Source organism: Rhodovulum sp. DZ06, from assembly GCF_050586345.1.
Taxonomy (GTDB): Bacteria; Pseudomonadota; Alphaproteobacteria; order Rhodobacterales; family Rhodobacteraceae; genus JBOCEF01.
The window spans coordinates 1-57,671 of the sequence record NZ_JBOCEF010000006.1; the positions used below are offsets into that span (position 1 = coordinate 1).

Consider the following 57,671-nt stretch of genomic DNA (forward strand, 5'->3'; position numbering starts at 1 on the left):
CCCCCCCCCCCCCCCCCCCCCCCCCCCCCCCCCCCCCCCCCCCCCCCCCCCCCCCCCCCCCCCCCCCCCCCCGCCGCGTTTTCATGGCCATGTTAACCCTGATTCCGCCGTGGCGGCCGCCCCCGGCCGCCCGCGCCGGGCGCCATGGTAACCGCGTCTTAGATTCCCGCCCCGATGATGCCCCCGGGATTATCGAGGTTGGGACCGAGCGATGAACGCCACACCGAATACGGCCGCGAAGACCGGGGCCGCCGCAGACGCCGCCGCAGACGCCGCCGACGACGACGCCTACGGGGCCGACGCGACGACCGGGGCCGTGATGGACGCGCTGAACCGCGTCCAGGCGGTGATCGAGTTCGACCTTCAGGGCAACATCCTGTCGGCCAACGACAATTTCCTCCGGGCCATGGGCTATGCGCCGGAGGAGGTCGCCGGCCGCCGTCACCGGATGTTCTGCGACCCCGCGCTGGTCGCGTCGGACGACTACAAGGACATGTGGACCCGGCTCGCCATGGGCCAGCCCGTGGCCGGGGAATCCCGCCGCATCGGCAAGAACGGGCGCGAGGTGTGGATCAACGCCTCCTACACCCCGGTGATGGATGCCGCGGGCAAGCCGGTGAAGGTGGTGAAATTCGCCACCGACGTCACCGCGCAGAAGCAGGCGCACCAGGTCGCCCTGCGCAAGATGACGGGGTTCGAGAATTCGACGGTCGCGATGATGACCATCGACCGCGACTTCGTGGTGCAGGAGGTGAACGCGGCCACGCGGCGGTTGCTGGCGGACTACGCCACTGAATTCGCCAAGATCTGGCCGTCCTTCGACCCCGGCAAGATCGTCGGGACCAATATCGACCAGTTCCACAAGAACCCCGCCCACCAGCGCAAGATGCTGGCCGACCCGTCGCGCCTGCCGGTGCGCACCGACATCTCGGTGGGCGAGCTGAAATTCGCGCTCAATGTCGGCGGGATCTTCGACGAGGACGGGGCCTATGTCGGCAACATCCTCGAATGGGCCGACGTGACCCAGGAGCGGGTGAACGCCGGCGTGCTCGCCGCGCTCGACCGGGCGCAGGCGGTGATCGAGTTCGACCTCAAGGGCACGATCCTGGGGGCCAACCAGAATTTCCTCGACACCATGGGCTACACGCTGGACGAGATCCGCGGCCGCCAGCACCGCATCTTCTGCGACCCCGAATACGCCGCCAGCGGCGCCTATCGCGCGTTCTGGGAAGACCTGTCCGAGGGGCGCTTCGCCACCGGCGAATACCAGCGCTTCGGCAAGAACGGCAAGGAGGTGTGGATCAACGCCTCCTACAACCCGATCCTCGACGCGTCGGGCAAGGCGTTCAAGGTGGTGAAATTCGCCACCGACATCACCGAGGAGAAGCAGCGCATCGCCGAGCAGGACGGCAAGATGGCCGCGATCAGCCGCGCGCAGGCGGTGATCGAGTTCGAGCTCGACGGCGCCATCATCACGGCGAACGACAACTTCCTCGCCGTCACCGGCTACGCGCTGGAGGAGATCCGCGGCAAGCATCACCGGATGTTCTGCGAGCCGGACTTCGTCCACAGCGCCGAGTACAAGCGGTTCTGGGCCGATCTCGCCGCGGGCGAATTCGCCGCCGCGCAGTACAAGCGCATCGGCAAGGGCGGCAAGGAGGTGTGGATCAGCGCCTCCTACAACCCCATCTTCGACGCCAAGGGCAAGCCGTTCAAGGTGGTGAAATACGCAACCGACATCACCGGGCAGAAGGCGGTGGAGGCGAATGTCGCCCGCATCGCCGACGATTTCCGCCGCCAGTCCGCCGACATCTCGGCCCAGGCCCAGAACGTGGCCTCGGGCGCGCAGTCGCTCGGCTGCACGACCGAGGAGATCAACGCCGCGGTCGAGGAGCTGAGCGCCTCCATCGACTCCATCGCGCAGAACACCGGCATGGCGGACGAGGTCGCCAAGCGCACCCGCCACGAGGCCGATCTCGGGGCCAAGGCCATCGACCGGTCGATCGAGGCGATGGACCTGATCAACGCCTCGTCCGAGGAGATCAGCGAGATCGTGAAGGTGATCAACAAGATCGCCGACCAGACCAACCTGCTGGCCTTCAACGCGGCGATCGAGGCCGCGCGGGCGGGCGAGCACGGGCTCGGCTTCTCGGTGGTCGCGGACGAGGTGCGCAAGCTGGCCGAACGGTCCAGCCAGGCGACCGAGGAGATCTCCAAGCTGATCACCCAGACCGTCAAACGGGTCGCGCAGGGCAGCGAGGTGTCGCGCGGCGCGGGCGAGGCGTTCTCGCGCATCCTGGCGGGGATCGAGGACACCACCGAATCGATCACCCAGATCTCGGTCGCGGCGAATGAGCAGCAGACCGCGGCCCGCGACGTGGCCGAGGCGATCCAGGCCATCGTCGACGCGACCGAGCAGGCCGTGGTGGCGTCCGACACCATCGCCGCGGCCACCGACGGGCTGAGCGGCGGCGCGCAGGAGCTGACCGTCGAAATCGCGAAGCTCGACGCGTGACCGACGCGGCCCGCCCCACCCCCCGGCCCGAATTCGTGCCCGTGGACCTGTCCAAGTCCATGACGGACGCCGAGTTCGCGAAGCTCCGGTCCATCGTCTACGCGCAGACCGGGATCAGCATCGGCGACTCGCGCCGCTCGATGCTGGTCACGCGCCTGCGGCCGCGGCTGCGGGCGCTGGGCCTCGACGACTACAAGTCCTACGCGGCCCGGGTCGCGCAGGACCCGGTCGAGATGCAGGAGCTGACCGACCGCGTCACCACGAACGAGACCTATTTCTACCGCACCCCGCGGGTCTGGGCGCATTTCCGGGACGTGTTCCTGCCCGCAGGCGCGGCGCGCGCGAAGGGCCGCCCGTTGCGGGTCTGGTCCGCCGCCGCCTCGACGGGAGAGGAGGCGCATACCGCGGCCGTCTTCCTCGAGGAGGTGCGCGCCAAGACCGCCGGGTTCGACTACGCCGTGCTCGGCACCGACATTTCCACCCGGGTGCTGGAGGCGGCGAAGGCCGGGCGCTACCAGGGGCGCGCCACCGCGCGGTTCCTGGCCGAGCAGCCGGAGCTGTTCGGGCGGCACATGCGCGGCTCGGAGGAGGCGGGCTGGACCGTCGCGCCCGAGATCGCGAAGCGCATCCGGTTCCGCCAGCACAACCTGCTGCAGCCGCTGTCCAACGCGCCGCAGTTCGACGCGGTCTTCCTGCGCAACGTGCTGATCTATTTCAGCGCCGCCGACCAGGAGGCGATCCTGCGCCACGTGCGCCGGGTGATCCACCCCGAGGGAGTGCTGTTCATCGGCGAATCCGAGACGCTCAAGCATATCGACACCGGGTTCGAACAGGTCGAGCCGATCATCTATCGGCCGGTTCTTCGCGTCCCGGGGGGGGGAGCATGAGCGTGGCGACCAAGCTGCACGTGCAGATCGGCGAGGTGAAGGTGGGCCGGGAAGGGCAGGTGCTGACCGCGATCCTGGGGTCCTGCATCGGGCTCGGCTTCCTCGATCCCGCCCGCGGGATCTACGGGCTCGCGCATTGCCTGCTGTCCAATTCCGGCAAGGAATCCACCGAGATCACCGGGCGTCACGTCGACGAGGCGGTCCGCTCGCTCGTCGCGCTGATGAAGATCGGTCCCGAGGAACTGCGCAAGGTGAAGGCGATCGTGGTCGGCGGCGCCAACATGACCATGCCGGTCGACACCGATCCCAGCCGCCTGGTCGGCTCCATCAACTCGGGCAGCGCCTACCGGGCCGTGCGCAAGCTCGGGGTCCGCAACATCCACGAGGACACGGGCGGCGTGCTCGGGCGCAAGGTGACCATCGACTGCACCACCGGCGCCTTCGACGTCGCCGTGATCCCCCGCATCGGAGCGAAGCCATGACCCTGACGCCGGGAGAGGCGGGAGGGCCCGCCGCCCCCGGGGGCGCCGCGCCGCCCCCGGATGACCCGGGGGCCGGGGCCGCCCCCGCCGACGCGCCGGTTCCCGCCCCGGTCCCCGAGGCGTCGGCGTCGATCTTCGGGTCCTTCTGGCTCGACGGGTCGGAATTCGCGCTGCGCGTCGGCGTGGTCCGCGAGGTGGTGAACGAGCCGGAGACGATCTCGGCCATGCCTCTCTCGCCGCCCTTCATGCTGGGCCTGTTCAACCTGCGCGGCGCGATCATCCCCGTTGTCGACCTGCGCCGCCTGCTGGAACGCCCCCCGCGCGAGGCGGGCGAGGGCAAGGTCGCGATCATCGAGGATGGCGACCTCTGCGTCGGGCTGATGTTCGACCATACCGGCGAGGTGCTGAACGCCCAGCACGCCGCGCGGGTCGATTTCCGGCCGCGGGCGGGCAAGCCCAAGGACGTGGTGGTCGAGGGGCTGCTGAAGCTCGAGAACGGCGAGCGGATCGTCCAGATCCTCGACCCGTACGAGATCCTGAACCTCGAGCGCGTCCCGGTCGGCGACACCCTCTCCAGGCGCCGCGCGGAGACCGCGTCGACCCGCGGGCCGCGTTACAGCGGCATCTCGTTCCAGTTCGGGCACACCACCTGCGCCATGGACCTGCGCTTCGTGCGCGAGGTGCTCGAAGCGCCGCAGATCATGAGCTCGGTCCTCGTCCACGACTGCTTCGTGGGGGTGGTGAACCTGCGCGGCACCATCATCCCGGTCGCGGATTTCCGCAACTTCATGGGCGACGACGCCGCGCTGGGCAAGAGCCAGGAGATGCCGGTCCGGCGCAAGATGCTGGTGGTGGAGACCGACGGCGGCGTCATCGGCCTGCTGATCTACTCGGTCAACAGCATCATCTCGTTCTTCCGCGACGAAATCCTGAAGTTCAGCAAGCTCGCCCTGCCGCGCGAAGACGTGGTCAGCGGCTGCCTGCTGAGCAAGGAGAACGAGATCGTCATACTGCTCGACCACGACGCGCTGCGCCACGACCCGATCCTGGCCGACACCGCCCGGCGCTGCCGCGAATTCCACGCCTCCGAACATGCCGCCAACGCGCTGGCGAAGAAGAAGGAGAAGGAGGTGCAGGCCCACACGCGGCGCACCTTCATCGTCTTCACCTTCGAGCGGCGCTTCGCGCTGGAGACCGCGGATGTCTGCGAGGTGATCCCCTATCCCGACACGCTGCTGCACCCGCCCTATACCATCGAGTTCGTGGACGGGATCATCAGCCTGCGCGAGGAGCTGATCACCCTGATCAACCTGCGCAAGCTCTACGGCCTGCCGGCGTCGAGGAGCGAGAGGCGCGGGCGGGTGCTGATCTTCCGGCACGAGGACCGCAAGTACGGCATCACCGTGGATTCGGTGGACGAGATCGTCACCACCCTCGACGGCAAGGTGGCCGAGCTGAAATCCTTCGGGCAGCAGAAGGAATCGAAGGTCATGGCCGAGGACGTGAGCGGCTGCATCCAGAGCCCGACGGCGGGCAGCGTGATGGTCCTCGACATCGCCTCGGTGCTGGGCCGCTGCTTCAAGGCGCTCGAGGGCCAGAAGGCGGCGGCCGCCGCCGCGCTCTGACCCCCCGCCCCGGGGGCGGGCCGGGGGCAGGGCCGGGGGCCGTGGCGGGGGGCAGTGGCAGGGGGTAGTGGCAGGGGGGCGCGACCGGCGCACGGGCCCCGCGCGGCGCGGCCCCCGGCGTTCGAAGCGCGCGGCGCTCAGCGGCCGCGGCGGACCTTCTGCAGCGCGGTGTCGAGGGCCTGCAGGAACTGCGCGCGGTCGCGGTTCGAGAACGGCGCCTGGCCCTTCATCCCCTCGGCCGCGACCCCGGCCCCGGCGCGCAGGTCCTCCATGATCGCGCGGGTGGCGACGGCGCCGCCGATGGAGCCCTCGGTGAAGGGAACCCCCTTGGGCGAGAGCACCGCGGCCGCCCCTTCTTTCAGACACCGGTCCGCCAGCAGAATGTCCTGGGTGATCGCCACCGCGCCCGGCCCCGTCGCGCAGCGTTCGACCACCCGGTCGTCGGCGGCGTCGAAGCCCGACCCCACGACCTCTAGCGCCACCAGCGGGTGCTGCGGCAGCCGCAGATAGCCGTTGGCGATGAAGATCATCGGGATCTTCAGGCGGAAGCACACCTTCTGCACCTCCTCCTTCACCGGGCAGGCGTCGGCGTCGACCAGGACGCGCGGGCCGGTCGTGGGGAAGTCGGCGGCGGAGAGGGACATGGGACGGCTCCGGCAGGCAGGGAGGGGACGGCTGAACGGCGGCGGGGACCGCCGGCGCGGCCCCCACGCAGCATGGCGATGCGCGGGCCGGGCGCAAGGGGCGGCGGGGCGCGCGGCGGCGCGGGCCCGCGGGGCGGAGAAAAAACCAGTGAATTCAATCGTAAGCGCGCGCTTACGGGGCCGATTTACGCCCCGCGGCAATGGTTCGGGCGGTCCGGAAGGGGCAAGTCATGGCCAGCGGCGGGCCGATCCCCGGCCGCGTCGCACCGGGCCGCCGCCTGTTCCCCCAAGCACACCCTGGGCGGCGGCCCGCCCCCTCTCGCAAAGGAGACGCACCATGCGCAAATTCATCCCCGCCGCCTTCGCCCTCGTCCTCGCCGTTCCCGCGGCGGCCTCCGAGACCGCCGCCCCGGGCGATTTCGGCGCCATCCAGGTCGGCGCCCAGGCCGGCGCGACCATGCAGGACGTGACCGGCTGGCTCGCCGCGCAGGGCGCGGAGGTCCGCAAGAGCGAGATGGAGGACGGCAAGATCGAGGTCTATTTCGTCAAGGACGGCAAGATGGGCGAGATCTACGTCTCGACCGCCACCGGCGCCGTGACCAAGGTCAAGCGCAAGTGACCGCCGCCGAGAATATGGAGACCGGGCGCGAAGGCGCCCGGTCCGTCCGCGCCTGGGATCCGCTGGTGCGCCTGCTCCACTGGACCCTCGTCACCGCCATCCTGCTCAACGCCGTCGTGCTGGAGGAGGAGAGCAGGATCCACGAATATGTCGGCTGGATCGCCCTTGGCGTCGTGGTCACCCGCATGGCCTGGGGGCTGATCGGCTCGAAACCGGCGCGGCTCCGGTCTTTCCTGCCCAACCCGCGGGCGGCCCTGCGTCACGGGGCGGAATTGCTCCGCGGCGAGAAAACCGTGCACCTGTCGCACAATCCGATCGGCGCGCTGATGGTCTGGAACCTGTGGGCCTGCATCGGCGGACTGGCGGCGACGGGGTACATGATGGGCACGATCCAGTTCTTCGGAATGGAATGGGTGGAGGAGCTGCACGAGGCGATCTTCGGCTGGCTCATCGCCTCGATCGTGCTGCATCTCGGCGGCGTGCTGCTCGACGCGCTGCTCAGCGGCGACACCCCCGGCGCGCCGATGACCAGGGGCCGCCGCCGCATCCCGGACGGGGCGCGGGTGGAATGATCGAGGCCCGCGTCATCCGGGCCTGGGCGGCCTTCTTCACGGCCGAGCGGCGGGCGGCGACGCTCGCCGCCATCATCATGGTGCAGGGCCTGTGCGCGCTGTTCTTCATCGCCGACGTGATCATCGACCTCGGCGAAGGCGACCACCTCGACCACCTGCACATGACGCTGGAGGCCGCGGCCTCGCTGGCGCTGATCGGCGGCATGGTGTTCCTGATGCTGGAGCTGCGCCGGATGCTGGCCCGGATGCAGGAGATGGACGCCGGCCTGCGCGCCGCCCGCGGCCGGATGGGCGAGGTGATCGAGGGGTTCTTCGACGACTGGGGCCTGACCCCGTCGGAGCGCGACGTGGCGCTGATGATCCTCAAGGGCTTCGAGAACAAGGAGATCGCCGAGATCCGCGGCGCCGCCCCCGGCACGGTCCGGGCGCAGAGCGCCAAGGTCTATGCCAAGGCGGGCGTCGGCGGGCGCGCGCAGCTGCTGTCGCTGTTCATGGACGAGCTTCTGTCCGGCGAAGCCCCGGCCCACGGGGCGGGCTGACCCCTCGCAATTCCCGTAAGGCGGCCTTACATTCGTCTGGGCGCAACGACCGGAGGCCGCGATGATCCCCTATTCCATTCTCGACCTCGCCCCGATCCCCGAGGGACGCGAGGCGGGCGAGGCGCTGCACGCCTCGGCCGACCTGGCGCGCCATGCCGAGGGCTGCGGCTATCGCCGGTTCTGGCTGGCCGAGCACCACTCGATGCCGGGAATCGCCTCGGCCGCCACGGCGGTCTGCATCGCCAACGTGGCGGCGGCGACGAAGACGATCCGCGTGGGCGCGGGGGGCGTGATGCTGCCGAACCACGCGCCGCTGGTGGTGGCGGAGCAGTTCGGGACCCTCGAATCGCTGCACCCGGGGCGGATCGACCTCGGGCTGGGGCGGGCGCCGGGCTCGGACGGGATGACCATGCGCGCGCTGCGCCGCCGCCAGGACCGGGCCGATGATTTCCCCGGCGACGTGGCCGAGCTGATGCGCTTCCTCGGCCCCGCCGATCCGCGCGCGCATGTGCAGGCGGTGCCGGGGCAGGGGACCAACGTGCCGATCTGGATCCTCGGCTCGTCCCTGTACGGCGCGCAGTTCGCCGCCGCGATGGGGCTGCCCTACGCCTTCGCGTCGCATTTCGCGCCCGACGCGCTGGGCCACGCGGCGCAGATCTACCGCGACACGTTCCAGCCGTCCGAGCAGCTGCAGGAGCCCCATTTCATGATGGCGATCAACGTCTTCGCCGGGGCGGACGATGCCGAGGGGATGTATCTGCGCACCTCCTCGCAGCAGGCTTTCGCCAACCTGCGGCTGGGGCGCCCGGGCAAGCTGCCCCGCCCGGTCGAGGACATCGAGGCGGTGCTGCCCGGGCAGGTGCTGGGGGCGGTGAACCACGCGCTCGGCGTCGCCGCGGTGGGCGGGCCCGAGACGGTGCGCCGGGACCTCGCCGCGATCATCGACGCTTACCGGCCGGACGAGGTGATCTTCGCCTCGGCCATCCATGACGCGGAGGCGCGCAAGCGGTCCGTGACCATCGCGGCCGAGGCGATGCAGGCGCTGGGGGCGGAGGCGGCGGCCTGACCTCCCGCCCCGGCCCGCGCCGGCCCGCCCCGATCCGGCGCGGCCCGGCGCGGTCCTGCCCGACAGGCGGGATCGCGGCCTGACCCGCGGCGCCATCCCGCATGTTGCAAGGCGGGTATCGTAAAATTTGCCTGTCATCCGCGCGCCGTTTCCGTCAGGGGAGGGCGGGAACCGCCGCGCGGGGCCTCGCCGCCCCTTGCGCGGCCCACGCTTCAACGGACAGGAGAGACCCATGCGCATCCGCCTCGGCGTCGAAATGGCCTATGACTTCGCCGTCCCCACCCCGATGGTCGCCATGCTGCATGTCCGCCCCGAACGCGCCGGCGCGCTGGAGACCCCGGACCTGCTGCAGGCCGATCCGCCGGTCCCGGTGCAGGCCTATTTCGACAGCTTCGGCAACCGCTGCACCCGCCTGACCGCCCCCGCCGGGCGCTTCACCATGCGGGTCGACGCGATGATGCAGGATGACGGCCGCCTCGATCCCGTGCTGCCCGACGCGCAGGAGCACCCGATCGAGGGTCTGCCCGAGCACGTGCTGCCCTTCCTGATCGGCAGCCGCTACTGCGAGACGGAACTGCTGATGCAGGACGCCTGGCGGCTGTTCGCCGAGGTCGAGCCGGGCTGGGGCCGGGTGCAGGCGATCTGCGATTTCGTCCACAACCACGTCGCTTTCGACTACATGCAGGCCCGCGCCACCCGCACCGCGGCCGAGGCCTTCGCCGAGCGCAAGGGCGTGTGCCGCGACTACGCCCATCTCGCCGTCGCGCTGTGCCGCTGCATGAACATCCCGGCGCGCTACTGCACCGGCTACATCTCGGATATCGGCCTCGAGCCGCCCTATGCCGAGATGGACCTCGCGGCGTGGATGGAGGTCTGGCTCGACGGCGCCTGGCGCACCTTCGATCCGCGCACCAATGACCGCCGCCGCGGGCGGGTGCTGATGGGCGTCGGCCGCGACGCCGCCGACGTGCCGCTGGCGCATATCTTCGGCCCCGGCCCGCTGGCCGCGTTCAAGGTCTGGATCCACCGGGTGGACGAGGACGGGAACGACCTGCCCAACCAGCTCAGCGACGCCGAGAAGGCGATGATCGACGTGGCCGACGGCCCGCGCCACCACCCGCCGGTGGACGCCGCCACGGGCGGGCCCGCGACGCTGATCAGCGCGCGCAGCTGAACGAAGAAGGGGGGCCGCAGCCTCCCTTTTCCGTCCCGGCCCGCGGCCTCAGAACTCGACTTCGAGCTCGATGATCTCGTCCGGTTCGGCCTTCGCGCCCGCGGTCCATTCCTTCATCAGGTCCCATTCGAAGATCGCGTCGCAATAGGCCTGGAGCTTGGGCGGCAGCTCCACCGCATAGGTGCGGAACCGGGTGCAGACCGGCGCGTACATCGCGTCGGCGATGGTCAGCCGGCCATAAAGGAACGGGCCGCCATAGGCCGCGCCGTGACCGTCCAGGCACTCGGTCCAGATCTCCTTGATCCGCTCCACGTCCGGGCGGGCGCCCGAGAAGATCTTGAAGCTCTCGTGCCGGGCCTTGAGGTTCATCGGCAGCGCCGAGCGCAGGTTCTGGAAGCCCGAATGCATCTCTCCGCAGACCGCGCGGCAATGGGCGCGGCGCACCGGGTCCTTGGGCAGAAGCCCCGCGTCGGGGAACTTTTCCTCGAGATATTCGGCGATGGCCAGCGTGTCCCAGACCGAGACCTCGCCATCCTCGAGCCGCGGCACGCGGACCGAGGGGTTGAGGAGCAGCAGCTCCTGCCGGTGGTCCGGGTCGTCCATGTCCACCGGGACCTCGTCGAACTCGAGCCCGGCCATCTTGCAGATCAGCCAGCCGCGCAGCGACCAGGAGGAATAGTTCTTCGACGACAGCGTCAGCGTGGCCTTGGACATCTCGTGGGCTCCCTGCCTTGGGTCTTTCCGGGGGCGCCTGCGCGGACGGGCGCGGCCTGGGCCGCGCGGGGGGTCCGCGTCGCGCCGGGCCTGCCCGGGCGAATGCGGCGCTGCAGCGATTGCGCCGCGGCGCGTCAAATACACTCTCGCGCCGTCCGCCGCGCTGCGCTAGCTTTTTCGCATCCGCACACCTGCGGCATCCGGAGGCGGCCCCAATGCTCTACCAGACTTACCAGTTCCAGGACGACATGATCGCCCCGATGCGCCGTTGGGCGAAAATGGCGATGGCCATGGGCGGGGTCGGGGCATGGGGGTTCGGGCGCGAGGCGGGCTCGCGCTCCATGGCCGCGCTCGAAATGCTGTCCCGGTTCGAGCTGAGCCATTCGCGGCCCGACTTCGCCATTCCCAGCGTTCCGGTGGGCAATCACCGCACCCGGGTGACCGAGGAGGTCGCGCTGGACCTGCCCTTCGGAAACCTGCTGCGCTTCGTGAAGGAAGGCGAGCCCTCCCAGCCCAAGGTGCTGGTCGTCGCGCCCCTGTCCGGCCATTTCGCCACCCTGCTGCGCGGCACGGTCGAGAAGCTGCTGGAAGATCACGACGTCTACATCACCGACTGGAAGAACGCCCGGGACGTGCCGCTGTCGGACGGGCGCTTCGGGGTCGATGAATATATCGAGTACCTGATTCGCTTCCTCGAGGAGATCGGCCCCGGCGGCCATGTCGTCGCCGTGTGCCAGCCCTGCGTGCAGGCGCTGGCGGCCGTGTCGATCATGTCCGAGGACCGCCACCCCTGCACCCCGCGCACCATGACGCTGATGGCCGGGCCGATCGACGTGCGCGAAAGCCCGACCGCGGTGAACGACCTCGCCAACGAAAAGCCGCTGCGCTGGTTCGAAACCCAGGTGATCGGCACCGTGCCCTGGCGCTGGAAGGGCCGCGGGCGGCGGGTCTATCCCGGCTTCGTGCAGCTGATCAGCTTCATGGCGATGAACATGGAGCGCCACAAGGCCGCGCACCAGAAGATGTACGACCTGATGGCCGCCGGGAAGGACGAGGAAGCGAAGAAGCTCAAGGACTTCTACGACGAGTATTTCGCCGTCCTCGACCTGCCCGAGGAGTTCTATGTCGAGACCATCGACCGGGTGTTCCAGCGCGCCCAGCTCGCCACCGGGGACTTCATGTACAAGGGCCGCAAGGTGGATCCGGCCGCGATCACCCGCACCGCGCTTCTGACGGTCGAGGGCGGGCGCGACGACATCTGCGCGCTCGGCCAGACCGCCGCGGCGCACGAGCTGTGCCGGTCGCTGCGCCCGCACCTGAAGCGTCACCACCTGCAGGCGAATGTCGGCCATTACGGCGTGTTCTCGGGCAAGCGCTGGCAGAACGAGATCTATCCCGTGGTGCGAAATCTCATCCTGTCGATGGAGTGAGGCGGCCCCGGGCGGCCCCGGGCGCGGGCGCCCTCGCGGGCGGGCGGTTCCCAAATGCACCAGAAAACAGACGGGCGCGGAGGGTCTATTCCGCGCCCGTTCTCGTGTTCGACCCTCCAGGCTCCCGGCGGCGGCGCGTCTTTCCTTGCGCGGCGGCAGTCGCGGCGGAAGCGCCATCCCGGGTGCGGGCGGACAATTGGCGCCGCTCCCGCAGATCTATTGCGCGCGGCGTCACGCGGCGCCCACAAGATGAATTCAGCCTTCAATGTTCTTGGGGTCCGTGGCGCCGGGGGCGAGGATATGACTGCAGTCTTAATGGCGATTTACGGAGCTTTAACGCGCGGCGCGGGCGCATATTGAAAGATTCCGCAAGTAAATACTCGCTAACAATCCGTGTCCGCCGCATTTTTGACTTAATTCCGAGGGGCGGGCGTCACGTTCGCGCATGTATCCAGGCGACTCGCGGCGCTCCTTTCTTCAAAAAATCCTGTGAGCTGCGCGGCATCGGCGGTACCCTGCGCCGATACACAGGATCCGGCCGGGATGCGCCCGGTTATTTTAAGATACGCATTCGGCCGGATGGTTTCTAAACCGCAAGGCGCACGGGGCTGCGCCGGCGGCGACATGAATTCTAGGGGGCCTTCGCCATGAACATCCCGGTCTCGTCCGAGCAACTGGTCAACGTCATCACCGCCGGGGGGCAGAACTATCCCCAGGTCACGGCGCTGGCCGGGGGCGGCTATGTCGTCGTCTGGCAGACCCCGAACAAGGATGGCGACGGCGAGGGCATCGCCGCGCGCCTCTACACCGATCTCGGCGAACCGGTCGGGCCGGAATTCCTGGTCAACGACGCCGCCGTGGGCGGTCAGACCGCCCCCGCGGTCGCCGCCACCGATGACGGCGGCTTCGTCGTCGTGTGGCAGACCGATGCGGGCGCCCGCGACGACGTCTACGCGCGCAAGTTCGCCGCCGACGGAACCGCGCTGGGCGCCTCGGTCGAGGTGTCGGACGGCGCCACCTATGACGACCGCGCCCCGACCGTGACCGACCTGCCCGGCGGCGGCTTCGTGGTGGGCTGGATGGCGAACGGCGCCACCACCGTCGGCTATTTCCAGGACTTCTACCTGCGCCATTTCAACCCCGACGGCTCCGTCGCGGGCGCGGGCTTCCCCGCCAACGTGACCGGCGAGAACCTCGCCTACCAGACCGAGGGCGACGTGACCCTCGCGTCCCTCGCGCCCTCCGCCACCCTGCCGGGCGGCGGCTATGTCGCGATCTGGACCGATAACGAAAGCCGCGACGGGTCGGGCGATTCCGTGCGCGGGCGCATCTTCGACGCCTCGGGGACGCCGCTTGCGACGGACTTCCAGGTCAACGTCTCCACCGGCGCGGACCAGGACGACGCGCAGGTCGCGGGCCTGGCGGGCGGACGCTTCGTCGTCGCCTGGCGCGATACCGGGAGCGCGGACGGAGAGGGTCACGGCGCGATGTACCGCGTCTACGAGGCCGACGGGACCCCGGTGACGGGCGAGTTGACCGCCCCGCAGACCATCTTCAACACCCAGAACAACGTCGCCGTCGAGGCCACCGCCGATGGCGGCTTCTACATGACCTGGACCTCGATCCACTACAACAACAGCGCCGCCGACCTGACCGACGGCTATTATTCGCGCGGCGTCTTCGGCCGCGCCTTCGACGCCGACGGCGTGCCCACGGGCCCCGAGACGCTGATCAACGAATCGACCAACGGCGACCAGTATTCCTATGACGTCGCGGGCCTCGCCACCGGCGACGTGGTGGCGGTCTACGTCTCCGGCTCGGGGAACGAGGCCGGGGATGCCGACAGCTGGTCCGTCCTCTCGCGCCTGGTCGGCGATCCGGGCGCGACCCGCGACTTCCCCGCCTCGCCCGAGATCGAGGCCCTCTCCACCGCCGTCACCCTGGCGGAAGCGGACCTGAAGGCGGGCCTCGTGCGCCTCGACGCCGACGGCGCCGCGGCGGTGTCGGACCTCGATTCCGCCGATTTCGACGGCGGCCGCCTGATGCTGTCGCGCCTGACCTACGAGCTGTCGAATGACGGCTTCCTGCCGGTGGACGCGACCGGGCAGGACATCTTCGGCTTCGTGACCGGCGGCGCGGTGACCGTGGTCGGCGCCTCGGTGCGGGTGATGGGGGTCGAGGTCGGCACGCTCTCCTCGGACGGGACCGGCGGCGCGCCGCTGGTGGTGGACCTCAACGCCGCCGCCGACGCCGCGGCGGTGGAGATCCTGGTCGAGCACCTGGGCTTCGGCACCGCCTCGGACGATCCCGACGTGGCCATCCCGCTGCAGCTGACCTTCGAGGACGGCGACGGCGGCGGCATGGACCCGCTGCGCATCGACGTGACCGTCACCCGCTCGGACGAGGCGGCGGCGTTCACCACCGAGGAGAAGCGCCTCAACGCCGTCACCTCGGACCACCAGAACGACGTGGCGATGAGCGACCTGGCCGATGGCGGCTTCGTGGCGGTCTGGACCGCGGCGGATCCCGACAGCGGCGGCACCGGCGTCGCCATGCGCCGCTTCGACGCCGACGGCGTGCCCACGGGCCCCGAGGTGATGGTCCGCGACGTCGACCTGAGCTCGGCCGACGCCGAGGTCGCGGGGCTGACCGATGGCGGCTGGGTCGTGGCCTGGACCGAGGGCAACACCAGCATCCGCCTGACCCGCTACGATTCCACCGGCGCCGTCGTGGCCGAGAACCAGGTGGTGGAGACCAACGGGTCCAGCACCCAGTACCAGCCCGAGGTGACGGCGCTGAGCAATGGCGGCTACGTGGTCGCCTGGTCGGCCTGGACCTCCGGCGGCTCGGGCGACGGCGACCGCTACGGCGTCGCCATGCAGGTCTACAACGCCGCCGGCTCGCCCGTCGGGGGCGAGACCATCGTCAACACCCAGACCACCGGCGACCAGAACGTCTCCGACGTGGTCGGCCTCGATTCCGGCCGCTTCGCCGTGGCCTGGACCGATTACGACGCCTCGGGCGACGGGTCGGGCTATGCCGCCAAGATGCGGATCTATGACGCGACCGGCGCGGCCGAAACCGCCGAGATCCAGCTGGCGCAGACCACCTTCGGCCAGCAGGCCTCGCCGCAGCTCGCCGTCCTGGCCAATGGCGACATCGTCGCGGCCTGGGGCGACGACGGCGCCGACGGGTCGGCGGGCGGCGTCTACATGCGCGTGTTCGATTCCACTGGCGCGCCGAAGACGGACGAGATCCGGGTCCCGGAATCCGTCGCCAACAACCAGTTCGTGCAGTCGGTGACCGCGCTCGCCGATGGCGGCTTCGCGGTGGCCTTCCGCGGCTGGGGCGTCGAGCCCGAGACCGGGATCACCGACGTCCAGGGCGCCTGGGTGCAGGAATTCAACGCCGACGGGTCGCGCCGCGACACCCAGCGGCTGCTCAACGAGAATGACGGGACCGAGACCGGCGTCGAGCTGGTCGGCCTGGCGGGCGGCGGCTACGTGGCCGCCTGGGGCACCACCTCGACGGAAGAGGGCGACGCCTGGGGCGACGGGTTGAGCTTCCGCCTCGTGGGCGTCGCCACCGGCTCGGCCGCGCCGGTGTTCAGCAGCCTGTCCGAGACGCTGGACCTGACCGAGGACGAGGCCCAGGCGGGCGCGGCGCTGCTGCCGCTCGGATTCTCGGTGTCGGACTCGGATTCCGCCGATTTCGACGGCGGGACCCTGCGCGTCAGCCGCCACCTGGTCGAGGCCGGGATCGACGCCTATGAGCCGGGCGACGACGAAACCCAGGACAGCCTGCTGATCCGCGCCGTGGGCGGCGTGACCGTCGCCGGGTCCACCGTGCGCGTGGACGGGACCGACGTCGCGACCATCGTGTCGGACGGCGCCGCGGGCGCGGACCTGGTGCTGACCTTCCTGCCGGGCGCGACGATCGAGAACGTGCGCGCGCTGCTCTCCGCGCTCGGCTATGCCAACGCCTCGGACGCGCCCTCGGCGGCGCGGACCTACAGCATCGATCTGTCGGATGGCGACGGCGGCTGGTCCGGGTCGGTCGACGTGGCGGTCAACGTGACCGACGCGGCGGAGCCCGACGCGCTGCAGCCGCTGGCCCCGGCGGCGGACATCGCGCCCGATGCGGGCGCGGCGCAGGGGGCCTCCACCGCCGCGGCGCTGACCGATGGCGGCTGGGTCGCCGTCTATCTCGAGGACAGCGAAGTGAAGCTGCGCCGCTTCGACTCCGAGGGCTATCCCTCGGGGCCGGAGACGCTGGTCGCGGATGCCGACGGCGCGCTCAACTACCAGCCGACGGTGATCGGCCTGGCCGGCGGCGGCTATGCCGTGGCCTGGCGCGGCGGGTCGGGCGCCGACGTCAACGGCGTCTACGTCAACACCTATGACGCGGCGGGCGCGCTGGTCTCGGGCCCGGTGCAGATGAACGTCACCACCGCGGGGACGCAGCAATACCCGAACCTCTCGGCGCTGCCCGATGGCGGGTTCTGGGCGATCTGGGCGGATGACGCCGCCGACATCATGATGCAGCGCTTCGACGCCTCGGGCGCGCCCCTGGCGCGCGACGGGCTGTCGGCGGGCCTCGACGAGGTGGTGCTGCCCAGCACCGGCGCCGTCTACTACCCCGACATCGTGACCCTGCCCTCGGGCGTCACGGTCGCGGTGTGGGAGGAATACCTGACCGAGGGCTCCGTCACCTCCTACGACATCCGCGCGCAGATCATCGGGGCCGACGGAACCCCCTCGGGCGCGGGCTTCACGGTGAACCAGACCCTCGCCGGGACCCAGGAATACCCCGCCATCGCGGTCACCGCGGCGGGCGGCTTCGTCATCGCCTGGAACGGCCCGGGCGAGGACGGCGTCTCGGGGCCGATGGCGCGGATCTTCGACGCCTCGGGCGCGCCGATCACCGACGAGATCTTCGTGGGCGGGCCCGGGACCGGGGGCCAGGTCGACGTGGCGGTGCTGGCCGACGGCCGCATCGCCGTCAGCTCGGAGCAGAGCAACGAGGCCTACCTGCAGGTCCTGAGCGCCGACGGGCGGCTGCTCGACCGGGGCATGAAGCTCAATGACGGGACCAACACCGCCGACGGCGCGGTGGAGCTGGTCGCGCCGACCGGCGGCGGCCTCGCGGTCGTGTGGACCGAGGCGAACCAGGTCCAGCAGCGCCTGTTCGGCGCGCCGGGCGATTTCTTCACCGACGCCGCCCCCGAGGTGCTCGGCTTCTCGGACGCCGCCACCTTCGACGAGGCGGACGTGCAGGCGGGCTTCCAGCGGATCGACGCCGACGGCGCGGTCGCCTTCACCGACGCCGACGCGGTCACCTTCCTCGGGGCCACGGTGACGCTGAGCGTCGAGGACCCGCGCGACGTGGACGAGTTCGTCGGGACCGACGGGCTCGGCCAGGATCAGATGGGCCTGGTGACCGGCGATGTCGGCGCGGGCGACGTGCAGGTTTCCGGCGGGACCGTGTCGGTGAACGGCGTCGCGGTCGGCGCGATCACCTCCTCGGGCGCGAACGGCGCGCCCTTCACCGTCGCCTTCAACGCGGCGGCGGGGCGCGAGGATGTCGAGGCGGTGATCTCCGCGCTCGGCTACGCCAACCCGTCCGACGCGCCGGGCGCGCTGCGCACGCTGCGCCTCGACGTGACCGACAGCGACGGCCATGCGGGCGCGTCGCAGAGCATCGATATCCGCGTGACGCCCGAGATCGACAGCGCCCTCGAGGGCGGCGCGGACATCACCATCAACACCACCCACGAGAGCACCCAGTACGGCCCGGTGGGCGGGACCTTCGGGGCGGGGAACATCATCACCGCCTGGGCGAGCTATGACCCGCAGGTCGGGTATGTCGCCCGCGCCCAGGCCTTCGACGCCTCGGGCGCCCCGCTCGGCGACGAATTCACGCTCGACCCCGATGCGCCCACCACCTCGGTCCCGCAGGAGATCGTGTCCCTCGCGGGCGGCGGCTTCGCGGCGCTGACCTATCGCGCGTCCAACCAGATCGCGGTGCAGGTCTATGATTCCACCGGCGCGCCGGTCGGGTCCTCGGTCCTGCTCGACGACAGCTCGGTCGGCAACGCCTACAACGTGCGCGCCAGCGCCACCGCCGACGGCGGCTTCATCGCCACCTGGTGGAACAACTCCTCGACCTTCGACGGGTCGTCCTACGCGGTGCTGCAGGCAAAGGTCGCCGTCGGCGCCGGCGGCGCTGCGGTCGGGCCGGTCACGGTGGCCAACGGCACGACGACCGGTCCCCAGTATGCCCACGACGTCGCCGTCTTCACCGACGGCGCGGCCGAGGTCGGGCACGTGGTGGTCTACCGCGCCGACGACAGCGGGGCCGAGGTGCGCGCGCAGGTCTTCGACGCCGCGGGCGCCCCGGTGTCCGATTTCCAGGTCAACCAGTACGCGCTGGGCGCCCAGGACGCGGCCGAGGTGATCGGCCTGGCGGGCGGCGGCTTCGTCATCGCCTGGGCCTCGAGCCTGCAGGACGGCGGCGCGGACGGCGTCTATGCGCGGATCTTCGACGCGACCGGCGCGGCGCTGGGCGACGAGTTCCGGGTGAACGAGAACACCGTCGGCAACCAGTACGAACCCTCGCTGGTGGCGCTCGCCGACGGCGGCTTCGTCGTCGGCTGGCGCGGCTATGTGAACGGCGCCTATGACAGCGAGATCCGCGGCCAGCGCTACGACGCCTCGGGCGCGCGGATCGACGGCGAATTCGCCATCAGCCCGCCCTCGCAATACGCCAATGAAACCGAGCCCTTCCTGTTCGCCACCGATGGCGGCGCGGGCTTCGGCGCGCTGTGGCGCGAGCCGACCTACGCCACCGGGACCACCGCCGACACCGGCGACGGCAGCGGCGACGGCGTGGCGATGCGCCTGTTCGCGGCCCCGGCCCCGGCGCTGGACGTGCCGGCGATCCTCGACCTCGAGATCGACGTGACCATCGGCGCGGCGGACGCGGTCGCGGGCCCGGTGCTGATCGATGACGGGCTGGGGATCGAGACCGGCTCGGCCGCGCTTGCGGGCGGCGAGCTGCGGCTGTTCTGGTCCTACAACGGCGACGCGCTGGACGCGCTGTCGATCGAGGCGGGCGGGGCGGTGACCCTGTCGGGGTCGGACATCCTGGTGGACGGCACGGTGGTCGGCGCCATCGACGCGGTCGAGGACGGGACCGGGGGCCAGGCCCTGTCCATCGCGCTGACCGGGGCCGCCGACGCGGAAGCGGTCAAGGCGATCCTGGAGCGGGCGGCGTACTCGAGCGGCGACCTCTCGGCCAACATCACCGGCAGCACCAAGGCCGTGGGCTATGCGCTGACCGACGCCTCGGGCGCGCGCTCCGTCCCCGGGGGCGTGACCATCCATCTCGGGACCGCCCCGGCGGCCTCGCGCGCCATCGACGACTTCATGGAGACGCCGACCGAGTCCAACGCCTACTGGACCATCGGGTCCGAGGCGGACCTGCGGGCCGGGCCGGTGACGCTCGACGCGCATGTCGACCTCCAGGGCTTCGAGGCCGACAGCTTCGCGGGCGGCCATGTCTATATCGACATCCCCCAGTTCAACGCCGAGCTGTCGCTGCGCGATGACGGGACCGGCGCGGGCCAGATCGGCTTCTCCGGCGGGAACGTCACCTATGGCGGCGTGCTGATCGGCACGGTCAACGCGTCCTATCCCGGAACCGGCGGGACCCGGTTCCAGGTCGACCTGAACGCGGCGGCGGATTCCGAGGCGGTCGAGGCGCTGATCGAGGCCTTCACCATCGCCCTGCCGAACCAGGTCGGGGTCAGCACGGACGAGTCCAACGTCGCGCTCGAGGTCCGCAACGGCGCGGGCCAGACCGCGAACCTGTCCGAGACCCTCTATATCGGCCGCGACCAGTCCGGCGCGGCGGGCGCCGAGGAGATCACCCTCGTCAACACCCACACCCCGGGCGCGCAGGACCTGCCGGTCATCGCGGCGACCGCGGATGGCGGCTACATGATCTTCTGGGCCTCCTACAACCAGGAGGCCGGGAGCGTCGACGACGGCGTGTTCGGCCAGCGTTTCGACGCCCAGGGCGTCAAGTCCGGCGCGGAATTCGCGGTCAACGACTACACCCCCGGCAACCAGCGGCCCACGGACGCCTTCGCCCTCAATGACGGGCGCGTGGTGGTGCTGTGGAACGAGGAGAACGGCTCCGACGGCTCCAGCCACGGCGTGCGCGCCAGCTTCGTGAACCCGGACGGGTCGCTCGACGGCGCCAGCTTCGCGGTGAACGACGTCACCTCCTCGGTCCAGAACGACGCGCGCGGCGTCGCGCTGTCGGACGGGCGTTTCGCGGTGGTCTACAACTCCGCGCATAGCGGCGACGAGGTGCTGCTGCGGATCTTCAACGCCGACGGCACGCCCGCGGGGGCGAGCCTGGTGGTGAACGCCTCCTCCGGCACGCAGAACAGCGTGTCGGTGACCGAGCTGCCGGGCGGCGACCTGATGGTGGTCTGGCAGGACGGCAGCGGCGCCGACGGCTCCGGCTCGGGCGTGATGGGCCAGCGGGTCGATCCGGCGGGCGGCGGCACGCTGGTCAGCTTCGACGGCGCCGCCCCGGGGGTCGAGGAGGTCGTGCTCTCCGAAGTCACCGCGGGCGCGCAGCAGGACCCGTTCGTGGTGGCGCTGGCGCCCTCGGCGACGCTGCCCTCGGGCGGGTTCGCGGTCGGCTTCACCGGCTATCTCGACAGCAACGACCCGATCGTGCGCTTCTTCGACGCCGCGGGGAACGCGGTGACCGGCGACATCCGCATCGGCAACGCCGCCTCCGGCTCGGACTTCCTGATCGGGCTCGAGGCGACGGCCGACGGCGGCGTGATCGGCCTGTGGTCGGGCCGCTACGCCTTCGACAACACCTCGGATTACGACATCCTGGCGACCAAGGTGATGCCGGACGGCAGCTTCGACGGCGGCGTTCGGCAGCTGTCGCAGGACAACGGGATCACCGAGTATGACGGCGCCTTCGCGATCCTGAACTCGGGCGCCATCGCCGCGGCCTGGGAGCAGGACGACGGCAATGGCAACGGCGTGTTCAGCGCGCTGTGGGACGCCCCGGCCCCGACCGGCGGCGCGGGCGGCCCGGCGCTGGTCGGCGATTTCGACGCGGCGCTGGCCGAGGACGCGGTGAACGCGGGCCCGGTTCTGCTGGCGCCCGAGGCGCTCGTGGGGCTGGTCGACGCCGACAGCGCCGATTTCGACGGCGGCACGCTGCACGTGTGGCGGCAGTCCATCTCCGACCTTCCCGGCGACGCGCTGTTCGGCGGCGGCGACGGGGCCGAGCAGGACGCGCTGAGCCTCTTGGACGGGGACGGCGTGACCGTGGTCGCGGGCGTGGTCCGCGTGGACGGCGTGATCGTCGGCGCCGTGACCTCGGACGGGCAGGCGGGCGCCGACCTGCTGATCACCTTCAACGCCGCCGCGGGCGCGCCGGAGGTGGAGCGCGTGGTCGCCCGCCTGGCCTATGCCAACGGGTCCTCGGACCCGATCGAGAGCCGGGAGTTCGGCCTGCAGGTCACCGATGGCGACGGCGGGCATTCGGACCCGATCCTGTTCACGGTCGAGGTGACGCCCGAGACCGACCTCGGCCTCAGCGCCCGGTCCGAGCGCGCGCTGAACGTGTTCACCGCGGGCGACCAGAGCGACCCGGAGATCTCGGCGATCTTCGACGCGGGCGGGGCGCAGATCGGCTACGTCACCGCCTGGCGCTCCCACGGGCAGGATCTCGACCCGGCGTCGAACAACGGCGGCGTCTACGTGCAGGTCTCGGACCTCGACGGAAACCCGGTGGGGCTGCCCTTCGCGGCGCATGTCAACCGGTCGGACAACCAGTACGAACCCTCGGTCGTGGGCCTTGCGAACGGCGGCTACGTGGTGATCTGGGCCGACAATTCGGGCCGCAACCCCGACGGCTTCGCGGCGGGCGAGACCTCGGGCGCCGGGCTCTACGGCCAGGTGTTCGGCGTCGACAACCAGCCCGTCGGCGGGTCGTTCCTGGTGAACGACGTCACCGTCAGCGGCCAGTCCCAGCCCAGCGTCGAGGCGCTGGCGGATGGCGGCTTCATGGTCGCCTGGGGCGATGACGGCAGCCGCGACGGGTCGGGCTGGGGCGTCTTCGGGCGCGCCTTCGACGCGGACGGGACGGCGCGCGACGTGTCCTTCCAGGTCAACCAGGCCACCGACAGCACCCAGTACACGCCGAACATCGTGCAGCTGGCCGGCGGCCAGCTGGTCGCGGTCTGGTACGCCGAAAGCTCGGGCGCCTCGGGCGACGGGTCGGGCGCCGCCGTCGCGGCGCGGATGCTCAATCCCGACGGGACCCCGGCGGGGGCCGAGTTCATCGTCAACACCACCACGCTCAACGGCCAGTACGAGCCGCATGTCGCGGCGCTGGCCGATGGCGGCTTCGTGGTGACCTGGACCGACCAGTCCAACGCCCTCGACGGGTCGAACTACGCGGTGATGATGCAGCGTTACGACGCCGCCGGGGCCCCGGTGGACGGCGAGCGGCTGGTGAATTCCGACTACACCGGCACCCAGTGGGAGCCGGACGTGATCGGGCTCGAGGGCGGCGGCTGGGTCGTGGCCTGGACCGACGACCGCGCCGACGGCGGCGGCTACGGCGTGTTCGCCCAGGTCTACGCGGCGGACGGGTCGCGCATCGACGGGCAGATGCAGCTGAACGACGCGACCTCCGGCAGCCAGAGCCAGGCGTCCCTCGCGGCGCTGCCGGGCGGCGGCTTCGCGGTGTCCTTCATCGGGCAGGACGGGTCCTCGGGCGGCGTCTACACCCGCGCCTTCACCGCGGCCGGCGCGCCGGTCGGGGCGGAAGACCCGGCCTTCGGCGGCGTCCCGGCCTCGGTCGCGCTGACCGAGGCGGACGTGAACGCGGGCCCGCAGCTCGTGTTCGCGGATGTCGACGCGGCGGACGCGGATTCCGCCGATTTCGCGGGCGGCGTGCTGACCGTCGGCCTGATCGAGGCGGACGACCTGCGCCCCGACGCCCCGGACCAGGACGGTTTCGGCCAGGACCTGTTCACGCTGACCGAGACCGGGTCCGTGACCCGCGCCGGCGCGACGGTGCTGGTGGACGGCGTCGCGGTGGGCGCGGTGTCGGGCGAGACGGCGGGCGCGCCGCTGACGGTGACCTTCACCGCCGCGGCGGACGCGGCGGCGGTCGAGGCGGTGCTGCGCGCGGTCGGCTACCAGAACCTTTCGGACGCGCCGAGCCCGACGCGCCTTGCGGCGGTGCAGCTGACCGATGGCGACGGCGGCTCGGCCCGGTTCTCCACCACGCTGGAGATCGCGCCCGAGACGGACGGCATGTTCCCGGTGCGCGACGCGTTCCAGGTGAACTCCTTCGCCGCCAACAGCCAGAACCAGTCCGACGTGGCGGCGCTCGCCGATGGCGGCTTCATCACCGTCTGGCGCTCGATCAACCAGGACGCCACCGGCGACAACAACTCGGGCGTCTTCGCCCAGCGCTACGACGCCAGCGGCGCGCCCGCGGGGCCGGAGTTCCAGGTGAACCTCTCGGCCGCCGGGGCCCAGCATGACCCGGCGGTGATCGGGCTGACCGGGGGCGGCTTCGTGGTCGCCTATACCGACGATTCCAACGCCTTCGCGTCGCGCGAGGCGGTGCTGCTGCAGGTCTACGACGCGGCGGGCGCCCCGGTGGGCGCGCCGCAGCCGATGAGCGCGGGGAGCAACGATTCGGGCCATACCGGCGACCTTGCGGCCACGCCCTCGGGCGGGTTCGTGGCGGTGTCGCGCGGCTATGACTACACCACCGGCGAATACGAGGTGCGGCTGGAGCGCTACGACGCGACCGGCGCGCTGCTCTCGGCGCAGAACGTGGCGGCGGGGCTCGGCTCCTCCATCGCCGAACCGGCGGTGTCGGTGGCGGCGGACGGCTCCATCGCCGTGGCCTGGCACGTGAACGGCCAGGAGACGGGCGGGTCGAGCGACGCGGGCGTGTTCCTGCAGCGCTTCGACGCCGCGGGGACGCCGCAGGGCGTGGCCATCCAGGTCAACGACTACGAGCGGGGCGCCCAGGACGACGCGCAGGTGGTCGCCCTCGAGGGCGGCGGCTGGGCGGTGGCCTGGACCAGCTATTTCCAGGAGCAGACCGACAGCAACTACGGCTACGGCGTGTTCGCCAGGCGCTTGGACGCCGCGGGCGTGGCGCTGGACGAGGAATTCCTCGTCTCGGCGCTGCCCGATGGCTCCCAGATCCAACCCGCGCTGGCGGCGACGCCGGGCGGCGGCTTCGCGGTGATGTATGCCGACAGCAACCTGGACGGGAACGGCTATGCCGCGGTCCTGGCCCAGGTCGGGCCGGACGGCACGCTGATCGACGATCCGCGGGTGATCAACCAGACCACCGATGGCTGGCAGGATGATCCTGAGGTGGCCCTTCTCTCCGACGGGCGTCTGGTCGCGACCTGGACGGACGGCAACTCGACCGACGGCGACGGCGCGGGCGTGTTCGGGCGCATCATCGGCGACGCCTCGACCCCGCCGGCGGCCGCGTCCCCGGTGCTCGAGGGCGTCAACGCCACGGTCACCTTCGCCGAGAACACGGTCAACGGCGTGCCGCAGCTGATCGACGCCAACGGCGCGGTCGCGGTCTCGCACCCCGGGGTGGATGATTTCGGCGGCGGGTCGATCCTGCTCAGCTCCGTCACCTCCTCGGCCCCGCTGATCGACCAGATCGCGTCGCCCGACGACCTGACCCAGGACGTGCTCGGGCTGCGGGCGACGGCGCGCATCACCATCGCCGGGACCGCGGTGTCGGTCGACGGCGCGCTGGTGGCGACCATCGTGCAGGACGGCGCGCAGACGCGGCCGTTCGAGCTGCTCCTCGAACCCGGCGTGACCGCCGAGATCGTCGAGCTGCTGATCGAGAGCCTGACCTACCGCAACCTCTCGGACGACCCGCTGGAGGAGCGCCGCCTGCGCCTGTCGGTGACCGACGGGCAGGGCGGGGCCACCGAGCCGGTCTATATCGACGTGACCGTGACCCCCGGCGCCGACGGCGCGACCCCGGTGGGGGTCGAGCGGGACGCGACCGCGGGCGGCGGCTTCCCGACGGACCAGAGCCACCTCGCCTCGATCCCGGGCACGGACGGCGATTTCATCGTCGTGTGGCGCGACAACGGCCAGGACGGCGACGGCTACGGCATCTTCGCGCAGCGCTTCGATGCGCAGGGCGACAAGCTGGCCCGCGACGGGACCGGCCTCGCCTCGGGCGACTCGGACGAGTTCCAGGTCAACGGCGCGTCGGCCAACGGCCAGCACGAGCCTTTCGTCACCGGCCTGTCCGACGGCGGCTTCCTGGTGGTCTTCCGCACCTATACCGGCGGCAGCCCCAACTATGACGACATCGTCGCCCGCCGCTTCGACGCGTCGGGGCAGGCGGTGGAGCTCGACGGGTCCGCCATCGTGACGGGCACGGGCGAGACCGCCGTGGCCGAGTTCGCCAACGGCTTCCAGTACGCCCCCGAGGCGGTGGAGCTGGCCTCCGGCGCCATCGCCTTCACCTGGTACAGCGACGCCTCCACGGGCGCCGGCGACGGCAATTCCTACGGCGTGCTGACCCGGATCTACACCCCCGGGACCGGCTGGGGCGCGCAGTCGGTGGCCAACACCACCACCGCCAGCGCGCAGGAAGCGCCGGCCATCACCGCGCTGGATGATGGCGGCTACCTGGTGACCTGGCGCGACGCGGCGGCCGACAACGGCGCCGCGGGCGTCTTCGCCCAGCGCTTCGACGCGGCGGGCGCCAAGGTGGGGACCGAGTTCCAGGTCAACGCCACCTCGGCGGGCGGCCAGAGCGACGTGCATGTCGACACGCTGACCAACGGCAACCTGGTCTTCACCTGGACCGATGGCGGGGCCGACCTGTCGGGCAACGGCGTCTACGCGCGCATCTACGCGCCCGACGGCACGGCGCTGAGCCAGGAGTTCCGCGTCAACGACGAGCGCAGCTCGACCCAGTGGCAGCCGGACGTGGTCGCCCTCGACAGCGGCGGCTTCGTCATCGCCTGGTCGTCCTGGTACGCCTCGGGCGGCGACCAGTACGACATCCTGGTCCAGCAGTATGACGCCGACGGGTCGCGCATCGACAGCCAGCAGCTGGTGAACACCGTCACCGCGGGCTACCAGGTGGAGCCCTCGCTGGCGGCGCTGCCGGGCGGCGGCTTCGCGGTGTCCTGGGACGGCTCGGTCTCGGTGCAGGTGTTCGGCAACGACGCGCCGGTGCTGTCCCCGGTGACCATCGAGGGGCAGGAGGACACGCTGATCACCATCGGCGTGGAGGTGTTCGACGCCGGGTTCACCGACGCCGACGGCCAGGACCTGGCCGCGATCCGCATCGAATCCGTGCCCAACGGCACGCTGATGTTCCAGGGCGTCCCGGTGATCGACGGGCAGGAGATCACCCGCGCCCAGCTTCTCGCCGGGGACCTGACCTATCTCGGCCAGCCGGACGCGTTCGGCGCCGACACCTTCCTGTGGAGCGCGTCGGACGGGCTCGCCTTCTCGCCGACCATCGCGGCGGCGCAGATCAACCTCGCGCCCGTCAACGACGCGCCGGGGCTGGAGGCCGGGCCGAACGGATCCTCGCTCGAGGGCCAGAGCTTCACCCGCACCTTCACCCTGACCGACCCGGACGGCGACAATGCCAGCTTCAGCATCGACTGGGGCGACGGCAGCGGGCCGGACATGTTCAACTCCAGCTCGCTGACCCCGTCGCGGTCCCATGTCTTCGGGGCCGAGGGCGTCTACACCGTGACCGTCACGGTGAATGACAACGCCGGGGAGGCGAACTCGGTCGAGACCGACAGCTTCACGGTGACGGTGGGCAACGCCGACCCGGTCGCCCGCAACGACTGGTTCACGGCGCAGGAGGACGGCCCCGCGACCGCGGGCGACCTGCTGGCCAACAACGGCGCCGGGGCGGACAGCGACCCGGGCGGCGACGCGCTGTCGGTGACCGCGATCAACGGCGACGGCGGGGCGATCGGCGGGGCCTTCCTGCTGCCCTCGGGCGCGCTGGTGACGGTCAATTCCGACGGCACGTTCAGCTATGATCCGAACGGCGCGTTCGAGGGCACGGCCCTGGGCGCGTCGGCGACCGACACCTTCACCTACACCCTGTCGGACGGCGAGGGCGGCACGGACACGGCCATCGCCACGGTGCATGTCCAGGGCGCCAACGACGCCCCCGACGCGGTGGATGACGGGTTCGACGTCAACTCGGACGGGACCGTCAGCGGCAACGTGGTCTCGGGCGCCGGGGCCGACAGCGACCCCGACGCGGGCGCGGTCCTGTCGGTGACGGCGGTCAACGGCACGCCGCTGACCGGCGCGCCCATCGCCCTGCCCTCGGGCGGGATCCTGACGATGAACCCGGACGGGACCTTCGTCTACGACCCGAACGGGGCGAGCGGGACCGACAGCTTCACCTACACGCTCGAGGACGAGCACGGCGCGTCCGACACCGCCGCGGTCACCTTCACCATCAACTCGGTGAACCAGGACCCGGTGGCGCAGGACGACGCGTTCTCGACCCCCGAGGCGACGACCGTCGGCGGCAACGTGCTGGCCGACAACGGGGCCGGGGCGGACAGCGATCCGAACGGCGATCCGCTGACCGTCACCCGGGTCAACGGCGTGGCCTTCACCGGCTCCACCGTCCTGGCGCTGGCCGGCGGCTCGATGCTGACCATCGGCGATGACGGCGCCTTCAGCCTGGTCCCGGACGGGGCCTTCAACAGCCTCGCGCTGGGCGACAGCGTGGACGAGACCTTCACCTACACCGTCGAGGACGGCGCGGGCGGCTCGGCCACGGCCACTGTGACCATCACCCTGGTGGGCGAGAACGACGCGCCGGTCGCAGTGGACGACGCGGCGTCGACCTCCGAGGATTCGACGGTGTCGGGCAGCGTGCTGACCGGCGCCGGGGCGGACACGGATGCCGACACGGGCGACACGCTGACCGTCTCGGCGGTGGCCGGGGCCCCGGGCTCGGTCGGGGTTTCGGCCCTGACCGCGGGCGGCGGGACCATCGTGCTGCAGTCCGACGGGACCTACATCTACGACCCGGGCGCGGCGTACCACTACCTGCGCGCGGGCCAGACGGCGGTCGACACGGTCAGCTACACGGTCCAGGACAGCCAGTTCGCGACCGACACGGGCGTGCTGACGATCACGGTGATCGGCGTCAACGACGACCCGGTCGCGCAGGACGACGCGCTGAGCGTGGGCGAGGCCGGGGTGCTGAACGGCAACCTGTTCGCCGACAACGGGTCGGGCGTCGATGACGACCCCGACACGCTCGACAGCTTCGCCGTCTCGGCGGTCGAAGGGTCGGCGGCCAATGTGGGCGTGACCATCGCGCTCGCCTCGGGCGCGCTGCTGACGGTGGGGGCGAACGGCGCGGTCTCCTACGACCCGAACGGGGCCTTCGCGGGCCTCGGGGCGGGGGCGTCGGCGACCGACAGCTTCACCTACACCATCGAGGACGGCTTCGGCGGGACCGACACGGCCACGGCCACGGTCACCATCACCGGCCAGGACACGCCGCCCGACGCGGTGGACGACACCGGCCTGTCGGTGGGCGAGGACGCGGTGCTTGCGGGCATCGACGTGCGCGCCAACGACACGGATGCCGAGACGGCGACCGCGGACCTGGCGATCACCGAGATCGACGGGAGCGCGGCCTCGGTCGGGGTTCCGGTCACGCTCGCCTCGGGCGCGCGGGTGACGCTGAACGCGGACGGGACGCTCGATTACAACCCGAACGGGGCCTACCAGGGCCTCGCGCAGGGCGCGAGCGTGGTGGAGACCTTCACCTACACCATCGAGGACGAGACCGGCGGGACCGACACGGCGACCGTGTCGATCACCGTCAACGGGTCGAACGACGACCCCGATGCGCGCAACGACTTCCGCGGCACGAACGAGGACCTGGCGTTCTCGGGCGATCTCTTCGCCAACAATGGCGCGGGGGCGGATTCGGACGTGGATGGCGAGGGCTTCACCATCACCGCGGTGAACGGGTCGGCGGCCGCGGTCGGGACCCCGATCAGCGTCGGGGCGGGCGGCCTTGTCACCGTGCGCGCGGACGGGACCTTCGACTTCAATCCCAACGGCGCCTATGAGCACCTGGCGAACGGCGAGTCGGTGGTGGAGACCTTCACCTACACCATCACCGACGATCACGGCGCGACCGACGGCGCGACGGTCTACTTCACCGTCACCGGCGTGAACGACCAGCCGGTGGCGCAGGATGACGACGTGTCCGGCACGCCCGCGGCGGTGATCTCGGGTTCGGTCCTGGCCGATAACGGGAACGGCGCCGACAGCGATCCGGACGCGACGGACGTGCTGGCCGTCAGCGCGGTCGACGGGGTTCCGGGGCTGGTCGGCGTGCAGCAGGCGCTCGCCTCGGGCGCGCTGCTGACGGTCAATTCGGACGGCACGTTCGATTTCGACCCGAACGGCGCCTATGACGGCCTGCCCTCCGGCTCCACCGCGACCGAGAGCGTGACCTACACGATCTCGGACGGGAACGGCGGCTTCGACACCGCGACGCTGAGCATCGTGATCTCGGGGGACAACCTGCCCCCCGCGGCCCGCGACGACGCGCTGGCGACGGACGAGGAGACGGCGGCGGCCTTCGACCTCTTCGCCGACAACGGCGCCGGGGTGGACGAGGATCCCAACGGCGACGCCATCACCGTCACCGCGGTCAATGGCGGGGCGGACCCGCTGGGCAGCGCCTTCGCGCTGGCCTCGGGGGCGCTGCTGACGGTGAACGGGGACGGCTCGGTCGCCTTCGACCCGAACGGCGCCTATGAGGACCTCGGCGTCGGGCAGAGCGCGACCGAGACCTTCACCTACACCGTCTCGGACGGGCTTGGCGGGACCGACACGGCCACGGCCACGATCACCATCAACGGGGTCAACGACGACCCCGTGGCGAGCGACGACGTGGTGAGCGTGGGCGAGGACGGGTTCATCTCCCTCTCGGTCATCACCGGCGACACCGGCGCCGGGCCGGACACGGACATCGACGGCGACACGCTGTCGGTGATCGCGGTGAACGGGATCGCGGCCAATGTCGGGGCGGACCTGCCGGGCTACCTGGGCCTGCAGATCGTGCAGGCGGACGGGTCGCTGTTCGTCGATGCGCGCGGCGCGTTCGATCACCTCGATCTCGGCGACACCGGGTCCTACAGCTTCACCTACGACATCGGCGACGGCCATGGCGGCACGGACCGCGCGACGGTCACCGTGTCGGTGGTGGGCGCCAATGACGGGCCGGCGGCGGCGGACGACGCCTTCGCGGTGGACGCCGATACCGGGCTCTCGGGCGCGGTGCTGGCGGATAACGGGTCGGGCGCGGACAGCGACGCGGATGCGGATGCGGTCCTGTCGGTCGCGGCGCTGAACGGCGTCGCGGGCGATGTCGGGACGCCGGTCCTGCTGCCCTCGGGCGCCACGCTGACCCTGCGCGCGGACGGCACGTTCGACTACGACCCGAACGGCGCCTTCGACGGGCTGGTGCGCGGCGCGACCGGGACCGACAGCTTCGACTACACGCTGTCGGACGAGCATGCGGCGACGGACACGGCCACGGTGACCATCACGGTCACCGGGGTGAACCACGCGCCGGTCGCGGCCGCGGACACGGTGACCGTGTCCGAGGATGCGCCGGGCGTGGGCAACCTGCTGGGCAACGACACCGACTATGATGGCGACGCGCCGACGGTGCTTTCCATCGACCTCGGGGGCGGGGCCCTTCCGCTCGCCACCCCGGTGGCGCTCGGGGCCGGGATCCTGACCGTCTACGCCAACGGCCATGTCGATTTCGATCCGAACGGCGGGTACGAGGACCTGGCGCTCGGCGCCAGCACGACCGAAACCTTCACCTACGCCATCGGCGACGGGTTCGGCGGCATCGACACCCAGACGGTCACCGTGGTCATCACCGGCGAGAACGACGACCCGGTCGCGGTCGATGACGGCGCATCGACGGCCGAGAACACGGCGGTGGACGTCGCCGTGCTGGGCAACGACTCGGATGTCGACGGCGACGCCCTGGCGGTGAGCATCGCGACCGCCCCGGCGAACGGCTCGGCGGTGGTGCTGCCCTCGGGCGAGATCCGCTACACCCCGGATGCCGGTTTCTCGGGCATCGACACGCTGGTCTACGCGGTGTCGGACGGCAATGGCGGCGCCGACACCGCGACGCTCACCATCAACGTGGCGGGCGTGAACGTGGACCCGGCGGCGGTGGACGATGCGTTCACCGTGCTGGAAGGCTCGGCCACCGCGCTGAACGTGCTCGGCAACGACACGGACGGGGACGGCGATCCGCTGAGCGTGACCTCGGCCACGACGCCCGCCAACGGGTCCGCGGCGGTCCAGGGCGACGGGTCGATCCTCTACACCCCGGATGCGGGCTTCGTGGGGACCGACAGCTTCGACTACACCATCTCGGACGGGCAGGGCGGCTTCGACACCGCCACCGCCGTCGTGACGGTGTCCGAGGCGCCGTCCGAGCTGAACATCGCCGTCGGGCTGATCGCGCCGGGGGATGCGGGCTTCGCGCCCGCGCCGACCTCCTCGGCCGATGAAGGGGACCCGGGCGACAGCACGGACGTGTGGTTCACCGTGACCCGCAGCGGCTCGCTCAGCGTCGCGACCACGGCGACGGTGATGGTGACCATGGACGGGCTGACCCTGCCGCAGACGGTGAGCTTCGCCGCCGGGCAGGCGCAGGCCAGCTTCTCGCGTACCGTGGCCGGCGACTTCCTGGTGGAGGGCGACCGGACCATCGGGGCGGAGATCACCGCCACCGACCGGGCCGAGGTGCAGATCGGCGCCCAGCCGGTCGCGACCCACACCATCGTCGAGGATGATTTCGGCGGGGTGATCGACCTCTCGTTCGACGGCGAGGGCGCGGGGCCGCTGGAAGTCGTCGAGGGCGACGGGGGCCAGACCTTCGTCACCGTCACCGCGACCCGCTCCGGCGATCTCGACGGGCCGCTGACGGCCATGGTGGGGATCTCGGGCGATGCCGGGGCCGCCGACGTCACCGGCGCGCCGATCAGCTTCGTCTTCGCGGACGGGCAGGCGGTGGCGACCGCGCAGGTGGCGGTCCAGGGCGACTACGCGGATGAAGCGGACGAGGCGTTCAACCTCTTCATCTCCTCCATCGACCGGGACGGCTTCGCCGCGGGGACCGAGGCGAACATGCTGATCCTCGACGACGATGACGCGCCGATCACCGCCGCCGACGCGGTGGACGCGGTCTCGCGCTCGGTCACCGCGATGGACGTGCTGGCCAATGACAGCGATCCCGACGGGCAGCCGCTGAGCATCGAGACCGTCAACGACCAGGCCATCGCGCCGGGCGGGGCGGTGGCGCTCGCCTCCGGCGCGCTGATCCGCATGGCCGCGGACGGGTCGCTCGAATACGACCCGAACGGGGCGTGGGACCGGCTCGCGCCCGGGGCCAGCACCGGGGACAGCTTCACCTATCGCGCCTCGGACGGGACCGACCTGTCGGGTCCGACCACGGTGACGGTGACGATCTCTCCGGTCGCCGTGGACGGCACGGGCGGGTCGGACGACCTGCATGGCGGCGACGACAACGAGGTGGTCAACCCCGGCGGCGGCACCGACCTGGCGGGCGGCGGCGGCGGGGGCGACGTGTTCGACTTCGCCGATCTCGCCGGCAACGGGACGCGCGACTTCGTGCAGGTGCTCGACTACACCGTGGGCGAGGACGCGATCGGCCTCGGCGCCGGGGTCTCGGTCATGGCCAGCTACGTGGTTAACGGCGACTTGACGCTGTTCACCGACGCCGGCGAATTCGATACCATCGTGGTGCGGGGCGTGGACGACATCGCCGCCCTCGATTTCATCTGACGCGCGGGCCGGGGGGCGGTTCGCGCCGCCCCCCGGGCTTCGGGTTCTGCACGCAAGGCAGAGAGGATTTCGGTCATGTTCGACAAGACGGATTTCAAGCGCGTCGCACGGGGCGCAGGACTGGGCGCTGCACTGGGCGCGGCGCTGGCGCTGGGGGCGGCCTTCCCGGCGGCGGCGGATTTCGCCGAGGGATCTGGGACGGCGGTCGACACCGGCCTGTTCCCGGGCGCGAGCGAGCTGCGGGTCGAGGCGAGTTCCACCAGCTTCGGCGATTTCACCGCCGACGGGCCGGAGCTGAGCCTGCTGCTCAGCTTCGTCACCGACACCGCGACCGGGCTGCTGGGCCCGTCGATCCTGTCCATCGTGGACCCGGGGACCGACCCGGGCACGGCGGATGACCGGCAGGTGCTGACCGCCACCGGCGACAACATCCTGTTCCAGGGCGACTCGGTCGCCGCCACCTTCCTGGTCGATGGCGGCTATGCGGCGGCGGAGTTCGGGCCGGTGGTCGCGGCGCTGTTCTACGCCGACGGCACGCCCTGGACGGGGGCGGATTCGGCCGCCTTCTTCGGGCAGGGCGAGGCGGTGATCCTGTCGATCGAATCCGTGGTCTCGGACATCCCGCTGCCCGCCGCCGCGCCGCTGATGCTGCTCGGCCTCGGGGGGCTGGCGCTGGCCGGGCGTCGCCGCCGGGGCTGAGCGCGGCGGCGATCCTTTCGGGATCGTTTATGTTGCATTGCACAAGATGCAACGCAGTATTGCGCCCGTCCGCCTTGCCGCGGGCGGGCGCTTCGCCTTATCTGGAAGCCAAGGGAGGGAGCCAATCCAACGCAACGGAGGTTTCCGCACAATGGCTTACACGAACATTCACACGGGGTCCGAGCCCCTTTTCGCCCGCATCGGCCACGCGCTCGAGGCCGCGGTGGAGCGTCTTGCGAAGCTGGCGCCCGCCAATAGCTGCCTTCGCGAGTGCGAACGCCTGCAGCGCCTGTCCGACGCCGAGCTGGCCGAGCAGGGCCTGAAGCGCGAAGACATCCCGATGCACGCCTTCCGCCGGTTCAACTACATCTGATCCCGGCCGCATCGCGGACATGAAAAGGGCGGCGCAGGAGAACCCTGCGCCGCCCTTTCGTTTTGCGCCGGGGGCGCCCCCGGACCAGGCTCGCGTCAGGCGGCGAGGCCCAGCATCGCCCGCGCCTCGGACGCGGTGGCGGCGCGGCGGCCATGCTTCTCCAGCTGCTCCACCGCCAGTTTCACCAGCGCGGCGTTGGACGGGGCGAGGTGGTCGCGATCCAGGCGGATGTTGTCCTCGAGCCCCGTGCGCAGGTGGCCGCCCAGTTCGGCGCACCATTCGTTCAGCACCCGCTGGTAGCGGCCGATCCCGGCGGCGCACCAGGTGGCGTCGGGCATCAGCCGCTTCGTGGTCTTGATGAAGTACTCGAAGCTCTCGCGGTCCACGGGCATGGCGTTCTTCACGCCCATGACGAACTGGACGTGGAGGGGGCCGGTCAGGCGGCCGTCCTCGACCATCTTCGCGGCCTGGAAGATGTGGCTCAGGTCGAACGCCTCGATCTCGGGCTTCACGCCGTAGGTCTTCATTTCCCCGGCCAGCCAGTCCACGAGGTCGGGCGAGTTCTCATAGACCCGCGTCGGGAAGTTGTTCGACCCGACCGTGAGCGAGGCCATGTCGGGCGCCAGCGGCAGCATCCCGCCGCGCTCGCGCCCGGCGCCGGAGCGGCCGCCGGTCGAGAGCTGGATGATCATCCCGGGGACGTGTTTCTTCAGCCCCTCGACCAGCCGGGCGAAACGCTCGGGGTCCGAGGTGGGTTTGCCTTCGTCGTCGCGCACGTGGCAATGGGCGATGGTGGCGCCGGCCTCGAACGCCTCCTGCGTGCTCTCGACCTGCTCGGCGATGGTGACGGGGACGGCGGGGTTGTCGTCCTTGGTGGGCAGCGAGCCGGTGATGGCGCAGCAGATGATGCCGGGGGTCTCGGCGGTCATGTCGGGTCCTTTCGGCGGGAATTCGGCGCGCGCGGCGCGCGGCGCCGGACAAGGCATGGGCGCGGCGGAGCCTTCCCGCTCCGCCGCGCCCGGTCAAGGCATCGGGTGATGCGCGGCGTGGCGCATCAGATGTCGAAGAACACCGTCTCGCCCTCGCCCTGGATGCGGATGTCGAAGCGGTAGGTTCCGTCGTCCAGCTTCTTGGCCACCAGGGTGTCGACGCGGCTGCGATGCTCGATGCGGTTCAGCACCGGGTCCTCGGCGTTCAGGGCGGCGTCCTCGGGGAAGTACATCCGGGTCTGCAGGCCGATATTCACGCCGCGGGCCAGCACCAGGACGCTGATGAAGGGCGCGGAGAGCTTGCCGTTCCAGGCCGGGACGCGGCCGGGCTTGATCGTCTCGAAGGTGAACTCGCCGTTCTCGAAATCACCGGGGGAGCGGCCCCAGCCGGTGAAGTTCGGGTCGGCCTGGCCGCGGGTCTCCTCGGGCGAGTTGAAGAACCCGTCCGCATCCGGCTGCCAGATCTCGATCAGCGCATCCTTGAGGGGCGTGCCGTTGCCGTCGAGGACCTGGCCCTTGATGGTGATCCGCTCGCCCTTGGTGTCGGCATTGACCATGCGGATGCCGAGGTCCTCGGGGTAGATCCCGGTATTGCCCACGAAGTTCGGCGCGCATCCGATATGGACGTAAGGCCCGGCGGTCTGCGACGGGGATTCCTTGAGGTAATTCAGCGGCTGCACCATCTCACATCCCCTCGAGCTTGTTGTCGAACACGGTCTGGCGGGAGCCGCGCAGCACGATGTCGAACTTGTAGGCCAGCGTGTCCATCGGCAGCGAGGCGTTGAGGTCGAGCGGCGCGACGAGGCGCTCGATCGCCTCTTTCGACGGGATCGTCTTCACGATCGGGCATTTCCAGATCAGCGGATCGCCTTCGAAATACATCTGGCAGACGAGCCGCTGCGCGAAGGCATGGCCGAAGACCGAGAAGTGGATATGCGCCGGGCGCCAGTCATTGACGCCGTTCGGCCAGGGATACGGCCCCGGCTTGATGGTGCGGAAGCTGTAATAGCCGTCCTCATCCGTGATGGTGCGCCCACAGCCGCCGAAATTGGGGTCGAGCGGCGCGAGATAGGTGTCCTTCTTGTGGCGGTAGCGCCCGCCCGCGTTGGCCTGCCAGAACTCGACCAGGCCGCCGCGCACCGGGCGGCCGCCTTCGTCGAGCACGCGGCCATGGACGATGATCCGCTCGCCGATCGGCAGCTCGCCGGGCTTGGCGTAGTTCAGGATCAGGTCGTTATCGAGCTCGCCCAGCTGGTTGTGGCCGAAGACCGGGCCGGTCTGCTCGGCCGGGCCGTTGTCCAGGCTGATCAGCGCGTAGGTGGGGGAGCGCTTGACCGAGGTCTTGTAGCCGGGGGTGTACCCGGCCGGGTGCCAGTCGCGGTCGCGCGGCATCAGGGCGCCCCGGGGGCGGTTCGTGGGCATCTTGGCTTCCTCCTCTCGCGCGCCGCCGGTTGGGTCCGGGGCGGCGCGGGCGCGATCCGGTTGCAACGGTTTCACCCGGCGCCTGAATCGCTCACGTGTTACCTATCTCAGAAAATGGAATGACATTCAACTTTTGAACGTCCTATGTTTTCCACCTGCGACGGTCTATGGTCCGCCGAAAGCGGGAGGAGTGATGAGCAGCGCGCTCGAGAAAGCCATGTCGGTGCTGGAATTCATGGTCACGCGGCCCGAGGGCTGCGCGGTCTCGGACATCGCCGCGGGGCTGGGGCTGCCGCCGTCGGGGGTCCACCGGATGCTGAAAGAGCTTGAGAAGATCGGCTATGTGCGCCAGCGGCGGGACATGGGCGATTACGAGCTGACGGTCCGGCTGGCGGCGCTGGGGCTGTCCTGGCTGGGGCAGACGGGGATCCCCGACGTGGCGGAACCGATCCTCGATGCGCTGGCGCACCGGGCGCAGGAGCTGGCGCGTCTGGCGCTGGCCGATGGCGGGGCGCTGATGCATGTCTCGGCGGTGCAGGGGGTGCGGCGGGGGCTGCGCTATGACCCGGGGCTGGACCAGGGCGAGCCATTGCACCTCGCGTCCTCGGCCGGCGGGCAGGCCTGGCTGGCGGCGATGGATGACGACGACGCGCTGGCCGCGGCGCTGGGGCAGGGCCTGGTGAAGCCCGAGGCGCCGGGGCCGGAGGCGCCGCGCAGCGCGGCGGAGCTGCTGGAGATCCTGCGCGGCGTGCGCGCCCGCGGCTGGGCGCGCAACGCCAACTCCTACCATGACGGGATGGCGGCGATGGCGGCGGTGATCCGCCGCCCCGAGGGCGTGGCGGATGCGGGGGCGCCGGTGGGCGTCGTCTCGCTCGCCGGTCCCTCGGTGCGCTTCACGCCCGAGCGGATGGAGGCGCTGGCCCCCGATCTTCTGGATGCGGCCGAGGAGCTGGGGCAGGCGAGCCGCGCGACCTCCTGGTTCTGCCGCGGCGCCGAACGGGCGCGGGCGGGCTGAGGCGGACGCCTGCCCCATCGCGCAACAAAAATTCGTCCATCCGGTCAAAGGCGCATCTTTCCGTCTTTGCCGCGTGACAATTCCGCGAAACCCCTGTATTGCAGCGCAGCGCGCCGGGAGGGCGCGCGCCCGTGACGGCGCGGCCGCGCGGGTTCCGACGATCGGCCCGACGCCCCGCAGTTACAGGAGCGCCGCATGAGCGCGACGCCGCAGACCTCCGCCCCCGCCCTGTCCCCGCCCGCCATCGCGGCGATGAAGGGGGGCGCCCCCATCGTGTGCCTGACCGCCTATGACGCGCCGACCGCGCGGATCGTGGATGCGCATTGCGACCTGGCGCTTGTCGGCGACAGCCTCGGGATGGTGGTGCATGGGATGGACAGCACCCTCGGGGTGACGCTGGAGATGATGATCCTGCATGGGCGCGCGGTCCGCCGCGGGCTGCGCCGCGCCTGCATGGTCGTCGACATGCCCTTCGGCACGTATGAGGAATCCCCCGCCCAGGCCTTCCGCAACGCCGCGAGGATCATGGCCGAGACGGGCGCCGCGGCGGTGAAGCTCGAGGGCGGGGTCGAGATGGCGGAGACGATCCGCTTCCTCACCTCCCGCTCGATCCCCGTGATGGCGCATGTGGGCCTGACGCCCCAGGCGGTGAACGTGTTCGGCGGCTACAAGGTGCAGGGCCGCGGCGACGCGCGCGCCCGGGTGATGGCGGATGCGCAGGCCGTGGCCGGGGCGGGCGCGTTCTCGGTGGTGCTGGAGAAGACGCCGCAGGGCCTGTCGGACGAGGTGACGGCGGCGGTTCCGATCCCCACCATCGGCATCGGCGCCTCGGCCGGTTGCGACGGGCAGATCCTGGTGACCGAGGACATGCTGGGCCTGTTCAACGATTTCCGCCCCAAGTTCGTGAAGCGCCAGGCGGAACTCGGGGCCGAGGCCGACCGCGCCGTCGCCGCCTATGCCGAGGAGGTCCGCGCCCGGAGCTTCCCGGGGCCGGAGCATGTTTTCGCCGACCAGCTGAAAGGCGCCGCGAAATGACCGCCGTCACCGCCTCCGCCGCCGAAGCCCGGGCAGCCGCCGATGCGGACGCCGCGATCCCGATCCAGCGCCGCAAGGCCGGGCTGCGCGCGCAGGTGGCGCAGTGGCGGCGCGAGGGCCTCTCGGTCGGCGTCGTCCCCACCATGGGCGCGCTGCACGAGGGGCACCTGTCGCTGGTCCGCGCCGCCCTCGCGGGTTGCGACCGGGTGATCGTGACCCTGTTCGTGAACCCCAAGCAGTTCAACGATCCCAAGGACCTGGAGAACTATCCGCGTACCGAGCGGGCCGATGCGGAGAAGCTCGCCCCCCTCGGCGCGCATGTCCTTTACGTGCCCGAGCCGGAGGAGATCTACCCCGACGGCTTCGCCACCACGGTCTCGGTCGAGGGCGTGTCGGGCGGGCTGTGCGGCGACGGGCGGCCGGGGCATTTCGACGGGGTCTGCACGGTGGTGAGCAAGCTGCTGCTGCAGACCGCCGCCGACCGGGCCTATTTCGGCGAGAAGGACTACCAGCAGCTGCAGGTCGTGACGCGGCTGGTGCGGGATCTCGACATCCCGGTCGAGATCGTTCCCTGCGCGACGGTGCGCGAGGCGGACGGGCTGGCGCTGTCCTCGCGCAACGTGCGGCTGACCGAGGGCGAGCGGGCGGCGGCGCCGGCGCTGAACGCCGCCATGCGCCACGCGGTCGAGGAGATGCGCGCGGGCGCCCCCGTGGCGGGCGCGCTGGCCGAGGCGCGGCGGCGGATCGTGGCGGCGGGCTTCCCGTCGGTCGAGTACCTGGAGCTGCGGGCCGCCGACGGGCTGGCGCCGATGACGGCGCTGGACCGCCCGGCGCGGCTGCTGGCGGCGGCGCCGCTGGGATCGGTGCGGTTGATCGACAACATCGCCGCCGACCCGGCCTGAAGCGCGGCGGCTGATCGGGGCGCGCGGCGGCGCAGCCGACGCTCCGGCGGCGAACGGGGGGCTTGCCCCCCTGAGCCGCCGGATCCCCCTGCGGCGCGTGCGGGCGGGCCCCCCGGGCGCGGCGGCGCCCAGACCAGGCGGTTGCGCGGCGGCGCCCAGACCAGACCGTTGCGCGGCGGCGCCCGGGGCGGGCGTTTCTCCGGGGGTCAGGCCGCGGGGGCCGGGCCCCGCGCGGGACGGCTGCGCCAGATCAGCAGCGCGACGATGCCCATGTTGACCCAGTTCCAGCCGATCCCGTGCAGGAACGCCGCCTGGTAGCTGCCCGTCAGGTCGAAGATCCAGCCCGAGGCCCAGCCCCCCGCCGCCATCCCCACCAGCGTCGCCGTCACCACGATCCCCACCTGCGTGCCGGCGTCCTTCGCGGGCAGCCGCTCGCGCACGATCACGGCATAGGCGGGCACGATCCCCCCCTGCGCCAGCCCGAAGGTCAGCGAGACCATGTAGAGCGGCGCCAGCGCGTCGAACGGGATGAACAGGATCAGCGCCAGCATCTGCAGGGTGGACCCGACCAGGAGCGTCGGCGCCCCCCCGAACCGGTCCGCCGCGAAGCCCGACAGGATCCGCGACGCGCAGCCCCCGAGCAGCATCAGCGACAGCATCTCGGCCCCCACCGCGGGGCCGTAGCCATAGTCCACGCACAGCGCCACGATATGCACCTGCGGCATCGCCATCGCCATGCAGCAGGCGAAACCGGCGATGCACAGCAGGGTGATCAGCGTGCGCGGGGGAAGGTCGGTGCGGGTGCGGGCGCGCTCGGCCGCGCGGCCCGTGGTGGCGGGCGCGGGCTCGGCCGGGGGCGCGCCGCGCATCGCCAGCGCCAGCAGCGGCAGCGCGATCACCGAGGCCGCCGCCAGCGCCAGGCACGCCGCCCGCCAGTCATGCGCGCCCATGATCGCCGCCAGGATCGGCGGCCACACCGCCCCCGCCAGGTAGTTGCCGCAGGCCGCCAGCGCGATCGCCAGCCCCCGGCGCAGGTTGAACCAGCGCGAGATGTCGGCGATCAGCGGCGCGAAGGTGCAGGCCGTGCCCAGCCCGATGAAGAACTGCGCCGCCGCCAGCATCGCCGCCGAGGGCGCCGCCCAGGCCGCCATGTAGGCCAGCCCCAGCAGGACCCCCGCCGCCCCCAGCGCCGCCGCGAAGCCCAGCCGGTCCACGGCCCGCCCGATCATCACCGAGCCGAGCCCGAACCCCGCCATGGTCAGCGTGTAGGGCATCGACGCCGCGGCGCGGTCGAGCGCGAACTCCGCCTCCACCCCCGGCATCAGCGTCACGATGGACCACATCCCGGCATTGCCCACCACCGAGGCGAGCATGCCGAGGCCGAGCCGGCGCCAGGCGGCGGGGCCGTCATGCGGAAGGATGGACATCGGGGCGGCTCCTGCGGCAGGGGAACGCCCGCCGGGCGGCGGGTCAGGAAACCTAAGCGCGCGGCCGGGCGGTCGGCAAGCGACGTGCGCGTCACGTTCATGTCACGGCGAATCGCCCATACAGGGGGTGCGCCGCGAGGCGAAGGGCCGTGTTGGGGTCGCTCGGGCCCCCGCGGCGACGAATTCCCGGACCCAGGTCCGACGATGCATGTCCCGGGACCGGCGCGCGGCGCCGCGCGTCCCGACCGCAGTTTCCGGCCCTTGTGGGGAGGGCCGGATGCGCGGCGCGCGGCAGCGACCCGACAGGGCGCCCCGCGACGCCGCGCCCGGTTCGCCCGCCGACAGGCAGGCGCGCCCGCCACGCCCGAAGGCTTCCCCGTAGTTCAAGGGCGTGGCGGGACCTGACCCGGGGCCTCCGGCGCGCCCCCCCTCCTTTCACCATCCCCGGAGAAGGCGCGCAGGCGATGGCCGCAGACGGCCCTCGGCTCCGCCCGCGCCGCCACCCGGCGCGTCCCGCGGCGCCCGTCTCAACCTCCCGCGCCGGGAGCCTTGCGCCGCGCCGGGTCGCGCCGGCTCAGCCCGCGTCCACCCCGGCCAGCCGCATCGCGGCGTCGAGCAGCGCCCGGTCCTGGCCGGGCCGCCCGATCAGCGACACGCCGCCCGCGGCGAGCGGCATCTGCACCTGCGGCGCCCCCGCCGCGCCGGCGATGGCCGACAGCGGCAGCGCGCCGCTGTAGAACGCCTCGAGCTGCGGGCGCTGCACGTCCCGCGGCAGCCGCGCCATCGGCGCGGTCGGCAGCAGCAGCGCCCGTCCCGGCGGGGTCATCAGCAGCAGCCAGCGCGTGGCCGCGCGCCGGAACGCGTTCCAGGCCTCGGCCACGCTGCGCTCCACCGCCATGGCGGCGGCGAGCCGCTGGGCGCTCGCCTCGCCCAGGGCGGGGCCCCGCCGCTCGACCTCCTTGCCCAGCCCATCGCACAGGTCCTGGGCCTGGGCGTAGGCGTAGAGGCGCAGGTGGTCCTTCCACGTGCCCGGGAAGGCCGCGACCGGCGCCCCGGTGATCCAGCCGCCGCAGCGCGCCTGCAGGTCCGCGGCGCAGTCCGCGTCGCAGAGCGCGGCCGCGTCCTCGGCCAGGCGGATATCCGTGATCCCGGTTCCCGGGCCGCGGGGCGTCGCGCCGGCGCCCGTGTCCGCGCCCGCGTCCGCGCCAAAAACCGCGCCGGAATCCGCGCCGGCATCCGCGCCGGGCCCGTCGACCGGCGCGTCGGCGGGCAGCAGCACGTCGCCGACGGCCCGCAGGACGCGCGGGTCCGCCGCCATCCACGCGGGGGCGTCCATGCTCGGGGCGAAGGGCAGGATTCCGTCCAGCGGCAGCCGCCCATGGGTCGGGCGGAAGGCCCAGAGCCCGCACAGCGCCGCGGGAATGCGCACCGAGCCGCCGGTGTCCACGCCCAGCGCGAACTCCACCAGCCCGGCGGCGGTCGCGGCGGCGGCGCCCGAGGCCGAGCCGCCGCACAGCGCCCCCTCGTCCCGCGGGTTGACCGGGGCGCCGTAATGGGGGTTCACGCCCTCGAGGCTGAAGCCCAGTTCATCGGTCACCGTCTTGCCGGCGACCGCGGCCCCGGCGGCGCGCAAGGCGGCGACGACCGCGGCGTCGCGGGCCGCGGTGCGCGACGTGTCCAGCCAGCCGGGATTGCCCGCGCCGGTGCGCGCGTCCTGCAGGTCGACCAGGTCCTGCACCGCGAAGCGCAGCCCCGAGAGCGGCCCCTCGGCGGTCGGCGCCCGCTCGGCCCGCGGCCCGGGCAGGAAGGCGCCCCACCTGTCGTCGCCGTCGGCGCCGCCCGCCTTGCGGGCGAGCGAGGGCAGGGCCTGTTCGGGCATGGGGTGCATGGTGCGCTCCGGCAAGACGGTGACGCGCGGGGCGATTCGCGCCCGCGCGGACTCAGCTTTCACGTGCATGGATAGCCCCTTCCGCGCTTAGGAAGTCCTAAGCGGGTGAAGAAGATGCGGCCGGGCGGCGCCGCGGCCCCGCCTGCGGGCGGTCAGGCGACCTGCGCCCGGGCGGTTTCGGCGGTGGCGAGGAAGCCCAGCGGGCTGCGCAGCAGGCCGAGCGCCGCGATCCCCAGCGCCGCCGCCGCGCCGCCGCCGCGCAGCGCCCTTGCGGCGAGGCCGCGGCGCAGCTGCGCCTCGGCGAAGGCCAGCGCCTCGGCGCCCGGGGCGACGCCCAGGATCCGCGCCGTCTCCACCGCCTCGCGCCAGCCGCGCAGCACGGCGCGCATCTGCGCCGGGCCCAGCGCGCCGCGCGCCGCGATCAGCGCCACCGCGCCGGGGGCCATGGCGGCCCGCTCGGCCCCGGCCAGGACCCGCACCGCCCACTCGATATCCGCGGCGGCGGCGAGGCGGGAATCGAAGCCGCCGATCCGCTGGAACGCCGCGCGGCGCAGGGCGATGTTCGAGGGCGCGCAGGCGGGCGCGCGGCGCAGCGCGTCGGTCACGCCGGGCAGGCCGCGGTCCCGGGCGCGCCGCTCGGCCTTCAGCGCGGCGGGGATCGGCGCGGCGGGATGGGCGGGGGTCTCGTCCGCGCGGACCGAGCCGAACACCACGTCCGGCGCGTCGGCCTCGGCGAAGCGGTCGGCGAGGCGGGCGAGCCGCTCGGGCGCCCAGCGGTCGGCGGCGTCGAGGAAGGCGATCACCTCGCCCCGCGCGGCCAGCGCCCCGGCGTTGCGCGCCAGCGCGGCGCCGCCGGGCGCGGTCCCCTCGGGGCGGATCCGGCGCACCCGCGGGTCGGTCCGCGCCACCCGGTCGATCACCTCTGCGGTGTCGTCCGAGGACCCGGCTTCCACGCAGATCGCTTCCCAGTCCGTCCAGGTCTGCGCGCGCAGCGAGGCGAGGGCGGCGGGAAGGATGTCGGCCGCGTCGCGGCAGGGGATGACGATGGTGAACAGGGGCATGGGACTCTCCAGGGCGGGATGGGCGGGGGCGGCCCGGCGTTGGAAAGACTTTTAAGGGAATTCTTCACGTTCCTCTTGGGCGGGAACGGGTGGGGAACGCGTGCAATGGCGGATCGGGGATATGCCGACGGATAGCGCGCCTGCCGCAAAGCAGGCGCCGGGGCGGCTGCGGCGGGGGGGTGGGCCGGGGCGGCGCCGGGGCGGGGTTAACGCCGCCGGGACGGGGGGAAACCGGCCGGGGGCGGGGTGAATCCGGTTAACAGGGGGCGGGGCCGCTGGGGGAATGCGCGGGCGCATCCGGCTGGCGCCGGTCGCTGCGCCGGGGGCGGTGCCAAGGCGTGCGGGGCCGGGCGCGGCGCCGTCAGAGCGCGGCGAGCTTCGCGCGCTGTTCGGCCAGGATCCGCTGGGCGGCCAGGTCCCGCGCCATCCGCGGCGCCCGTGCCGGGTCGGGCGACAGGGTCGGGCGCGGCCGCGCCGTCGCGCGCGCCGCCGCGGCCACGTCCGGCGCCGCGCCCGACGCCGCCATCGCCGACAGCGCCGCGCCGCGCAGCATCCCGCCGCAATGCCCGCCCAGCACCACCGGCAGCCCGGTCGCATCGGCGTAAAGCTGCGCCAGCAGCGGGCTGCGCCCGTGCCCGCCGCCAAGGATCAGCCGCTCGGGCCCGCGGCCCTGGGCGTCCATGTGCGCGATCACCTCGCGCACCCCCAGCGCCAGCCCCACCGCGCTGCGCCACCAAAGCCTGCAGGCGGCGTCGAAGCCGCGCTCCAGCGACAGGCCCGCCGCCGCGCCCAGCGCCGCCGGGTCGGGGCGGGGCGAGCGGACGCCGTTGAAATCGGGCAGCACGTGGATCTCGCCGCCGAACCCGTCGCCCTCCGCGGCCAGCAGCGCCTGCACCCGTGCGGCGACCTCGGCGTGAAGCCCCGGCGCCTGGGGATCGAGCCCCGAGAGGCGCAGCACGTGGTCGAGCAGCGCGCCCGAGGCGGACTGCCCGCCCTCGGCCGCGCTCCAGCCCGGCAGCACCACGCCGGGATAGGGCCCCCAGAGGCCGGGCGCGGGGAAGGCCGCGCGCGACAGGTGCATGATGCAGGAGGAGGTGCCCGCGATCAGCGCCGCGGCGCGGGGCAGCGCGTCCGCGGACAATTCGCCCAGCAGGCCGAGCGCGCCGCTGTAGGCGTCGACCTGGCCCGCGGCGACAGGGGCGCCGGGGGCGAGGCCGGTCTCCGCCGCCGCCTGCGCCGACAGCCGGCCGATGCAGGCGCCGACCGGGGCCGGGGCGCGGTCCGCGGCCCCGGGGGCGTCGCCGCCGGGCAGACCGCCTCGGCCGGGCAGGTCCGAGAGGTCCAGCGCCTCGAGCAGCGCGAGCGGCCAGCCGGTCTCCGGCGACCAGCCCCACTTGCAGGCCAGCGCGCAGGCGGCGCGGCGCAATTCGCCCGTCGCGCGCCAGGTCAGCAGGTCGGCGAGGTCGAAGATCCGCTCCGCCCGGGCCCAGGTCTCGGGGCGGCGGCGCTTCAGGTGCATCAGCTTGGGCAGCTGCATCTCGGGCGAGGCGACGCCCGCCGCCTCGGGGGCCGGGCCGCGCCCCTCGGCGTGAAGGCGGGCGGCGGCGGCCTGCGCCGCGTCGGCCTCGGCGCCCGCGCGGTGGTCGCACCAGGCGATGACGTCCCATGCGGGGTCGCCGTCCTCCCCGGCGCCGACCGGGGCGCCCGAGGCGTCGCGCAGCGCCAGCGAGCAGGTGGCGCAGAAGCCGAGCCCGGCGATGTCTTCGGGGGCGGCGCCCGCCTGGGCGCGGGCGTCGCGCAGGGCGGCGCAGATCGCGGCCCAGATGCCTTCGGAGGATTGCTCGGCCGCGCCGCCCGGGTCGCCGCGCATGGCGATGGGGCGCCCGGCATGGGCCAGCAGCGCGCCCGACGCGTCGAAGATCGCGGCCCGGGCGCTGCCGGTGCCGACATCGACGGCGGCGAACAGGCGGCCCGTCACGGCGCGTCGGTCCCGGGGGCGCCGGTCCCGGGGGCGCCCGGCCCGGGGCCCGGACCGAGGCCCAGGCCCAGCCCGCCGAGAAGGGCGGGGAGCCGCGCGTGGTCGTCATAGATCGCGTCGGGCGAGAGGGTCGCGGCGAGCTCGGCCAGCCGTCCCGGCCCGGCATGGCCGCCGCCGGTATAGGCCAGCGCGGCCATCCCCGCGGCCCGCGCGGCGCGCAGCCCCGCGGCGCTGTCCTCGACCACCACGCAGTCCTTCGGCGCCGCGCCCATCGCGCGCGCGGCGTGCAGGAACAGGTCCGGCGCGGGTTTCCCGTTCTCAACCATGGAGGAACTGTAGATCGCGTCGCCGAATTTCGCCAGCAGCCGGGTGGCGCCCAGCGACAGGCGCACACGCTCGGGTTGCGAGGAGGAGGCGACGCAGACCGCCGCCCCCGCCGCCTTCACCGCGTCCACCGCGGCGCCGATGCCGGGGCAGGGGGACAGCTCGGCCTCGAACCGCGCGAACAGGCGCAGCCGCATCCGCTCGAGGATCTCCCCGGTCAGGATCACGCCGTAGTCTTCGGCCAGGATCCGCGCCGTGGCGGCCGAGGACCGGCCGAGGAAGCGGGCATAGGCCTCCGCCGCGCCCATATCGCCGCCCGCCTCGCGGATCGCGGCGCAGAGCTCCTCGACCGCGAGGGGTTCGCTGTCGACCAGCACCCCGTCGCAATCGAAGATGACGAGCGGCCCGGCCACGGCCTTCAGGCCCCGCCGGAAAGGCCGCCGGAGAGGTAGCGGCGCAGCGTGGCCTCCACCCCCTCGGCCTTCAGCGCGGCATGGGCGGCGGCGAAGGCGGCGCGGAAGCGGTCGTCGCGCCCGGTCGCGCCATAGATGTCTTCCATCGCCAGCCACTCCATCGGGTCGTCCTCGGCCCGCGCGGCGGCGGCGGTCAGGCGATCCCAGCTCGGGTCATTGGGGGCGATGGCGGCGCCCGCCTCGTCCACGCCCAGACAATATCGCCGCCACAGCGCGCTTTCCAGCGCCAGCCCGGCCACCGGGCCGCCCGCCGCCAGCCGGTCGGCGACGGTGGGGATGATGAATTTCGGCTGCCGGTTGGACCCGTCGAGGCAGAGCCGCCGGACCTGGTCGGCGATCTTGGGGTTGGCGAAGCGGCGGCGGATGAGCTGGAGATAGGCGTTCTTGTCCTCGCCCTCGGGCGCGTCGAAGCTCGGGAGGACCTCCTCTTCCTCGACCTTGGTCAGGAAGGCGTCGATCAGCGGGTGCGCCATCGCTTCATGCGCGAACTCGATCCCGAGGAGGCCCGCGGGATAGGCGATGATCGCGTGGCCGCCGTTGAGCACGCGGATCTTCATGTTCTCATACGGGGTCACGTCGGGGACGAACTGCACCCCGACCTTCTCCAGCGCAGGGCGCCCGGCGGGGAAGTCGTCCTCGAGCACCCACTGGATGAAATCCTCGCAGAACACCGGGCTGGCGTCGGCGATGCCGAACTGATCGCGCAGCGCGGCGCGCTCGCGGTCGCCGGTGGCGGGGGTGATGCGGTCGACCATGCCGTTGGGGAAGGAGACCCCGGCCTCGATCCAGTCCGCCAGGTCGGCGTCCCAGCGGCGGGCCATCCCGGCGACGGCGGCGCGGGCGACCTTGCCGTTATGGGGAAGGTTGTCGCAGGACATCACGGTGAAGGGCGCGGTCCCGGCGGCGCGGCGGGCGCGCAGGCCCGCGGCGATCAGGCCGAACACCGATTCCGGGGCGTCCGGGCGCGCGGCGTCTGCCTCGATCAGCGGATGGGCCGGGTCGAAGGCGCCGGTGGCCGGGTCGATGCACCAGCCGCCCTCGGTCACCGTCAGCGACACGATGCGGATCGCGGGGTCCGAGAGCTGGGCGATGATCGCGGCCGCGTCCCCCACCGGCAGGAAGTCCACCATCGGGCCGATCACGCGGGCGTCCGCGCCCTCGGCCCACTGGCGCACCACGGTGGTGAGGTAGTTCTGCGCGGCCAGCGTCTCTCGCATCCGGGCGTCCGAGGGCAGCACCCCGGCGCCGACGAGGCCCCAGCCTTCGCCTTCGCCCGCCTCGATCAGGGCGTCGAGATAGACCGCCTGGTGGGCGCGGTGGAAATTGCCGACGCCGAAATGGACGATGCCGGGGGTCAGGGCGGCGCGGTCATAGCCGGGGCGGGCGACGCCCTCGGGCAGCTCGGACAGGGTCGCGGCGCTGAGCGTGATGGTCATGACAAGTCTCGCTTCGTCTTGCCGAGGGGGGAGGAGGGCCCCGTCAGCTCATCCACTGGCCGCCGTCGACGTTGTACGTCTGGGCGACGATGTATTCGGCCTCGGGGGAGGCGAGGAACACGGCCATGCCGGTCAGGTCCTCGGCCCGGCCCATGCGGCCGTAGGGGACGGCGGCGCCGACCTCGCGCTTCTTCTGGCCGGGGGCCTTGCCCTCGTATTTCGCGAAGAAGGCGTCGACGCCGTCCCAGTGCTCCCCGTCCACCACGCCGGGGGCGATGGCGTTCACGTTGATGCCGTGCTGGACCAGGTTCAGCGCGGCGGACTGGGTCAGCGAGATCACCGCGGCCTTGGTGGCGCAGTAGACGGCCACGAGGGGTTCCCCGCGCCGCCCGGCCTGCGAGGCCATGTTGATGATCCGCCCGCCGCCGCCGCGTTCGATCATGTGCTTCGCCACCGCCTGCAGGGTGAAGAGGGCGCCCGAGACGTTGACGGCGAAGACGCGGTCGTAATCCTCGCGGGTGATCTCCGTGATCGGGGCGGCGGTGAAGAGGGCGGCGTTGTTCACCAGGATGTCGATGCGCCCGAGGCGCTCGACCGTCTCGGCCACCGCGGCGTCGATGCTCTCCTGCCGCGTGACGTCGAGATGCACGGCGATGGCGGCGTCGCCGATCTCCGCCGCCGCGGCTTCGGCGCGCTTCAGGTCGATATCGGCGATGGCCACCCGCGCGCCCTCATCGACATAGGCCTGCGCGAACGCGAGGCCGATGCCGCGGGCCGCGCCGGTGATCAGCGCGCATTTGCCCGAGAGGCGGGTCACTGCGCCCCCCCGATGGACAGGCCCTGCGCGTCGAAGCGGTGGAGCTTGTCCTCCTGCGGGGTGAGGAACACGGTCGAGCCGTGCTTGACCGGGAATTCCCCGCCGACGCGCACGTTCATCGTGCCGATCCCCTCGACCTCCATGTGCACGAAGGTGTCGGAGCCGAGATGTTCCGCGACCGTCACCACCCCGCGCCACTTGCCGCCATCGGTGGAGGCGTCGAGATGCTCGGGGCGGATGCCGATCTCGGGCGCGCCGTATTCCGCCGCCGCCTCGCCCCCGATGAAGTTCATCTTCGGGGAGCCGATGAAGCCCGCGACGAACTTGTTGCGCGGGTTGCGATACAGGTCCAGCGGCGAGCCCACCTGCTCGATCACCCCGGCGCGCAGCACCACGATCTTGTCGGCCATGGTCATGGCCTCGACCTGGTCGTGGGTCACGTAGATCATCGTGGTGGCAAGCGACTGGTGCAGCTCGGAAATCTCGAGCCGCATGTTCACGCGCAGCGCGGCGTCGAGGTTCGACAGCGGCTCGTCGAACAGGAAGGCCGCGGGTTCGCGCACGATGGCCCGGCCGATGGCGACGCGCTGGCGCTGGCCGCCCGAAAGCTGGCCGGGACGGCGGTCGAGGTAATCGGTCAGGTTCAGCGATTTCGCCGCCGCCGAGACGCGCTTCTCGATCTCCGCCGGGTCCATCTTCGCCATCTTCAGCGGGAAGGCGATGTTCTTCTTGACGGACATGTGGGGGTAGAGCGCGTAGCTCTGGAACACCATGGCCAGCCCGCGCGCGGCGGGGGCGGCCTGGGTCGCGTCCGCGCCGTCGATCAGGATCTGGCCCGACGTGACGTCCTCGAGCCCCGCGATCAGCCGCAGCAGGGTGGACTTGCCGCAGCCCGAGGGGCCGACGAAGACCACGAACTCGCCGTCCTGGATCTCGAGGTCCAGCGGGGGAATGACCTCGGTCTCGCCAAAACGCTTGGTGACCTGGGAGAGGGTGATTGCGCCCATTGTCAGGGTCTCCTTACTTGACCGCGCCGAAGGTCAGGCCGCGCACGAGCTGCTTCTGGCTGAACCAGCCGAGGATCAGGATCGGGGCGATGGCCATGGTCGAGGCGGCCGAGAGCTTGGCGTAGAACAGGCCCTCGGGGGACGAATAGCTCGCGATGAACGCGGTCAGCGGGGCGGCCTTGGCGGCCGTGAGGTTCAGCGTCCAGAACGCCTCGTTCCAGGCGAGGATGACGTTCAGCAGCAGCGTCGACGCGATGCCGGGGATCGCCATGGGCGTCAGCACGTGGATGATCTCGTCCCGAAGCGTCGCGCCGTCCATGCGCGCGGCCTCGAGGATCTCGCCCGGGATCTCCTTGAAATAGGTGTAGAGCATCCAGACGATGATCGGCAGGTTGATCAGGGTCAGCACCAGGATCAGCCCGGCCACGGTGTCCAGCAGGCCCGCGTCGCGGAACAGCAGGTAGATCGGGATCAGCACGCCGACGGGCGGCAGCATCTTGGTGGACAGCATCCACATCAGCACGTCCTTGGTGCGCTTGCCGGGCACGAAGGCCATGGACCAGGCCGCCGGGATGGCGATCAAGAGGCCGATGAGGGTGGAGCCGACGGAGATCCAGACCGAGTTCATGAAGTGCCGGAAGTAATCCGAGCGGGTGTTCACCTCGGCGTAGTTCTCCAGCGTCCAGTCGAACCCGAGGAAGCTCGGGGGCGAGGCGATGGCCTCGGCCTCGGTCTTGAAGCTGGTCAGGATCGTCCACAGGATCGGGAAGAAGATCGCGATGGCGACGGTCCAGGCGGCGGCCGTGAAGACGGCCTTGCGGGCGGGGGTGACGGCGCGGGCCATGTGTGATCCTCCCCCTTACGCGTCGAGGTTCTTGCCGATCATCCGCATCAGGAAGATCGCGACGATGTTGGCGAGGATGACGGCGACGATGCCGCCCGCGGAGCCGCCGCCCACGTCGAACTGCAGCAGCGACTGCGCGTAGACGAGGTAGGCGATGTTGGTGCTCTCGTAGCCGGGGCCGCCATTGGTGGTGACCAGGATCTCGGCGAAGACCGACAGCAGGAAGATGGTCTGGATCAGGATCACCACGGTGGCGGCGCGCGACAGGTGCGGCAGGGTGATGAACCAGAACCGCTTGAGGGGCGGGGCGCCGTCCATCTCGGCCGCTTCCAGCTGCTCGCGGTCGAGGCTCTGGATCGCGGTCAGCAGGATCAGCGTCGCGAAGGGCAGCCACTGCCAGGCCACGATCAGGATGATCGACAGCAGCGGGATCTCGCCGAGGAAATCGATCGGTTCGGCGCCGAAGAACTTGGCGATATGGGCGAAGAGGCCGTTCACCGGGTTCATGAACATGTTCTTCCACACCAGCGCCGAGACGGTGGGCATGACGAAGAACGGCGCGATGATGAGGATCCGGGCCGGGCCCTGCCCCCACATCGGCTGGTCGAGCAGCAGCGCCAGCAGCACGCCCCCGATGGTGGTGATCAGCAGCACCCCCCCGACCAGCGCCAGCGTGTTCCACAGCGCGGCGAAGAAGGCCGGGTCGGTCAGGAAATACTCGTAATTGTCGAAGCCGGTGAACTGCTCCATCCCCGGCATCAGCAGGTTGTACCGCTGGAACGAGAACCAGATCGTCATGCTCAGCGGGATCAGCATCCAGCCCAGCAGCAGCAGCACCGCCGGGGAGATCATCAGGCGCGCGGCGCCGCGGGAATGCGCGGTGGCCATGGGGACGCCCTCCTGTCGATGGGGGAGAAAGGGGAAAAGACCGCCCCGCCGGAGAGATCCGGGAGGGACGCGCAAGGCGGGGCGGCAAGCGGGGGCCCGGCGGAAGGGCCGGACCCCGTGGGGAACCGGGGGAGGGCTTACTCGATGTAGCCGCCCTTCTTCATCTCGCGCGTGGTGGCCGCCTGGGCCGCCTGCAGGGCCTGGTCGGCCGACATCTTGCCCGCCAGCGCGGCCGAGAACATCTGCCCGACCATCGTGCCGATGCCCTGGAACTCGGGGATCGCGACGAACTGGACGCCGACATACGGCACCGGGTCGACGGCCGGGTTCTTCGGATCGGCGGCGTTGATGCTTTCCAGCGTCATCCGGGCGAAGGGCGCGGCCTCGAGGTACTGCTCGTTCTCATAGAGCGAGGTGCGGGTGCCCGGGGGCACGTTCGCCCAGCCTTCCTGCGCGGCGACCAGCTCGGTGTATTCCTTGGAGGTCGCCCACTCGATGAAGGTCTTGGCCGCGTCGGTGGCGTCCGAGCCCGCCGGGACCGCGAGGTTCCAGGCCCAGAGCCAGTTGCCGCGCTTGCCCAGGCCGTTGTCGGGGGCGAGCGCGAAGCCCACCTTGTCGGCCACGGTGGAATCGTCGGGGTTGGTCACGAAGGACGCGGCCACGGTGGCGTCGATCCACATGCCGCACTTGCCCGACTGGAACAGCGACAGGTTCTCGTTGAACCCGTTCGAGGAGGCGCCGGGAGGGCCCGCGACGTCCATGACGTCAAGGTAGGTGGTCAGCGTCGCCTTCCACTCGGGCTGGTCGAACTGCGGGTTCCAGTCCATGTCGAACCAGCGCGCGCCGAAGCTGTTGGCCATCGCCGACAGGAAGGCCATGTTCTCGCCCCAGCCGGCCTTGCCGCGCAGGCAGATCCCGTAGACCTCGTTCTCCTTGTCCGTCATGGCCTTGGCGGCCTCGACGATGAAGGCCCAGCTCGGCGCCTCGGGCATCTCGAGGCCGGCCTTCTCCATCAGGTCGGTGCGGTACATGACCATCGAGGATTCGCCGTAGAACGGCGCGGCGTAGAGCTTGCCGTCCGCGGTCAGCCCGCCCGCGATGGCGGGCAGCAGGTCGTCCGTGTCATAGGCGGCGCCGAACTCCAGCGGCTCCAGCCAGCCCTGCTTGGCCCAGATCGGAACCTCGTAGGTGCCGATGGTCATCACGTCGTACTGGCCGCCCTTGGTGGCGACGTCGGTGGTCACGCGCTGGCGCAGCACGTTCTCTTCCAGCGTCACCCATTCCAGCTCGATGTCCGGGTGCTTCTCGGTGAACGCGCCCGCGAGCTTCTGCATGCGGATCATGTCGCCGTTGTTGACGGTGGCGATGGTGACGGTCTCGGCCTGGGCGGAGACGGTCAGCGCAAGGGTCGAGGCTGCGGCGAGCAGCCATCCGGTCGATTTCATGTTGTTCCTCCCGATGAGCCAATCAGTGGGCACTTGCCCTCGGCTTGGGCGATTACTCGCAAATGTGACGCAGGCATGTCAACAGGCGCGTGCGCCCCATGGGCGCACGCGGGGCGAAGGCGACGCAAATACAGTTGGTTACAGGCCGAGCAGCGCCTCGGCCGTGGTCTCGTTGGTTATCAACCCGTTGACCAGCCCGCCGCGAATCGCCGCGGAGACGCCGGGCAGCTTGCGCGGGCCCATGGCGCAGGCGACCACCAGCCCGGCCTCGCGCGACGGGATCGGGGCAGAGGCGACGCGGTCATTGGCGCCGCCCTCGATCAGCCGGCCGCCCTCGTCGAAGGCCCAGCCCAGGATCTCCCCGACCGCGCCGCGGGCGCGCATCCGGGCCATCTCCTCGGCGTCGATGAACCCGTCCTGGTGGAGCGGCGCGTTCTCGTCGAACTCGCCCACGCCGACGAAGGTCAGCGTCGCCTTCGCCGCCATCTCCAGCGTCGCGCGCACGGTCTTCTGCTGGTGCAGCATGTCCCGCTCGGTGGCCGAGGAGGCGACGACGGGCAGCGGCATGGGGAAGGAGGGGGCCTTCACGGTGTCGGCCATGGTGAAGACGACGTTGAAATAGGCGGCCGAGCCGTCGGGGGCGATGTTCCCGGTCAGCGACACCACCCGGTGCTGGGGGCAGTCGATCTCGGGCAGCAGCTCGACGGCGGCGCGCAGGGTGCGGCCGGTGCCGACGCCCATGATGATCGGCTCCTCCGCCGACAGGGCGCGCTCCATGGCCATGGCGGTGGTTTCGGCCACGCCGATGGTGGTGGAGGCGCTGTCGGGATCGCCGGGCGCGACCTCGCAGAATTTCAGCCCGAAGCGGTGGGTCAGCGCCTCGGCCAGGTCCATGCAGCGGGCGATGGGATGCTCGATGCGCACCTTCACCAGCCCCTCGGACATCGCCAGCGCCACCAGCCGCTGGGCCGACTGGCGCGAGACGCCGAGCTTGGCGGCGATCTGGTCCTGGGTGTTCCCGGCGATGTAGTACAGCCACCCGGCGCGGGCGGCGTCGTCGAGCCGGGCGCTCTGGCGGGGGGTCATTCGGGTCATGCCTGGTTCCCTGCTGCTTCGCACGCCTGAGCATATGCCCGGAAACGGGCGCTCGCCAGTGCCCGCGGCTCGCGCCAGGGTTGATCCGGCGCCGCGGGGCGTGAGAGGGAGGAGGGGCGCCGGCGCGGCCCCGGGGGCGCTGCGGGGGCGCCCGGGGGGGCGCGACGAAGTTTCCGGGGCGGATCTCTCCCAATTGCAGCCGCGTTTCCAATCTAGAAAGATACAGGCGGGAGGCATCAATGATCGTCTCCGGCCCGGGATCCTGCGCGCGGGGAGGCGCGCGGAGACCCCCGGGCCGGGTCCCCGACGGGTCTCTGCCGGGTCCGCGCCGGGTGGATCGGCGCGGCGGGCGCCGCGTGAAGGGAGATCGGAGCAGGACATGAACGACCCCGCGCCCGGCCCGTCCGGGCCTTCCTCCCCGCCCGCGGCCGGGTCGGCCGCCGGGGCGCCGTCGCCGGACCCGAACGCCGGTCCGGGCGCGTCCGCCGCGCCGGGTTCGGCCGCCGCGCCTGCGCCTGCATCGGCCTCGGCGTCTTCGCCCCCGTCGTCCCCCGGCGCGGCGCGCAGGCGCCCCGGCCCGGTTCCCGATTTCCGCGAGCTTCCGCCCGCCCTGATGCTGGTCGCCGCGCTGCTGGCCGCGATCGGCGCGGCCTTCGTGCTGGCGCCGGACATCCTCGCGGCCTCGGTCGGAGCCGGGGCGGGGGCGGACCCGCTCTCCGCGGCCTCGATGCTGCGCGGCTTCGGCTTCGCGACGCTGGCGCTCTCGGCCGGGCTGGCCGGGGCGGGGGCGGGGCGCGCCGGGGCGGCGCCGCTGGCGGTGGGGCTGCTGATCACGCTGCTCTCGCTGCTTGCGCTGCGCAGCTACGCCGCCGCGTTCTGGGCCTGGCGGCTGGACGCGGCGGGGGTGGACTTCGCCTATGCCCGCTCGGTCGCGCTGGGCTGGGGGGCGGTCGCCGGGCCGGGGGCGGCGCCGTTCGAGGGCTACGGCTCCAGCCTGTGGATGCTGGCGCTGGCGGGGATGCACGCGCTGGGGCTGGCGATCATCCCCGCGGCGAAGGCGCTGGCGCTGGGGATGTCGGCGGTCACGCTGCTGCTGGTCCTCGACGGCGCGCGGCGGCTGTCGGGCGGGCTGGCGGCGGTTCCGGCGGCGGCGGCGGTGTGCCTGTCGGCGCCGCTGGCGATCTGGGCCTGCGCGGGGCAGGAGGACGCGCTGCACGCGCTGCTGACGGCCGCCATCGCCTGGGCGGCGATCCGCGGGGCGTATTGGCGCGGCGCGGCGACGGCGCTGCTGACGCTGCTGGTCCTGGCGCGCCCCGAGGCGCCCCTGGCCGCGGCGGCGGTCTGCGCGGCGGGCGCGGCGCTGGACCGGGGGCTGCCGCGCGGCACGCTGCTGCGCCGGAACCTGCCGCTGCTGCTGGTCCCGCTGGCGGCGCTTGCGGGGCTGACGGCGTTCCGGGCGGCGTATTTCGGCGACGCCGTTCCGCCGCGGCTCTGGGCCGGGGCGGGGGCGCTCGACCTGGCGGGGGCGCTGAACCCGTTCGGCGGCGGCTGGGCCTATCTTCTCGGGGGGCTGGGCGGCGCCGGGCTGGCGCTGGCGGCGGTTCCGGCGGCGCTGGCCGGGCCGCGCCGCGCGGGCGACGCCTCGGCCGCCGTGCCCGCGGCGCTGCTGGGCGCGCAGGCGGCGGCGGTGATCCTGTCCGGCGGGGACGCGTATGGCCAGTGGCGGCTGCTGGCGCCGGCCGCGCCGCTGCTGGCGCTGCTGTTCGCCGCCGGGATCCGGCGGCTTCCGGCGCCGCGGATGAAGCTTGCCGCGCTGGCCTGCGCGGCGGGGCTGATGACGGCGCAGGCGACGGCGGTGCAGGGGCTGCGCTTCGCCGCCGCTCCCGCCGCGCCCTTCTCGGTCGCCGCCGAGACGGGGGCCGCCTATGCCGCCCTCGCCGCCCGGCTGGGCGTCGGCGCGCCGCTGCTGGCCCATTCCCGCGGGGGGGCGATCCTGTACCTGCGCGACATCCCGCTGCTGGACCTCTCGGGCGCCTCGGACCGCCGCGTCGCCGCGGCGCTGGACGACCCGGGCGCCCTCGCGGCCCATGTGCTCGAGGAGCGCCGCCCCGCCTTCATCCACGGCCCGGCGACGGGCGCGGCCCTGCGCGGCTTCGCCGAGCGCCCGGACCTCGCCGCCGCCTATGTGCCGCTGGTGTGGGAGGGGCGCCCGCGCCTCGCCGCCGATCTCTCGCACCTGCGCCGGGACCTGGCGCGCGCGGTTCCGGGGGTGATCCCGGTGCATGACGGCGGCGAGATCGCCTATGTCATCGTGCACGACCCGGGACGCTGAGCCGGGCCGCGCGGCGGCGGCTTCCGGCGCGCCCGCTTGCGCGCTATGCTCGGGCGCATGAAATGGTCCGAACTCAAGCATGATCCCTGCCCGGTGGCCCGCGGCCTGTCCGTGATCGGCGACCGCTGGACCATGCTCATCATCCGCGAATGCTTCCGCGGCGTGCGCCGGTTCGACGATTTCCAGCGCGGGCTGGGGATCACCCGCCATGTCCTCTCGGACCGGCTGAGGAAGCTGGAGGAGGAGGGCGTCCTGCGCCGGGAGCAGTACCAGGAGCGTCCCGCGCGCTGGGAATACCGGCTGACCGACGCGGGACGGGCGCTGCACCAGGTGATGCTGTCCATGGTCGGCTGGGCCCAGGAATGGGGGCCGCCGCGTCCCGAGGGGCCGGTGTTCCAGGTCACCGACCGCGACACCGGCCGCCCGGTGCGCCCGGTGATCGTCGACGCCGAGACGGGCGAGCCGCTGGACCCGCGCCGCCTCTCCATCGATTTCGCCTGAGGACTTGGGCCCAGGCGCGGTTACAGGACCGCGGACAGGACCCCGAGATAGAGGCTCAGCACCGCCCAGGCCAGCAGCGTGTAGCGCAGGTTCCAGCCCCAGGTGACCTGCGTCGCCGGAAGCCCCGTGGCCCGCGCGGTGATCAGCCCGCCCGCCCCGAAGGGCGACCCGGTCAGGCACAGCGCCCAGCCCCCCGACAGCGCCAGCGCCAGCAGCGCCGGGTCGATCCCGGTGGGCGTCGCCGCGAGGGCCGAGCCGAGGAACACCGCCGTCACGATCGGCGAGATCGCCAGCTGCACCATCCCCAGCACGATCAGCGGCAGCAGCGCCAGCAGAGCCGGGTCCGGCAGCGCCGAGACCAGCCCCGCCGCGATGTCCGTGGGCACGAGATCGGCCAGCATCAGCCCGATGAACCCCGCCGTCCCCAGCGTCACCGCCTCGGGCGAGGAGGCGGGCATCCCCACCA

36 protein-coding genes (1 of these 36 running past the window's edge) are annotated in these 57,671 nt (G+C 72.1%); 18 read left to right on the plus strand and 18 right to left on the minus strand.

Translation table 11 applies throughout. From position 1 onward, the window contains the following. Positions 1-211 precede the first annotated feature (211 nt). Genes ACQ5SO_RS04260 through ACQ5SO_RS04275 form a run of 4 tightly spaced genes read left to right on the plus strand, consistent with a single transcriptional unit; the run spans position 212 to position 5,509 of the window. A complete protein-coding gene (locus ACQ5SO_RS04260) occupies positions 212-2,515 on the plus strand; it encodes a PAS domain S-box protein (protein WP_430940340.1) in 2,304 nt (767 codons plus the stop codon). Continuing rightward, the gene (locus ACQ5SO_RS04265; protein ID WP_430940341.1) at positions 2,512-3,402 is read left to right on the plus strand and encodes a CheR family methyltransferase; all 891 of its coding nucleotides are present in this window, start codon (positions 2,512-2,514) and stop codon (positions 3,400-3,402) included. Before ACQ5SO_RS04260 ends, ACQ5SO_RS04265 begins: the two co-directional genes overlap by 4 nt. After that, positions 3,399-3,884 (plus strand): chemotaxis protein CheD, encoded by a 486-nt coding sequence (locus ACQ5SO_RS04270; RefSeq protein WP_430940342.1) that lies wholly within the window; start codon positions 3,399-3,401, stop codon positions 3,882-3,884. Before ACQ5SO_RS04265 ends, ACQ5SO_RS04270 begins: the two co-directional genes overlap by 4 nt. After that, a complete protein-coding gene (locus tag ACQ5SO_RS04275; protein WP_430940343.1) occupies positions 3,881-5,509 on the plus strand; it encodes a chemotaxis protein CheW in 1,629 nt (542 codons plus the stop codon). Before ACQ5SO_RS04270 ends, ACQ5SO_RS04275 begins: the two co-directional genes overlap by 4 nt. 137 nt (positions 5,510-5,646) lie before the next feature. Here ACQ5SO_RS04275 and ACQ5SO_RS04280 read toward each other — a convergent pair whose 3' ends face one another. Then, complete coding sequence (locus ACQ5SO_RS04280) at positions 5,647-6,153, minus strand: YaiI/YqxD family protein (protein ID WP_430940344.1); 507 nt, start codon at positions 6,151-6,153, stop codon at positions 5,647-5,649. 337 nt (positions 6,154-6,490) lie between these two features. Here ACQ5SO_RS04280 and ACQ5SO_RS04285 point away from each other — a divergent pair, with 337 nt between their 5' ends. From ACQ5SO_RS04285 to ACQ5SO_RS04305, 5 genes are all read left to right on the plus strand, one after another. Further along, positions 6,491-6,772, plus strand: coding sequence for a PepSY domain-containing protein (locus tag ACQ5SO_RS04285; RefSeq protein ID WP_430940345.1), 282 nt, complete (start codon positions 6,491-6,493; stop codon positions 6,770-6,772). After that, positions 6,769-7,344 carry a cytochrome b/b6 domain-containing protein gene (locus ACQ5SO_RS04290; protein ID WP_430940346.1) on the plus strand — a complete coding sequence of 192 codons (576 nt, stop codon included), beginning with the start codon at positions 6,769-6,771 and terminating at the stop codon, positions 7,342-7,344. Before ACQ5SO_RS04285 ends, ACQ5SO_RS04290 begins: the two co-directional genes overlap by 4 nt. Beyond that, entirely contained in the window at positions 7,341-7,883 is a 543-nt protein-coding gene (locus tag ACQ5SO_RS04295) for a helix-turn-helix transcriptional regulator (protein ID WP_430940347.1), read from the plus strand. The genes ACQ5SO_RS04290 and ACQ5SO_RS04295 overlap by 4 nt, the downstream gene beginning before the upstream one ends. 61 nt (positions 7,884-7,944) lie before the next feature. Next, positions 7,945-8,949, plus strand: a complete 1,005-nt coding sequence (locus tag ACQ5SO_RS04300) for an LLM class flavin-dependent oxidoreductase (RefSeq protein ID WP_430940348.1) — start codon at positions 7,945-7,947, stop codon at positions 8,947-8,949. Between the two features lie 232 nt (positions 8,950-9,181). Beyond that, positions 9,182-10,123, plus strand: coding sequence for a transglutaminase-like domain-containing protein (locus tag ACQ5SO_RS04305; protein ID WP_430940349.1), 942 nt, complete (start codon positions 9,182-9,184; stop codon positions 10,121-10,123). Positions 10,124-10,171: 48 nt separating this feature from the next. Here ACQ5SO_RS04305 and ACQ5SO_RS04310 read toward each other — a convergent pair whose 3' ends face one another. Continuing rightward, complete coding sequence (locus ACQ5SO_RS04310; RefSeq protein ID WP_430940350.1) at positions 10,172-10,837, minus strand: glutathione S-transferase family protein; 666 nt, start codon at positions 10,835-10,837, stop codon at positions 10,172-10,174. Positions 10,838-11,052: 215 nt separating this feature from the next. Here ACQ5SO_RS04310 and ACQ5SO_RS04315 point away from each other — a divergent pair, with 215 nt between their 5' ends. The 4 genes from ACQ5SO_RS04315 (at position 11,053) to ACQ5SO_RS04330 (ending at position 34,326) form a co-directional block, all read left to right on the plus strand. Then, positions 11,053-12,267 carry a polyhydroxyalkanoate depolymerase gene (locus tag ACQ5SO_RS04315; RefSeq protein WP_430940351.1) on the plus strand — a complete coding sequence of 405 codons (1,215 nt, stop codon included), beginning with the start codon at positions 11,053-11,055 and terminating at the stop codon, positions 12,265-12,267. A 647-nt stretch (positions 12,268-12,914) separates the two neighbouring features. Continuing rightward, the gene (locus tag ACQ5SO_RS04320; RefSeq protein ID WP_430940352.1) at positions 12,915-33,254 is read left to right on the plus strand and encodes an Ig-like domain-containing protein; all 20,340 of its coding nucleotides are present in this window, start codon (positions 12,915-12,917) and stop codon (positions 33,252-33,254) included. Between the two features lie 75 nt (positions 33,255-33,329). Then, on the plus strand, positions 33,330-33,953 hold the full coding sequence (locus ACQ5SO_RS04325; RefSeq protein WP_430940353.1) for a VPLPA-CTERM sorting domain-containing protein: 624 nt from the start codon (positions 33,330-33,332) through the stop codon (positions 33,951-33,953). Between the two features lie 151 nt (positions 33,954-34,104). After that, positions 34,105-34,326, plus strand: coding sequence for a DUF1127 domain-containing protein (locus ACQ5SO_RS04330; RefSeq protein ID WP_430940354.1), 222 nt, complete (start codon positions 34,105-34,107; stop codon positions 34,324-34,326). Positions 34,327-34,421: 95 nt separating this feature from the next. Here the strand turns inward: ACQ5SO_RS04330 and ACQ5SO_RS04335 are convergent, their stop codons facing one another. The 3 genes from ACQ5SO_RS04335 to pcaH form a co-directional block, all read right to left on the minus strand. After that, the gene (locus ACQ5SO_RS04335; protein WP_430940355.1) at positions 34,422-35,255 is read right to left on the minus strand and encodes a 3-keto-5-aminohexanoate cleavage protein; all 834 of its coding nucleotides are present in this window, start codon (positions 35,253-35,255) and stop codon (positions 34,422-34,424) included. Positions 35,256-35,380: 125 nt separating this feature from the next. Next, positions 35,381-35,998, minus strand: a complete 618-nt coding sequence (pcaG, locus tag ACQ5SO_RS04340) for a protocatechuate 3,4-dioxygenase subunit alpha (protein WP_430940356.1) — start codon at positions 35,996-35,998, stop codon at positions 35,381-35,383. A gap of 1 nt (position 35,999) precedes the next feature. Further along, a complete protein-coding gene (gene pcaH, locus ACQ5SO_RS04345) occupies positions 36,000-36,737 on the minus strand; it encodes a protocatechuate 3,4-dioxygenase subunit beta (RefSeq protein WP_430940357.1) in 738 nt (245 codons plus the stop codon). Positions 36,738-36,930: 193 nt separating this feature from the next. Here pcaH and ACQ5SO_RS04350 point away from each other — a divergent pair, with 193 nt between their 5' ends. From ACQ5SO_RS04350 to panC, 3 genes are all read left to right on the plus strand, one after another. After that, positions 36,931-37,752, plus strand: coding sequence for an IclR family transcriptional regulator (locus tag ACQ5SO_RS04350; protein ID WP_430940358.1), 822 nt, complete (start codon positions 36,931-36,933; stop codon positions 37,750-37,752). 195 nt (positions 37,753-37,947) lie between these two features. Next, the gene (panB, locus tag ACQ5SO_RS04355; RefSeq protein WP_430940359.1) at positions 37,948-38,787 is read left to right on the plus strand and encodes a 3-methyl-2-oxobutanoate hydroxymethyltransferase; all 840 of its coding nucleotides are present in this window, start codon (positions 37,948-37,950) and stop codon (positions 38,785-38,787) included. Beyond that, positions 38,784-39,689, plus strand: a complete 906-nt coding sequence (gene panC, locus ACQ5SO_RS04360) for a pantoate--beta-alanine ligase (protein ID WP_430940360.1) — start codon at positions 38,784-38,786, stop codon at positions 39,687-39,689. Before panB ends, panC begins: the two co-directional genes overlap by 4 nt. A 206-nt stretch (positions 39,690-39,895) precedes the next feature. On the opposite strand, the gene ACQ5SO_RS04365 is transcribed toward panC, so the two are convergent. The 12 genes from ACQ5SO_RS04365 to ACQ5SO_RS04420 form a co-directional block, all read right to left on the minus strand. Further along, complete coding sequence (locus tag ACQ5SO_RS04365; RefSeq protein ID WP_430940361.1) at positions 39,896-41,116, minus strand: MFS transporter; 1,221 nt, start codon at positions 41,114-41,116, stop codon at positions 39,896-39,898. Between the two features lie 574 nt (positions 41,117-41,690). Then, positions 41,691-43,004 (minus strand): amidase family protein, encoded by a 1,314-nt coding sequence (locus ACQ5SO_RS04370; RefSeq protein ID WP_430940362.1) that lies wholly within the window; start codon positions 43,002-43,004, stop codon positions 41,691-41,693. Positions 43,005-43,156: 152 nt separating this feature from the next. After that, a complete protein-coding gene (locus ACQ5SO_RS04375) occupies positions 43,157-44,065 on the minus strand; it encodes a glycosyltransferase family 2 protein (protein ID WP_430940363.1) in 909 nt (302 codons plus the stop codon). A gap of 361 nt (positions 44,066-44,426) precedes the next feature. Next, the gene (locus ACQ5SO_RS04380) at positions 44,427-46,043 is read right to left on the minus strand and encodes an FGGY-family carbohydrate kinase (protein WP_430940364.1); all 1,617 of its coding nucleotides are present in this window, start codon (positions 46,041-46,043) and stop codon (positions 44,427-44,429) included. Beyond that, entirely contained in the window at positions 46,040-46,780 is a 741-nt protein-coding gene (locus ACQ5SO_RS04385) for an HAD family hydrolase (protein ID WP_430940365.1), read from the minus strand. Before ACQ5SO_RS04385 ends, ACQ5SO_RS04380 begins: the two co-directional genes overlap by 4 nt. 5 nt (positions 46,781-46,785) lie before the next feature. After that, on the minus strand, positions 46,786-48,276 hold the full coding sequence (locus ACQ5SO_RS04390) for a mannitol dehydrogenase family protein (RefSeq protein WP_430940366.1): 1,491 nt from the start codon (positions 48,274-48,276) through the stop codon (positions 46,786-46,788). 43 nt (positions 48,277-48,319) lie between these two features. After that, a complete protein-coding gene (locus ACQ5SO_RS04395; RefSeq protein WP_430940367.1) occupies positions 48,320-49,093 on the minus strand; it encodes an L-iditol 2-dehydrogenase in 774 nt (257 codons plus the stop codon). Beyond that, the gene (locus ACQ5SO_RS04400; protein WP_430940368.1) at positions 49,090-50,100 is read right to left on the minus strand and encodes an ABC transporter ATP-binding protein; all 1,011 of its coding nucleotides are present in this window, start codon (positions 50,098-50,100) and stop codon (positions 49,090-49,092) included. Before ACQ5SO_RS04400 ends, ACQ5SO_RS04395 begins: the two co-directional genes overlap by 4 nt. A 13-nt stretch (positions 50,101-50,113) precedes the next feature. Further along, positions 50,114-50,944 (minus strand): carbohydrate ABC transporter permease, encoded by an 831-nt coding sequence (locus ACQ5SO_RS04405; RefSeq protein ID WP_430940369.1) that lies wholly within the window; start codon positions 50,942-50,944, stop codon positions 50,114-50,116. Between the two features lie 15 nt (positions 50,945-50,959). After that, entirely contained in the window at positions 50,960-51,832 is an 873-nt protein-coding gene (locus tag ACQ5SO_RS04410) for a carbohydrate ABC transporter permease (protein ID WP_430940370.1), read from the minus strand. A gap of 137 nt (positions 51,833-51,969) precedes the next feature. Next, positions 51,970-53,277 carry an ABC transporter substrate-binding protein gene (locus ACQ5SO_RS04415; protein ID WP_430940371.1) on the minus strand — a complete coding sequence of 436 codons (1,308 nt, stop codon included), beginning with the start codon at positions 53,275-53,277 and terminating at the stop codon, positions 51,970-51,972. Positions 53,278-53,415: 138 nt separating this feature from the next. Further along, positions 53,416-54,372, minus strand: coding sequence for a sugar-binding transcriptional regulator (locus tag ACQ5SO_RS04420; RefSeq protein WP_430940372.1), 957 nt, complete (start codon positions 54,370-54,372; stop codon positions 53,416-53,418). A 613-nt stretch (positions 54,373-54,985) separates the two neighbouring features. Between ACQ5SO_RS04420 and ACQ5SO_RS04425 the strand changes: the two genes are divergently transcribed. After that, positions 54,986-56,704, plus strand: coding sequence for a hypothetical protein (locus tag ACQ5SO_RS04425; protein ID WP_430940373.1), 1,719 nt, complete (start codon positions 54,986-54,988; stop codon positions 56,702-56,704). Between the two features lie 57 nt (positions 56,705-56,761). Continuing rightward, complete coding sequence (locus ACQ5SO_RS04430; RefSeq protein WP_430940374.1) at positions 56,762-57,205, plus strand: winged helix-turn-helix transcriptional regulator; 444 nt, start codon at positions 56,762-56,764, stop codon at positions 57,203-57,205. Positions 57,206-57,225: 20 nt separating this feature from the next. Here ACQ5SO_RS04430 and ACQ5SO_RS04435 read toward each other — a convergent pair whose 3' ends face one another. Further along, positions 57,226-57,671 carry the end of a hypothetical protein gene (locus tag ACQ5SO_RS04435; RefSeq protein ID WP_430940375.1) on the minus strand. It continues 1,069 nt past the right edge of the window, so the window shows 446 of its 1,515 coding nt (coding positions 1,070-1,515); its start codon lies off the right edge, out of view; the stop codon is at positions 57,226-57,228.

Coding starts and splice junctions, on each gene's coding strand:
- ACQ5SO_RS04410 (WP_430940370.1), bottom strand. CDS start 51,832: ATGGCCACCGCGCATTCCCGCGGCGCCGCGCGCCTGATGATCTCCCCG.
- ACQ5SO_RS04310 (WP_430940350.1), bottom strand. CDS start 10,837: ATGTCCAAGGCCACGCTGACGCTGTCGTCGAAGAACTATTCCTCCTGG.
- ACQ5SO_RS04280 (WP_430940344.1), bottom strand. CDS start 6,153: ATGTCCCTCTCCGCCGCCGACTTCCCCACGACCGGCCCGCGCGTCCTG.
- ACQ5SO_RS04270 (WP_430940342.1), top strand. CDS start 3,399: ATGAGCGTGGCGACCAAGCTGCACGTGCAGATCGGCGAGGTGAAGGTG.
- ACQ5SO_RS04350 (WP_430940358.1), top strand. CDS start 36,931: ATGAGCAGCGCGCTCGAGAAAGCCATGTCGGTGCTGGAATTCATGGTC.
- ACQ5SO_RS04330 (WP_430940354.1), top strand. CDS start 34,105: ATGGCTTACACGAACATTCACACGGGGTCCGAGCCCCTTTTCGCCCGC.
- ACQ5SO_RS04300 (WP_430940348.1), top strand. CDS start 7,945: ATGATCCCCTATTCCATTCTCGACCTCGCCCCGATCCCCGAGGGACGC.
- ACQ5SO_RS04390 (WP_430940366.1), bottom strand. CDS start 48,276: ATGACCATCACGCTCAGCGCCGCGACCCTGTCCGAGCTGCCCGAGGGC.
- panB (WP_430940359.1), top strand. CDS start 37,948: ATGAGCGCGACGCCGCAGACCTCCGCCCCCGCCCTGTCCCCGCCCGCC.
- ACQ5SO_RS04260 (WP_430940340.1), top strand. CDS start 212: ATGAACGCCACACCGAATACGGCCGCGAAGACCGGGGCCGCCGCAGAC.
- ACQ5SO_RS04295 (WP_430940347.1), top strand. CDS start 7,341: ATGATCGAGGCCCGCGTCATCCGGGCCTGGGCGGCCTTCTTCACGGCC.
- ACQ5SO_RS04305 (WP_430940349.1), top strand. CDS start 9,182: ATGCGCATCCGCCTCGGCGTCGAAATGGCCTATGACTTCGCCGTCCCC.
- ACQ5SO_RS04320 (WP_430940352.1), top strand. CDS start 12,915: ATGAACATCCCGGTCTCGTCCGAGCAACTGGTCAACGTCATCACCGCC.
- ACQ5SO_RS04285 (WP_430940345.1), top strand. CDS start 6,491: ATGCGCAAATTCATCCCCGCCGCCTTCGCCCTCGTCCTCGCCGTTCCC.
- ACQ5SO_RS04315 (WP_430940351.1), top strand. CDS start 11,053: ATGCTCTACCAGACTTACCAGTTCCAGGACGACATGATCGCCCCGATG.
- ACQ5SO_RS04275 (WP_430940343.1), top strand. CDS start 3,881: ATGACCCTGACGCCGGGAGAGGCGGGAGGGCCCGCCGCCCCCGGGGGC.
- ACQ5SO_RS04370 (WP_430940362.1), bottom strand. CDS start 43,004: ATGCACCCCATGCCCGAACAGGCCCTGCCCTCGCTCGCCCGCAAGGCG.
- ACQ5SO_RS04415 (WP_430940371.1), bottom strand. CDS start 53,277: ATGAAATCGACCGGATGGCTGCTCGCCGCAGCCTCGACCCTTGCGCTG.
- panC (WP_430940360.1), top strand. CDS start 38,784: ATGACCGCCGTCACCGCCTCCGCCGCCGAAGCCCGGGCAGCCGCCGAT.
- ACQ5SO_RS04375 (WP_430940363.1), bottom strand. CDS start 44,065: ATGCCCCTGTTCACCATCGTCATCCCCTGCCGCGACGCGGCCGACATC.
- pcaH (WP_430940357.1), bottom strand. CDS start 36,737: ATGCCCACGAACCGCCCCCGGGGCGCCCTGATGCCGCGCGACCGCGAC.
- ACQ5SO_RS04430 (WP_430940374.1), top strand. CDS start 56,762: ATGAAATGGTCCGAACTCAAGCATGATCCCTGCCCGGTGGCCCGCGGC.
- ACQ5SO_RS04425 (WP_430940373.1), top strand. CDS start 54,986: ATGCTGGTCGCCGCGCTGCTGGCCGCGATCGGCGCGGCCTTCGTGCTG.
- pcaG (WP_430940356.1), bottom strand. CDS start 35,998: ATGGTGCAGCCGCTGAATTACCTCAAGGAATCCCCGTCGCAGACCGCC.
- ACQ5SO_RS04420 (WP_430940372.1), bottom strand. CDS start 54,372: ATGACCCGAATGACCCCCCGCCAGAGCGCCCGGCTCGACGACGCCGCC.
- ACQ5SO_RS04365 (WP_430940361.1), bottom strand. CDS start 41,116: ATGTCCATCCTTCCGCATGACGGCCCCGCCGCCTGGCGCCGGCTCGGC.
- ACQ5SO_RS04325 (WP_430940353.1), top strand. CDS start 33,330: ATGTTCGACAAGACGGATTTCAAGCGCGTCGCACGGGGCGCAGGACTG.
- ACQ5SO_RS04405 (WP_430940369.1), bottom strand. CDS start 50,944: ATGGCCCGCGCCGTCACCCCCGCCCGCAAGGCCGTCTTCACGGCCGCC.
- ACQ5SO_RS04335 (WP_430940355.1), bottom strand. CDS start 35,255: ATGACCGCCGAGACCCCCGGCATCATCTGCTGCGCCATCACCGGCTCG.
- ACQ5SO_RS04400 (WP_430940368.1), bottom strand. CDS start 50,100: ATGGGCGCAATCACCCTCTCCCAGGTCACCAAGCGTTTTGGCGAGACC.